At 63.7% G+C, this 57,437-nt stretch carries 50 protein-coding genes and 1 tRNA gene (1 of these 51 only partly in view); 25 read left to right on the top strand and 26 right to left on the bottom strand.

Features of this window, described 5'->3' with window-relative positions:
• Positions 1-120: 120 nt before the first annotated feature.
• From K7G82_RS02420 to K7G82_RS02395, 6 genes are all read right to left on the bottom strand, one after another.
• Positions 121-996: a hypothetical protein gene (locus K7G82_RS02420; RefSeq protein ID WP_222988215.1), complete on the bottom strand. Its 876-nt coding sequence runs from the start codon at positions 994-996 to the stop codon at positions 121-123.
• Positions 993-1,676, bottom strand: coding sequence for a hypothetical protein (locus K7G82_RS02415; protein WP_222988214.1), 684 nt, complete (start codon positions 1,674-1,676; stop codon positions 993-995). The genes K7G82_RS02420 and K7G82_RS02415 overlap by 4 nt, the downstream gene beginning before the upstream one ends.
• 44 nt (positions 1,677-1,720) lie before the next feature.
• Positions 1,721-3,205, bottom strand: coding sequence for an Asp-tRNA(Asn)/Glu-tRNA(Gln) amidotransferase subunit GatB (gene gatB, locus K7G82_RS02410; protein ID WP_222988213.1), 1,485 nt, complete (start codon positions 3,203-3,205; stop codon positions 1,721-1,723).
• Positions 3,206-3,311: 106 nt separating this feature from the next.
• On the bottom strand, positions 3,312-4,793 hold the full coding sequence (gene gatA / locus K7G82_RS02405) for an Asp-tRNA(Asn)/Glu-tRNA(Gln) amidotransferase subunit GatA (protein ID WP_222988212.1): 1,482 nt from the start codon (positions 4,791-4,793) through the stop codon (positions 3,312-3,314).
• A complete protein-coding gene (gene gatC, locus K7G82_RS02400; RefSeq protein WP_222988211.1) occupies positions 4,793-5,080 on the bottom strand; it encodes an Asp-tRNA(Asn)/Glu-tRNA(Gln) amidotransferase subunit GatC in 288 nt (95 codons plus the stop codon). The genes gatA and gatC overlap by 1 nt, the downstream gene beginning before the upstream one ends.
• Positions 5,081-5,157: 77 nt before the next feature.
• Positions 5,158-6,900: a DUF4153 domain-containing protein gene (locus K7G82_RS02395; protein WP_222988210.1), complete on the bottom strand. Its 1,743-nt coding sequence runs from the start codon at positions 6,898-6,900 to the stop codon at positions 5,158-5,160.
• 174 nt (positions 6,901-7,074) lie between these two features.
• Between K7G82_RS02395 and K7G82_RS02390 the strand changes: the two genes are divergently transcribed.
• Positions 7,075-8,184 (top strand): DUF3089 domain-containing protein, encoded by a 1,110-nt coding sequence (locus K7G82_RS02390; protein ID WP_222988209.1) that lies wholly within the window; start codon positions 7,075-7,077, stop codon positions 8,182-8,184.
• A complete protein-coding gene (gene ruvX / locus K7G82_RS02385; RefSeq protein ID WP_222988208.1) occupies positions 8,181-8,657 on the top strand; it encodes a Holliday junction resolvase RuvX in 477 nt (158 codons plus the stop codon). The genes K7G82_RS02390 and ruvX overlap by 4 nt, the downstream gene beginning before the upstream one ends.
• A gap of 6 nt (positions 8,658-8,663) precedes the next feature.
• On the opposite strand, the gene K7G82_RS02380 is transcribed toward ruvX, so the two are convergent.
• Positions 8,664-8,906, bottom strand: coding sequence for a DUF6894 family protein (locus tag K7G82_RS02380; protein WP_222988207.1), 243 nt, complete (start codon positions 8,904-8,906; stop codon positions 8,664-8,666).
• Positions 8,907-9,029: 123 nt separating this feature from the next.
• On the opposite strand from K7G82_RS02380, the gene K7G82_RS02375 reads away from it, so the two are divergent.
• Genes K7G82_RS02375 through K7G82_RS02365 form a run of 3 tightly spaced genes read left to right on the top strand, consistent with a single transcriptional unit; the run spans position 9,030 to position 11,570 of the window.
• A complete protein-coding gene (locus K7G82_RS02375; RefSeq protein ID WP_222988206.1) occupies positions 9,030-9,314 on the top strand; it encodes a DUF1294 domain-containing protein in 285 nt (94 codons plus the stop codon).
• 34 nt (positions 9,315-9,348) lie between these two features.
• On the top strand, positions 9,349-10,338 hold the full coding sequence (locus K7G82_RS02370) for an aspartate carbamoyltransferase catalytic subunit (protein ID WP_222988205.1): 990 nt from the start codon (positions 9,349-9,351) through the stop codon (positions 10,336-10,338).
• On the top strand, positions 10,335-11,570 hold the full coding sequence (locus K7G82_RS02365) for a dihydroorotase (RefSeq protein WP_222988204.1): 1,236 nt from the start codon (positions 10,335-10,337) through the stop codon (positions 11,568-11,570). The genes K7G82_RS02370 and K7G82_RS02365 overlap by 4 nt, the downstream gene beginning before the upstream one ends.
• 145 nt (positions 11,571-11,715) lie before the next feature.
• Here K7G82_RS02365 and K7G82_RS02360 read toward each other — a convergent pair whose 3' ends face one another.
• Genes K7G82_RS02360 through K7G82_RS02350 form a run of 3 tightly spaced genes read right to left on the bottom strand, consistent with a single transcriptional unit; the run spans position 11,716 to position 14,448 of the window.
• Entirely contained in the window at positions 11,716-13,032 is a 1,317-nt protein-coding gene (locus K7G82_RS02360) for an SPOR domain-containing protein (RefSeq protein WP_222988203.1), read from the bottom strand.
• 20 nt (positions 13,033-13,052) lie between these two features.
• Complete coding sequence (locus K7G82_RS02355; protein ID WP_222988202.1) at positions 13,053-13,718, bottom strand: hypothetical protein; 666 nt, start codon at positions 13,716-13,718, stop codon at positions 13,053-13,055.
• 13 nt (positions 13,719-13,731) lie between these two features.
• A complete protein-coding gene (locus K7G82_RS02350; protein WP_222988201.1) occupies positions 13,732-14,448 on the bottom strand; it encodes a ParA family protein in 717 nt (238 codons plus the stop codon).
• Between the two features lie 184 nt (positions 14,449-14,632).
• Here K7G82_RS02350 and K7G82_RS02345 point away from each other — a divergent pair, with 184 nt between their 5' ends.
• Positions 14,633-15,637 (top strand): SPOR domain-containing protein, encoded by a 1,005-nt coding sequence (locus K7G82_RS02345; RefSeq protein ID WP_222988200.1) that lies wholly within the window; start codon positions 14,633-14,635, stop codon positions 15,635-15,637.
• Between the two features lie 205 nt (positions 15,638-15,842).
• Here the strand turns inward: K7G82_RS02345 and serB are convergent, their stop codons facing one another.
• Positions 15,843-16,718 (bottom strand): phosphoserine phosphatase SerB, encoded by an 876-nt coding sequence (serB, locus tag K7G82_RS02340; RefSeq protein WP_222988199.1) that lies wholly within the window; start codon positions 16,716-16,718, stop codon positions 15,843-15,845.
• Between serB and miaA the strand changes: the two genes are divergently transcribed.
• The 9 genes from miaA (at position 16,711) to leuA (ending at position 27,098) form a co-directional block, all read left to right on the top strand.
• A complete protein-coding gene (gene miaA / locus K7G82_RS02335) occupies positions 16,711-17,661 on the top strand; it encodes a tRNA (adenosine(37)-N6)-dimethylallyltransferase MiaA (protein ID WP_222988198.1) in 951 nt (316 codons plus the stop codon). The genes serB and miaA overlap by 8 nt on opposite strands.
• Before the next feature lie 75 nt (positions 17,662-17,736).
• Positions 17,737-19,485 carry an acetolactate synthase 3 large subunit gene (locus tag K7G82_RS02330; RefSeq protein ID WP_222988197.1) on the top strand — a complete coding sequence of 583 codons (1,749 nt, stop codon included), beginning with the start codon at positions 17,737-17,739 and terminating at the stop codon, positions 19,483-19,485.
• A complete protein-coding gene (gene ilvN / locus K7G82_RS02325) occupies positions 19,485-20,000 on the top strand; it encodes an acetolactate synthase small subunit (RefSeq protein ID WP_222988196.1) in 516 nt (171 codons plus the stop codon). Before K7G82_RS02330 ends, ilvN begins: the two co-directional genes overlap by 1 nt.
• A gap of 99 nt (positions 20,001-20,099) precedes the next feature.
• Positions 20,100-21,119 (top strand): ketol-acid reductoisomerase, encoded by a 1,020-nt coding sequence (gene ilvC / locus K7G82_RS02320; RefSeq protein ID WP_222988195.1) that lies wholly within the window; start codon positions 20,100-20,102, stop codon positions 21,117-21,119.
• 188 nt (positions 21,120-21,307) lie between these two features.
• The gene (locus K7G82_RS02315; RefSeq protein ID WP_222988194.1) at positions 21,308-22,465 is read left to right on the top strand and encodes an 8-amino-7-oxononanoate synthase; all 1,158 of its coding nucleotides are present in this window, start codon (positions 21,308-21,310) and stop codon (positions 22,463-22,465) included.
• Entirely contained in the window at positions 22,462-23,220 is a 759-nt protein-coding gene (gene bioD / locus K7G82_RS02310) for an ATP-dependent dethiobiotin synthetase BioD (RefSeq protein WP_246623172.1), read from the top strand. Before K7G82_RS02315 ends, bioD begins: the two co-directional genes overlap by 4 nt.
• Positions 23,217-24,467, top strand: coding sequence for an adenosylmethionine--8-amino-7-oxononanoate transaminase (locus tag K7G82_RS02305; RefSeq protein WP_222988193.1), 1,251 nt, complete (start codon positions 23,217-23,219; stop codon positions 24,465-24,467). Before bioD ends, K7G82_RS02305 begins: the two co-directional genes overlap by 4 nt.
• A gap of 93 nt (positions 24,468-24,560) precedes the next feature.
• A complete protein-coding gene (locus K7G82_RS02300; protein ID WP_222988192.1) occupies positions 24,561-25,202 on the top strand; it encodes a YceI family protein in 642 nt (213 codons plus the stop codon).
• A 234-nt stretch (positions 25,203-25,436) separates the two neighbouring features.
• On the top strand, positions 25,437-27,098 hold the full coding sequence (gene leuA / locus K7G82_RS02295; protein WP_222988191.1) for a 2-isopropylmalate synthase: 1,662 nt from the start codon (positions 25,437-25,439) through the stop codon (positions 27,096-27,098).
• Between the two features lie 163 nt (positions 27,099-27,261).
• Here the strand turns inward: leuA and K7G82_RS02290 are convergent, their stop codons facing one another.
• The 3 genes from K7G82_RS02290 to mutL all read right to left on the bottom strand — a co-directional run bounded on the left by K7G82_RS02290 (position 27,262) and on the right by mutL (position 31,517).
• Positions 27,262-28,998 carry a serine hydrolase domain-containing protein gene (locus K7G82_RS02290; protein ID WP_222988190.1) on the bottom strand — a complete coding sequence of 579 codons (1,737 nt, stop codon included), beginning with the start codon at positions 28,996-28,998 and terminating at the stop codon, positions 27,262-27,264.
• A gap of 253 nt (positions 28,999-29,251) precedes the next feature.
• Positions 29,252-29,716 carry a homogentisate 1,2-dioxygenase gene (locus K7G82_RS02285; RefSeq protein WP_222988189.1) on the bottom strand — a complete coding sequence of 155 codons (465 nt, stop codon included), beginning with the start codon at positions 29,714-29,716 and terminating at the stop codon, positions 29,252-29,254.
• A 1-nt stretch (position 29,717) separates the two neighbouring features.
• On the bottom strand, positions 29,718-31,517 hold the full coding sequence (gene mutL / locus K7G82_RS02280; protein WP_222988188.1) for a DNA mismatch repair endonuclease MutL: 1,800 nt from the start codon (positions 31,515-31,517) through the stop codon (positions 29,718-29,720).
• 146 nt (positions 31,518-31,663) lie between these two features.
• Here mutL and K7G82_RS02275 point away from each other — a divergent pair, with 146 nt between their 5' ends.
• The 7 genes from K7G82_RS02275 (at position 31,664) to K7G82_RS02245 (ending at position 40,280) form a co-directional block, all read left to right on the top strand.
• Positions 31,664-32,707, top strand: coding sequence for a rod shape-determining protein (locus K7G82_RS02275; RefSeq protein ID WP_222988187.1), 1,044 nt, complete (start codon positions 31,664-31,666; stop codon positions 32,705-32,707).
• Between the two features lie 16 nt (positions 32,708-32,723).
• Positions 32,724-33,602, top strand: a complete 879-nt coding sequence (gene mreC, locus K7G82_RS02270) for a rod shape-determining protein MreC (RefSeq protein ID WP_222988186.1) — start codon at positions 32,724-32,726, stop codon at positions 33,600-33,602.
• A 10-nt stretch (positions 33,603-33,612) separates the two neighbouring features.
• Entirely contained in the window at positions 33,613-34,125 is a 513-nt protein-coding gene (mreD, locus tag K7G82_RS02265) for a rod shape-determining protein MreD (RefSeq protein WP_222988185.1), read from the top strand.
• Positions 34,126-34,201: 76 nt separating this feature from the next.
• Positions 34,202-36,190, top strand: coding sequence for a penicillin-binding protein 2 (mrdA, locus tag K7G82_RS02260; protein ID WP_222988380.1), 1,989 nt, complete (start codon positions 34,202-34,204; stop codon positions 36,188-36,190).
• A complete protein-coding gene (gene rodA / locus K7G82_RS02255; protein ID WP_222988184.1) occupies positions 36,187-37,302 on the top strand; it encodes a rod shape-determining protein RodA in 1,116 nt (371 codons plus the stop codon). Before mrdA ends, rodA begins: the two co-directional genes overlap by 4 nt.
• A 192-nt stretch (positions 37,303-37,494) precedes the next feature.
• Positions 37,495-37,570, top strand: a tRNA-Lys gene (locus K7G82_RS02250).
• Positions 37,571-37,991: 421 nt separating this feature from the next.
• Positions 37,992-40,280, top strand: coding sequence for an nSTAND3 domain-containing NTPase (locus K7G82_RS02245; protein WP_222988183.1), 2,289 nt, complete (start codon positions 37,992-37,994; stop codon positions 40,278-40,280).
• A gap of 49 nt (positions 40,281-40,329) precedes the next feature.
• On the opposite strand, the gene K7G82_RS02240 is transcribed toward K7G82_RS02245, so the two are convergent.
• The 4 genes from K7G82_RS02240 to K7G82_RS02225 are packed head-to-tail and all read right to left on the bottom strand — an operon-like array spanning position 40,330 to position 47,101.
• Positions 40,330-41,478: a Wadjet anti-phage system protein JetD domain-containing protein gene (locus K7G82_RS02240; protein ID WP_222988182.1), complete on the bottom strand. Its 1,149-nt coding sequence runs from the start codon at positions 41,476-41,478 to the stop codon at positions 40,330-40,332.
• A complete protein-coding gene (locus K7G82_RS02235; protein WP_222988181.1) occupies positions 41,475-44,921 on the bottom strand; it encodes an SbcC/MukB-like Walker B domain-containing protein in 3,447 nt (1,148 codons plus the stop codon). The genes K7G82_RS02240 and K7G82_RS02235 overlap by 4 nt, the downstream gene beginning before the upstream one ends.
• On the bottom strand, positions 44,914-45,681 hold the full coding sequence (locus K7G82_RS02230) for a DUF4194 domain-containing protein (RefSeq protein ID WP_222988180.1): 768 nt from the start codon (positions 45,679-45,681) through the stop codon (positions 44,914-44,916). The genes K7G82_RS02235 and K7G82_RS02230 overlap by 8 nt, the downstream gene beginning before the upstream one ends.
• Positions 45,674-47,101 (bottom strand): Wadjet anti-phage system protein JetA family protein, encoded by a 1,428-nt coding sequence (locus K7G82_RS02225; protein WP_222988179.1) that lies wholly within the window; start codon positions 47,099-47,101, stop codon positions 45,674-45,676. Before K7G82_RS02225 ends, K7G82_RS02230 begins: the two co-directional genes overlap by 8 nt.
• Positions 47,102-47,205: 104 nt before the next feature.
• Between K7G82_RS02225 and K7G82_RS02220 the strand changes: the two genes are divergently transcribed.
• Positions 47,206-47,913, top strand: coding sequence for a hypothetical protein (locus K7G82_RS02220; protein WP_222988178.1), 708 nt, complete (start codon positions 47,206-47,208; stop codon positions 47,911-47,913).
• Between the two features lie 97 nt (positions 47,914-48,010).
• Positions 48,011-50,299: an AAA family ATPase gene (locus K7G82_RS02215; protein WP_222988177.1), complete on the top strand. Its 2,289-nt coding sequence runs from the start codon at positions 48,011-48,013 to the stop codon at positions 50,297-50,299.
• 143 nt (positions 50,300-50,442) lie between these two features.
• Here K7G82_RS02215 and K7G82_RS02210 read toward each other — a convergent pair whose 3' ends face one another.
• Positions 50,443-51,072 carry an RNA polymerase sigma factor gene (locus K7G82_RS02210; protein ID WP_222988176.1) on the bottom strand — a complete coding sequence of 210 codons (630 nt, stop codon included), beginning with the start codon at positions 51,070-51,072 and terminating at the stop codon, positions 50,443-50,445.
• Positions 51,073-51,263: 191 nt separating this feature from the next.
• Between K7G82_RS02210 and K7G82_RS02205 the strand changes: the two genes are divergently transcribed.
• The gene (locus tag K7G82_RS02205) at positions 51,264-51,677 is read left to right on the top strand and encodes a helix-turn-helix domain-containing protein (protein ID WP_222988175.1); all 414 of its coding nucleotides are present in this window, start codon (positions 51,264-51,266) and stop codon (positions 51,675-51,677) included.
• Here K7G82_RS02205 and K7G82_RS02200 read toward each other — a convergent pair.
• The 7 genes from K7G82_RS02200 to trbE form a co-directional block, all read right to left on the bottom strand.
• Positions 51,652-51,867, bottom strand: a complete 216-nt coding sequence (locus K7G82_RS02200; RefSeq protein WP_222988174.1) for a DUF2274 domain-containing protein — start codon at positions 51,865-51,867, stop codon at positions 51,652-51,654. The two genes, K7G82_RS02205 and K7G82_RS02200, sit on opposite strands and share 26 nt — an antisense overlap.
• Positions 51,867-52,715, bottom strand: a complete 849-nt coding sequence (locus K7G82_RS02195) for a TraB/TrbI/VirB10 family type IV secretion system protein (protein WP_343228508.1) — start codon at positions 52,713-52,715, stop codon at positions 51,867-51,869. The genes K7G82_RS02200 and K7G82_RS02195 overlap by 1 nt, the downstream gene beginning before the upstream one ends.
• Positions 52,716-53,059: 344 nt before the next feature.
• Positions 53,060-53,896, bottom strand: coding sequence for a P-type conjugative transfer protein TrbG (trbG, locus tag K7G82_RS02190; protein ID WP_246623171.1), 837 nt, complete (start codon positions 53,894-53,896; stop codon positions 53,060-53,062).
• Positions 53,874-54,656 (bottom strand): conjugal transfer protein TrbF, encoded by a 783-nt coding sequence (trbF, locus tag K7G82_RS02185; protein WP_222988172.1) that lies wholly within the window; start codon positions 54,654-54,656, stop codon positions 53,874-53,876. The genes trbG and trbF overlap by 23 nt, the downstream gene beginning before the upstream one ends.
• Positions 54,653-55,936 (bottom strand): P-type conjugative transfer protein TrbL, encoded by a 1,284-nt coding sequence (gene trbL / locus K7G82_RS02180; RefSeq protein ID WP_222988171.1) that lies wholly within the window; start codon positions 55,934-55,936, stop codon positions 54,653-54,655. The genes trbF and trbL overlap by 4 nt, the downstream gene beginning before the upstream one ends.
• A 114-nt stretch (positions 55,937-56,050) precedes the next feature.
• The gene (trbJ, locus tag K7G82_RS02175) at positions 56,051-56,785 is read right to left on the bottom strand and encodes a P-type conjugative transfer protein TrbJ (RefSeq protein ID WP_222988170.1); all 735 of its coding nucleotides are present in this window, start codon (positions 56,783-56,785) and stop codon (positions 56,051-56,053) included.
• 42 nt (positions 56,786-56,827) lie between these two features.
• Positions 56,828-57,437, bottom strand: partial view of a conjugal transfer protein TrbE gene (trbE, locus tag K7G82_RS02170; RefSeq protein ID WP_222988169.1) — the end only. It continues 1,772 nt past the right edge of the window; only the last 610 of its 2,382 coding nucleotides appear in the window; its start codon lies beyond the right edge, outside the window; the stop codon is at positions 56,828-56,830.

Raw genomic sequence — 57,437 nt, 5'->3', positions numbered from 1 at the left:
CGAAACCTGAAGCGCGCAGCCTGATCCAATGATTTGCGATCGCATCATCTTATGCGGGGAACCGGTCCCCCTCCCCCCGCCTTCATAGGGGCGGATCTTGCCGCATAATGCTCCGGCCGCTCAGTTCCGAGCGCCGCCCGTGGCCGTCAGATCGACGATACGATCCCGATCATAACCGATAACGCCCGGCATCGCGGCGATCCTGCCCACTTCGATGCCGTAATAATTGGGAAGCTTCCCGATGGGGCGATAAGCGGCCGGCCGTATCGCCACATCCTTCAGCCGCGCATCGACCGCCATGTCGGCGGTGGCCGGCACGAGTTGAAAATTGAGCGAGCGGATGCCTTCGGCTTCCGTCGCCACGCCTTCCGGCTTGACGAGCAGCGTGCCCATATCGGCGATTTCGCCGGCGCGTGCCTCGAAAGAGACGCTTCCCATGCACAGACATGTGCCCATCACCGGACCGTTCGGAACCACCGACATCGGCCCATAGATGCGGTAGACGCCGGGTGTCACCGCCTGCAGATAAACCGAAGCGCCGCCTTCCTGCTTGGCGAAGCGGTTGATCGGACCGATCGACACGCCGCTGAGCAGACCGAAAGCCGTAAACTCGAAATTCGTTTCGGTCGGTTCGATCGGCTTTTCGGGCACCGTCACGGTCGAGCCCGACCCCTTCTTCTTCAGGCTGTCGGCCAGCTTCTTCGTCCGCTCGTAGCTGGCAAGCTTCTTGACATATTTCTCGCGCGCCTCGGCGAACGCATCCGCGCGCATCTGATCATAGGCCGCCTGATCCTCCGCGCTGGGCACCTTCATCAGTTGAAGCGTGGTCGCCATATCCGATCGCATCAGGATATAGGCCTGCGCCTTGTCCAGCGCCACGACAGGCTTGTCCTTGACCGCCGCGCTCGTCACGAACACGACATCCTTGCTCTTCGCGGACAGGGGAGCCGCGGCGAGCGAGAGCGCCACCGCGCCCAGCGTCAGGATGCGGATCACAGCCCCAGCCCCTTCGTGGTCGGCTTGTATGAAGAGGCGACAAGCGCCTGCTGTTTCAGGCAGCGCTGCCGTTCCTCGTCCTTCACGTTGGCCAGCCCCTCTTCGAAATTGAAGGGCTGCCAGCGCGCCTTGGACAAGCCATAGCGCTCATACCCCTTGAAATTCATGCACTTACGCATGTTCACCCGGCGCATTCGGCGTTTTTCCGCAGATCCGGCGATGGCGTCCGCAATGGCGTTGCCGATCAGGCCGCCAACGGCGCCAGCCATGGTGCCGGCATAGGGATAGGGCGGCTGCTGATAGGCGATGCCGCTCGACAATCCGCGCGCATAACCGTCGCATTCGCTGATATCGGCATAGGCGGTCGCGAAATCGGTGTCCGGCCGATTGAAATAATAATATTTGTCGAAATTCTGCTGATCCTCGGGCGTCGGATCGAAGGCGAGTTCAGGCATGGTGATGCCTGCGGCCTCTCCCTCGGCCAGCGCCACCGCTCCGAATGGCGAAGCGCTGTCAGCCAGAATCACCGGTGCCTGAACAGATCCGGCGGCAACCGTGGCGCCAACCGTTTCGGCGACCGGCATGGCGGGGCCCGACTCCGCAATATCCTGCGCGCGCGCATCCTGCGCGAAACCACATGCAAGCGCAGCCGACAGGCACGCGCCGATCACCGATCGCATAGACACTCCCCCCTCTCCCCGCCGCCCCCGGCCGGGGCGTCCTTTCAGCTCAGCGCCTTGCGGAGCAGTTCGTTCACCACCTGCGGATTGGCCTTGCCCGCCATCGCCTTCATCGTCTGGCCGACAAAGAAGCCGAACAGGGCTTCCTTGCCGCCCTTATACTGTTCGACCTTGTCGGCATTGTCGGCGAGAACCTTGGCGATCACTTCCTCGATCGCGCCGGTGTCGCTGGTCTGCTTCAGGCCTTTTTCCTCGACGATCTTCGCGGGATCGTCACCGGTTTCGAGCATGATCTCGAACACCTGCTTGGCAAGGCTGCCCGACAGCGTGCCGTCGGCCACCAACTTGAGCAGCTCGGCGCCCTGTCTGGGCGAGACCGGGCTGTCGTCGATATCCTTGCCCAGTCGATTGAGTGCGCCGAACAGGTCGGAGATCAGCCAGTTCGACGCTGCCTTCGCCATCCCGGCATCGCCGCACGCGTCGAGCAGCGCCTCGTACCAGCGCGCCGTTTCCGCCTCGGCCGTCAGCACGGCGGCGGCGTAAGCGGTCAGGCCCAGTTCGCCTTCGTAGCGCTTGCGCTTGGCATCGGGCAATTCGGGCAGGCTGGCGCGGCATTCCTCGAGGAACGCGTCGTCGAGTTCGAGCGGCAACAGGTCCGGATCGGGGAAGTAGCGATAATCATGCGCATCTTCCTTGGAGCGCATCGAGCGGGTCTCGTTGCGATCGGGATCGTAAAGGCGCGTTTCCTGCACAACCTTGCCGCCATCCTCGATCACGTCGACCTGGCGCCTGGCCTCGATCTCGACCACCGCCATCACGAAGCGGACCGAGTTGACGTTCTTGGTCTCGGTGCGCGTGCCGAACGGTTCGCCCGGCTTGCGCACCGAGACGTTGACGTCGGCGCGCATCGAGCCTTCTTCCATATTGCCGTCGCACGAGCCGACATAGCGCAGGATCGAGCGCAGCTTCTTGACGTACGCGCCGGCCTCGGCGGGCGAGCGCATGTCCGGCCGCGAGACGATCTCCATCAGCGCGACGCCCGAGCGATTGAGATCGACATAGGAGCGCGTCGGATGCTGATCGTGCATCAGCTTGCCGGCATCCTGCTCGACATGGATGCGCTCGATGCCGATGCGCTTGGTCGGGCTGTCCGGATCCTTCTCGTCGAGCGTGACCTCGATCGCGCCCTCGCCCACCAGTGGATGGTAGAGCTGCGAGATCTGGTAGCCCTGCGGCAGATCGGCATAGAAATAATTCTTGCGGTCGAACCGCGACCATTTGTTGATCTGCGCCTCGATCGCCATGCCGGTGCGCACCGCCTGACGGATGCACTCCTTGTTGGGCACCGGCAGCATGCCGGGCATCGCTGCGTCGATCAGCGACACCTGCGTATTGGGCTCCGCGCCGAACGCGGTCGCCGCGCCCGAGAAGAGCTTGGCCTGGCTGGTGACCTGGGCGTGGACCTCCAGGCCGATCACGACCTCCCACTCGCCGGTTGCGCCCTGGATTCGATATGTGCTCTCGGTCATTTCTTTTCCCGTCGCTCCAGCGAAAGCTGGAGCCCAAGCGATTTTTCCGTCCCCGACATTCCATGGACCCCGGCTTTCGCCGGGGCGAGATCGAGGAAGCGACTGCTTACCACCATTGCTCCGGCCGCGCGGAGAAGCCCGCGCGCTGCTCGATCGCGAGGCCGGCATCGAGCACGCCCTGCTCGTCGAGCGGCTTGCCGATGATCTGCAGGCCAAGCGGCAGGCCCTGCGCATCGAGCCCACCGGGCACCGACATGGCGGGCAATCCGGCCAGCGATGCCGGCACGGTGAACACGTCGTTGAGATACATGGCCAGCGGATCGGCCTGTTTCTCGCCCAGCGCGAACGCGGCCGAAGGCGCGGTCGGCGTCAGCAGCAGGTCGCAGCGTTCCCAGGCCGCCTCGAAATCGCGCGCGATCAGGGCGCGGACCTTCTGCGCCTGGTTATAATAGGCGTCGTAGAAACCGGCCGAAAGCACATAGGTGCCGATCATGATCCGGCGCTTTACCTCCGGGCCGAAACCGGCGGCACGGGTCGCGGCATACATGTCCTGCAGGCCCGCGCCATCGGGCAGGTCGCGCAGGCCGTAGCGCACGCCGTCATAGCGGGCGAGGTTGGACGAGGCTTCGGCCGGCGCGATGATGTAATAGGCCGGCAGCGCATATCTGGTGTGCGGCAGCGACACCTCGACCACCTCGGCCCCGGCATCCTTGAGCCACGCGATGCCCTGTTCCCACAGCATCTCGATCTCGGCGGGCATGCCGTCGACGCGATATTCCTTGGGAATACCGACGGTCTTGCCCTTCAGGCTGCCCGACAGGCTGCCCGCCCAATCGGGCACGGGCAGGTCGAGCGACGTCGAATCCTTGGGATCGAAACCGGCCATCGCGCCCAGCATGATCGCGCAATCGGTGACGTCGTGCGCCATCGCGCCCGCCTGGTCGAGCGAACTGGCAAAGGCGACGACGCCCCAGCGCGAACAACGGCCATAGGTGGGCTTGATGCCCGAGATGCCGACGAATGCGGCAGGCTGGCGGATCGATCCGCCGGTGTCGGTGCCCGTCGCCGCCGGACAGAGCCGCGCCGAGATCGCCGAGGAGCTGCCGCCCGACGAGCCGCCGGGCGCGAGCGCCGCGTTGCCGCCGTCATTGCGCCGCCAGGGCGAGATGACATTGCCGAACGCGCTGGTCTCGTTCGACGATCCCATCGCGAACTGGTCGAGATTGAGCTTGCCGAGCATGCCCGCGCCGGCCGCCCACAGATTTGCGGAAACCGTCGATTCATAAGTGGGCGTGAAGCCCGCCAGGATGCCGCTCGCCGCCGTGGTCGGCACGCCTTCGGTACAGAACAGGTCCTTCATGCCGATCGGCACGCCGGACATCGGCTTGAGATCGCCCGAAGCGCGTGCCGCGTCGGCGGCATCCGCCGCCTTCAGCGCGTGATCGGGGGTTTCGACGAGAAAGGCGTTGAGCGCTTTCGCAGCCGCAACGCGGTCGATGAACGCCTGCGCCACTTCGCGCGCGGAAAATTCGCCGTCGCGCACGCCGTCACGAATGGCCGCGATGCCAAGATCGGTCAGTTCGGCCATTATTCGATCACCTTCGGAACCGCGAAGAAGCCATGTTCGGCCTGGGGCGCATTGGCGAGCACGCGATCGCGGACATTGCCGTCGGTCACGATATCCTCGCGCAGGCGCAGATGATTGGGGATGACAGCGGTCATCGGCTCGACATTCGCGGTGTCGACCTCTCCGAGCTGTTCGATCCAGCCCAGGATGTTGTTGAGCTCGGGCGCGAGCGCCTCCGCTTCCTGATCGGTCATCGCGATGCGCGCGAGGCTCGCGATCTTCTTCACGGTTGGGATATCGACTGACATGGCGTTCCTGATGTTCGGATCGGCTGACGATCCGAAGCGCGGCTAGCATCCGCGCCGCACCGCATCAAGCGAAGAGGCTATTCGAAGACTTCGCCAACCGGATTCCCGTTCACGAAGACCTGATGGCGTTCGACGTTGCGGATCTCGATCGTGCCATGTGCAATCGCTTCCCCCGCCAGTCGATTTCGCGCCTTCAGTTCGTCTCCCGACATGTCACCCTGACCATAGGGCACAGAGAATTGTTCCCAATTGCCGCTCGCAGACAGACGCCGGACATCCACATCGGGAACGCATCCATCGCAAGTATAGGATATGAGAATCGCCACGGTGTCGCCGGGCTTGTAGAACAAGGCGTAGGCCCGCTTGTCAGCCTGATCGACATAACGATCAAAACGGCCGAAGGATTCGAGAAGTCCGCCGGGTAGCGGCACTTTCGCCGGAATGATGCGCAATTCGCGGGCCACCCGCTCGGCCCTGACCTTGTTTTCCTGGTCTCGAGAAAGCGCCCAACGATCCTCCGCCTTCAGGGCCTGAACCGCACCGGCCCGAATTGCCGTGTTGCCGTTGCTCGTCAAACGGGTGATCGCCGCCTTGCCCGGCTCTCCGAAATCGAAGCGCAACGCCGCCCAGTCGAACCTGTCAGGCGCGATGCGCCCGCTCTCCAGCCGCGCGACCTGATCGCGCGTCGAGATCGCATTGAAGCTCAGGATCGGCAGCGCCAGGAACAGCGCCAGCCCGCACAGGCCGAAGGCAAGCCTGAGATTGGCAGGCCGGACATGCTTCGCCCAATCCGTCCGCCCGCGAACCAGCGCGACCAGATAGGCGAGTCCGAAGGCGCAGGCGACGATCACGAAGGTCAGCGCCCAGAGCCGATCGGGCGTGAAGCCATATTGCCGGATGCGCGCGCCCGTCGAGATCGCCGCGATCACCGCAAGCGGCAGCATCGTCAGCGCCAGCGCCATTGCGCCCCAGCGCAGCGGCGGAAAGCGGTTCTCATCCTCATCGCTGTCGCCGATCACCACATTGGCGAGAACCAGCGCGCCGACCACGCAGGAAAGCAGGATCGGCGTCGTCGCCTTGGTCGCGTCCCACAAGGCCGCAAGGCCGGTGAAGGGCAGGCTCGCCAGGAACAGCAGCAGCCCCGCCCCCATCACCGGCGCAAGCACGCCGAGCAGCGCGACCACCACCTTGAGCAACATGCGGGTGATCCCGTCGCGCTTGCGGAACACGCCGACCGCGGCGCCCAGCGATACGCCGATCAGCAACAGCACGAACCATTGCGCGTCGAGCGCATCGCGGATCAGGCGGATGCCGATCAACGAGAAGAGCTCCGACAACAACAATGTCAGCAGGAACACGACGCCCACGAACGCCGCGGAGGCGAACCAGATCACCACATTGGTCCAGGCATGGCCATGAACCTCCGCATAGGGGAAGCGCCAGGCGCCCCGATCCCGCGCGGTCTGGAACAAGGGCGCCGCGATCGCGACCGACAGGAATGCGCAGACCATCCGCCAGCTTTCCGCCGCGCTCCAATCATTGGGTGTTCCGTTCCACCGGCAGATCGCCGCGAGAATCAACGCGGAGATCACGGCGAAAACCAGCGACCATTGCCAGCGCACACGTTCGAGCGTGTAGCCCAGCAGCACCGCAAACCCGATGACGAACATCGCGACCGAGAGCTGCCAGCTCGCCACCGCGTCGAAGCCGTGATCTTCACCCATGATCAGATGAACGAGCAGGCCGGCAATACCACCCAGCCCGGCCAGCAGCCAGGGCCGCCATGCCCAATCGTCACGCCTTTCGATCGCCTCGGTCATCGCGGACTCTCCCAATCTGCGCGAAGCCTAACCCGGCAGGCGCGGAATGCGTCATGGATTTTCGGTGAGCGATCGGTGCAGCCCGGCGTGATTGCATCCTTCGCATCCAGCATTATGGGAAATCGCATTGCCCGGCGGCGCAATCTATGTTGCACTGCACAATGGAGATCCCGTTTGGCCCGGAAATTCCTTTATGTGTTTGCGACCCTGATCGTGCTCGCGATCGCCGCCACCTTCGCCTATCGCCTGTTCGGCGTGCAGATGATGCGCACCGCGATGGTGCCGAGCGCGCAGTTCAAGGCGCTGCCCGCAACCGATGCCGGCGCCTATGCCGATCGCAAGCTATGGCTGGCCCGGCCGGACATCACGCAGGGCAACCCCGCCCTGTGGGCACCCCAGGGCCTTGCGCCCGCCCCCGCGCCCCGCGCCGCAGTCTTCTTCATCCATCCGACATCCTATCTGAACCGCGCCGCATGGAACGCGCCGCTCGACGATGCCGAGGCCAATGACCGCGCCGCCCTGTTCCTGCGCGGACAGGCCAGCGCCTTCAACGAAGCGGGCGCGATCTGGGCGCCTCGCTATCGCCAGGCCACGTTCGGCGCGTTCCTGACCGGCCAGGCGGAAGCGGACAAGGCACTGGCGCTCGCTTATGGCGATGTTCTGGCCGCCTTCGATCATTTCATCGGGTCCATTCCCGCCGACCAGCCGATCATCCTGGCCGGACATAGCCAGGGTGCGCTGCATCTGACCCGCCTGCTGCGCGAACGCGTTGCCGGCAAGCCGCTCGCGGCGCGGATCGTCGCCGCCTATGTCGTTGGCTGGCCGGTGTCCCGCACCACCGACCTGCCGGCATTGGCCATGCCCGAATGCACGGCGGCCGATCAGACGGGCTGCCTGCTGAGTTGGCAAAGCTTCGCCGAGCCTGCCGAGCCCGAAGCCGTGCTCGAAACCTATGACGGCTCGACCGGCTTCGACGGCAAGCCACGCAAGGATACGCCGATGGTCTGCACCAACCCGCTGACCGGCATGGCCGGCGGCACGGCGCCGATGACCGCCAATCTCGGCACGCTGGTGCCCTCGGCCGACCTCAAGACCGCGACGCTCACCCCCGGCGCAGTGCCCGCGCGCTGTGACGCGCGCGGTTTCCTGCTGATCGGCGATCCGCCCGCGATGGGCCCCTATGTGCTGCCGGGCAATAATTACCATGTCTATGACTACAGCCTGTTCTGGGCGAATGTCCGCGCCGATGCGGTGCGGCGGCTGGCGGCGTACAAGGCGCCATGATCACCGCCGATTCGCGCACGTTCCATGACGCCCTGCCCGATGGCGGCCGGCTGATCGGGCTCGACCTGGGCACGAAGACGATCGGCACCGCGCTGTGCGACGCGGGATGGAGCTTCGCCAGCCCGTCGGGCACGATCCGGCGCACCAAATTCTCGGCCGACAAGGCCGCGCTCGCCAGGCTGATCGCGGATCAGCACGTGGCCGGTATCGTGCTCGGCCTGCCGCTCAACCTCGACGGCAGCGAAAGCCCGCGCAGCCAGTCGACGCGTGCCTTCGCGCGCAATATCGACGATCTCGGCCTGCCGATCCTGCTGTGGGACGAGCGCTGGTCCACCCAGGCGGTGGAGCGCGCCATGATCGAAGCGGATCTCAGCCGCGCGAAACGCGCCGAACGCGTCGACACGCTGGCGGCCGCCCATATCCTGCAAGGCGCGATCGACGGACTGGCGAGCGGCGGCGGATCGTTGATCTGAGATCGGTCAGAGGCCGGTGACCACCACCGTATCCCTGAACGGCACCTCCATCACCACCGCGCCTTGTTCGTCGACCACCTCGATCCGGCAAAGCAGGCACAGTCGCCCGGCCGTGATCTCCCCCGCCATGATGCCGCGCGCCAGCCGCACCGCGGTGTCGCGAACGGCGTCGAGGTCGTCGAATTCCTCGCCTTCCTCGTCAGGCGTCAGCGCGCCGCATTCGTAGAGATTGAAGAAATATCGAGCCATGCGAACCCCGAACGATGATGAACCGATTCACGCTCGCCCGCGGGACCTGAACAGGCCGCCTGCCGGGCGTGGCTGCGCTCTTAGACGTGGACCGGCGCGCCCGCAAAGCCCGATCGATCCGATATGGCGCTGATTGCTCTTGTTGCCGCCCTGGCGCTGATCAACCTGTTCGCATACGCCCAGTTCGGCGTGGACAAGGCCCGCGCTCAGACCGGCCAACGGCGTATTCCCGAATCGACGCTGCTCCTCACCGCGATGATCGGGGGAACGATCGGCGCCTATGCCGGTCGCGCCCGGTTTCGTCACAAGACGAAAAAGACCAGCTTTTCCATGAAGCTGCACCTGATCGCGCTGGTCCAGGCCGGCATTGCCGCGGTACTTCTCGATACATATGCGGGAGCGCCTTGAACTCCCCCCGCAATCCGCCTAATCGCGGCCTTTAATGTCGATCTCCACATCCTTTCCGCCCACCGGCCTGACCGGTGCGGCGCAATTTCCGCACAGGCATCTCACCGGTATTTCAGGCCTTCAGCCGCATGAGATCGCTTTCCTCCTCGACGAGGCCGAGCAATGGGTCGATCTCAACCGGCGCGCATCGAAGCATGACGACCGGTTGGCGGGCCTGACGCTGATCAACGCCTTTTTCGAAAACTCCACGCGGACGCTGCTGAGCTTCGAGATCGCCGGCAAAAGGCTCGGCGCCGACGTGGTGAACATGCATGCCGCCCAGTCGAGCGTGAAGAAGGGCGAAACGCTGATCGATACGGCGATGACGCTGAACGCGATGCGCGCCGATATCATCGTCATCCGCCATTCCAGTTCGGGCGCGGTCCAGTTGATCGCCGACAAGGTCGATTGCCCGGTGCTCAATGCCGGTGACGGCTGGCACGAGCATCCGACCCAGGCACTGCTCGACGCGCTCACCATCCGCCGCCGCAAGGGGCGGATCGCCAATCTGCGCGTCGCGATCTGCGGAGACCTGCTCCACAGCCGCGTTGCCCGTTCGAACATCCTGGCGTTGACCGCGCTCGCCGCCGAAGTGCGCGTGATCGCACCGCCCACGCTGATGCCGCCGGCGATCGAGCGGATGGGCGTCACGCCCTTCACCGATTTCGATGCGGGCATCGAAGGCGCGGATGTCGTGATGATGCTGCGCCTGCAGAATGAGCGCATGGCGGGCGGCTTCATCCCCTCGCCACGCGAATATCACGCGCTGTACGGGCTCACGGCCGAGCGGCTGGAACGCGCGGCCCCCGATGCGCTGGTGATGCATCCCGGACCGATGAACCGCGGCATCGAAATCGACAGCAACGTCGCCGACGATCCCGTCCGTTCCGCGATCACCGAACAGGTCGAAATGGGCGTGGCGGTGCGCATGGCCTGCCTCGACGTGCTGACCCGCCGCCGGCGCGGCGTGGAGGGTTGGGCATGAACAACGCTTCGACCAGGGAAGGCAAGATGGCCAACAGCCTGCGCGCAGTCGTCAACGGCGCGGACGGCCAGGCCGTGCTGATGCGCGGCGACACGATCGAGGCCGTTGGCGCGATCGATATTCCCGCCGATACGGCGGTGATCGATGCGAAGGGCGCGCTGATCGCCCCCGGCATCGTCGATCTGGGCGTGTTCGCGATCGACAAGCCGGCGTTCCGCGCTGGCGGAATCGTGCGCGCCGCGCTGATGCCCGATCAATCGCGTCCGCTCGACGATCCCGGCCTGATCCAGCGCGCGGCCGACAGCGGCAAGCCCGACCTCTGGGTCCACCCCATCGCTGCAGCCACGCGCGGGCTGGCCGGGCTCGACCTCGCCGAATTCGCGACCATGCGCGACAGCGGTGCGCTTGCCGTCGCCACCGGCCGGGACTGGATCGCCGATTCGGGCGTGATGCACCGCGTCCTCGCCTATGCGGCGCCGCTCGGCCTGACCGTGATCGTCCATGCAGAGGATCGCGGCCTGACCGGCAACGCCGTCGCAACGGCCGGGGAAACCGCGACCCGGCTGGGTCTCGCCAGCGCACCGGCGGTCGCCGAAGCGATGGCGATCGCGCGCGATCTCGCACTGGTCGAACAGACCGGCGCGGCGATCCATTTCCGCCAGGTGACAACGGCGGCCGGTTTCGCGCTGGTCCGCGCAGCCAAGGCCAGGGGCTTGCCGGTCACCTGCGGTATCACGCCGGCGCATCTTTACCTGTCCGACAATGCGGTTTCCGATTTTCGGACCTTCGCCCGGCTTTCTCCCCCGCTCCGCGCGGAAAGCGACCGCCAGGCGGCGCTCGCGGCGCTTGCCGACGGCACGATCGACATATTGTGCTCAGGCCACGATCCGCGCGGGCCGGAGGACAAGCGCCTGCCCTTCGCGGATGCCGCGCCGGGCATGGCGGGGGCGGAAACGCTGCTCGCACTGGGTCTCGGTCTGGTCCGCGACGACCATATCTCCCTGCCCCGCCTGTTCGAGATGCTGGCGGCCAACCCCGCACGCATCCTGGGTCTGGAGACCGGCATCATCGCCGCCGGCGCGCCCGCCGATCTCATCCTGGTCGAGCCGGATACACCCTGGCGGATCGATACCGCCCGCATGGCCGCGCGCGCCGGCAACACGCCGTTCGACGGCATGCCCGTCCAGGGTCGGGTCGCCCTGATGATCAAGGGTGGCCAGCCTATCGGCTGACCGCCCCGTCACGTCCGGGAACGGACAAGAGCGGTTTGCGATCTGATTGAAGCAGATCAGCCGCTCCAAGTCTTTGTCGAACCGCGATTTCCAGTCAGATGATTCCGTCCGACTGGAAATCGCTCCAGAGTGTTGATGGAACCGATCAGCGGGCCGCGATGCGCATCCCGCCGGCGGCACGCATCGCCCATTGCGCCTGGGGTTGATTGCCATCCTCGCGCACGAAGCAGGCGCCACCACTCATCCGCAACTGCGCGCAGACGGCATTGGCCGCGCCACGGGACGCGAACCCGCCGGCTGCCACGCGATGAAGCGTCGCCGATCCCGAACGGACGGTTTCGCCGTCGGGCGCATAGCCTCCCAGCGCGGTGTAGCGCCCAACCGCCCTTTTCCAGGCGGCCTCGGCCTTGGCGGGCGTCGAGAAAGCACCGAGTTGAACGACGAAACGCCCACCCGGAACCCCGCGCGCCGCCATCACCTGACGGAGCGGTCCATTGTTCGCGCGAATAAGGCCGGCCGGTATCGCCTGGACGACTTCCTGACGCGGCGCGAACACGACCTGACGCAGTGTAGCGGCCGCCTGCGGGGCTTCCGCGATCTCCACCGGCGCCGCATCCTGGACGGCCGCCGCATCGCCGCTCTCCGCCGCGGTCGGCGCGAACATCTGTTCGGGCGTAGCGGCAGCGAGCGCCTGGCGTTCCGGCGCCGCATCGGGCGCAAGCGCCAGCCGTTCGGGCTGGCCGCGATCGAGCACGGCCTTCACACCCAGCAGCGTCGCGACCTGATCCCAGCTGTTGCGGGGTTGCGTGAAGCTTGCCCAAGTCGAAAGCCGGCGATCCAGTTCGTCCGCGGGAATATCCTGCGCGGCGATGACGCGCGCACGCGACCAGTCTCCGCCGAGCGCATAGGCGAGCGCAAGATTCTGGCGGGTCTTGCCGGAAGCGCCCTCGGCGCGCGCAGCCGGTTCCAGCAGTTCGACCGCACCGTGGATGTCGCCGGCAAGCGCCAGCGCCAGCCCACGATCCGCGACGGGCACGTTCGCGGCCGTCTTGTCCAGCGTGTCCCGCGCGATATCGGGCCGGCCGAGCGCGATCTGCGCCAGCGCAAGGCTCAGTCCGGCACGGTCGTTGCCGGGATCGAGCCGCAGCGTATCCAGGAACGCCGTCTCCGCCGAGACGAAACGCCCGCCGGCCAGATAGGCCTGGCCGAGCAGCATGCGATAGGATGCCTGACGCGGCTGCGCGGCGACAGCAGCTTCGGCCGAAGCGATCGCGGCTACGGAATCATTCGCCTTCAGCGCCTTTTCCGCCTTCGCCGCAGCCGACGACGCCGATCTTGCCGAACCGCCGGCATCCGAAGCCGATGCGATCGCGGACTGTTTCGCCGCCGGATTGCAGCCGACCAGCGTGGCGCCCAGCACCACCGCCGAACCGGCCAGTTTGAGGACGAGAATCTTGTTCATCCCAATAACCCCCATTTGCCTCAGCGGGTCGATCCCGGCACCTTGCGGGCCAGTTCGTCGATGTCCGGCAGGCTGGCGAGATAACGATCGAGCGCCTCGGTCACGATCGACTGCGCGGATTCGCGGCCGATCGCGCATGCCAGGCGCAGTTTCAGGTGCCGCTCCGGATCCAGTCGCAGCGTGAAGGCAGCCTTGCCCTTGCGGCTCTTGGCCGCCTTGTGCGCGCGCTTGATCGCGACGATCGGCACCTTGCGGGCAACCGGTGCGACGACCGGGAGTTCAGGCGCTGCCGGCGCGGGCTCCACCGCAGCTTCCTCATAGGCCGGTTCATCATAAGCCTGTTCGGCTTCCTCGAAACTGAAATCGGGCTGCGCGGTTGCCTTGCCGATCGGCGCGAGGATTTCGGGCGCATGGAAATTCTGCGGAACCAGGTTCAGTTCCTCGGCGAGTTCCTCGCGCTGGAGCACCACCGGCGGAAGCTCGTGAACCGGTTCGGGATGCACGTCCTGATGGATCGGAACGGGATGGCGCACATCATGCCCCATATCGTTCCAGCCGAGATCGTCATGCCCGTTGAAGGGATTGCCGAAGCTGCCGAACCCCTGGGGGCGCATGGCGGGCTTGGCCTGTCCCTTGCGCGCCAGAAGGCTGGAGGACAGCGATGCGAGCGGTTTCGGTTCGCCCATGATGCCTTCCCCCTTACTGGCCGACGACGCGGCGGCCGAAACCACCTGCGGGACGAGGAGAATTATAAGGCTGGCCGAGCGACGGCGCACTGAACACGGTGCGGCGGAAATTCTTCTCGAGCCGGTCGGACACATAGGTCCAGAGTTCGGCCACCTCATTGGCGGAACGGCTCTTGGGATCGACTTCCATCACGGTGCGACCATCGATCATCGATGCCGCGAAATCGGTGCGGTGATGCAGCGTCACCGGCGCAACCGTGCCGTGCTGCGACAGCGCGACGGCGGCCTCGTAAGTGATCTTGGCCTTGGGCGTCGCGCCATTGACCACGAAGATCAGCGGCTTGCCCGCGCGTTCGCACAGGTCGACGGTGGCGCCCACGGCGCGCAGGTCGTGCGGGCTCGGGCGCGTCGGCACCACGATCAGTTCGGCGACGGCGATCACGCTCTGGATCGCCATGGTGATGGCGGGCGGCGTATCGATCACCGCCAGGCGGAACCCCTGCTGGCGCAGAACTTCGAGGTCCGACGCGAGCCGTGCGACGGTGGTCTGCGCGAAAGCGGGATATTCCTCTTCGCGCTCGTTCCACCAGTCGGCGAGCGACCCCTGCGGATCGATATCGATGAGCACGACCGGGCCGGCGCCGGCGCGTTGCGCCTGCACGGCGAGGTGACCGGACAAGGTGGTCTTGCCGGATCCTCCCTTCTGCGATGCAAGTGCCAGAACGCGCATAGATTCCCCTCGGCTCGAATTCCCGGATGGGGCAATCGCACGGCGCGGGCTAAAATCTGGTTAATGGGCTGAAAGCCCTACGCACCGCGCGTTCAGGGTCAGGACATGCTGAATTTTCTGCTAATAACCGCTTAGGAAATTGTGCTTACAATGATCCACCGTCACGATTTTCAGGGATTCGAACATGCGGTTGGTGGGGATGATGGGATTGGGCTTGGCGCTGGCGAGCCTGACGGCGCCGGCACTGGCCGACGTCAAGGCCGGCGTCGACGCCTGGCAACGCGGAGATTATGCCGCAGCGATCAAGGAATGGCGGCCGGCCGCGATCGCCGGCGATCCCGATGCCCAGTTCAACCTGGCGCAGGCCTATAAACTCGGCCGCGGCCTTCCCGTCGATCTGAAACAGGCGGAAAGCTGGTACCAGAAGGCTGCGGCGCAGGGCCATATCCAGGCCGCCGACAATTACGGGCTGATCCTGTTCCAGAACGGCAACCGCAAGGAGGCGCTGCCCTGGATCCAGAAATCGGCGGATCGCGGCGAGCCCAGGGCGCAATATGTGCTGGGCACCGCACTGTTCAACGGCGACCTGACCGAGAAGGACTGGATCCGCGCCTATGCGCTGATGACGCGGGCATCGTCCGCCGGACTGCCCCAGGCATCGACCACGCTCGCACAGATGGACCAGTATATTCCGCTCGATCAGCGGCAGAAGGGCACCGCCCTCGCCCGCGATCTCGAATTGAAGGCCGCCCGGCCGCAAAGCGCTGCGATCGCGGCGGCCGAACTGCCGCCGTCACAGCCGGCGATGAAGGGGCCGGGCACCAGCTATCCGCCGCCGGGCCAGCCCGCGCCGGCCCCGGTGACACGCCCGGCAGCGCCGCCGCCCGCCCGCACGCAGGCCGCGGCCACACCCGCGGCGCCGAAGCCGATGGCCACCGTGGCGACACCCGCCCGCAGCGGCCCCTGGCGCATCCAGCTTGGCGCGTTCAGCGAACCCGGCCGGGCCAAGGCGCTGTGGAGTTCGCTCGAACGCAATGTCTCGGGCCTTGGCGGCCTCCAGCCCTTCATGGTGAAAGCCGGCGCGATCACCAAGCTGCAGGCGGGGCCGTTCCAGACCAAGGCGCAGGCGGAAAGCCAGTGCGCTGCCGTCAAACGCAGTGGTCAGGCCTGCCTGGCGGTCAAGGCTTAGGAACGACCGACATTCAGCCCATATCGGCCTGCAAATGGCGGCTTCCCGCGCTTCCGGTGCTCACGTACCGCAAGTACGCTGCGCTCCGGGTCACGAGAAACCACCATTTTCGACTCGATCTGAACTGAATGTCGGTTGGTCCTAAGGCTCGGCACATCCTGTCGTTCTGGCTTGCGCCGAAGCGACAGAAGTCTTCAAAGCCCGATCAATTCACCCAGTCCCGGCGCGCGATGCCTTGCGCATAAAGCAGCGCGGTCAGGTCGCCGTGCATCACCCGCGCATCGGCGGCGGCGGCGGCCTTTTCCTTGGCGTGATAGGCGATGCCCAGCCCGGCCGCCTCGATCATCGGGATATCGTTCGCGCCGTCGCCGACCGCGAGCGTCCGTTCGAGCGGAACGCCATGTTCGGCCATCGCGGCCAGCAGCGCTTCTCGCTTCGCTTCCGCGCCGACGATCGGACGGCCGACCGTACCGTCGAGCTTGCCGTCCGCCATGCCCAGCCGGTTCGAGATCGCGCGGTCGAAGCCGATCGCCGCCGCCACCGGATCCGCGAAATGGGTGAAGCCGCCCGAGACCAGCACCGCCGCCCCGCCCCGCGCGCGCATCGTGCGCACCAGCGCCTCGGCACCCGGCATGAGCCGAACGCGCTCACGATAACAGGTCTCGAGTATCGAGACGTCCATGCCCTTGAGCAGCGCGACACGCGCATCGAGCGCCGCCTCGAAATCGAGCTCGCCCTGCATCGCCCGCTCGGTCACCGCCGAAATCTCGGCGCGCAACCCCGCATAATCGGCGAGTTCGTCGATGCATTCGACGGTGATCATCGTCGAATCCATATCGGAGACGATCAGCGCCTTTTCGCGCGCGGCTTCGCGCTGGACGATCGCATCGGCGCGGGCGACCTGCCCTTCCGCCGCACGCCGCGCCGCCGCCGGATCGCCGGTGAAGCGCAGATCGAACGCCATGCCTTCGTCGATCCAGCGCCCCTCACCGGGCGCGCAGCCCACGGCGCGGAGCCGATCGGCGGCATCGCTGGTGTCGCCTGCGGAAAGACCGTCGGCTATCAATGTAAGGATGAACAAGACTCGGCTCCCGCGCCCAAAACCGGTCGCGCTCATTGCAGGCCCGACCGCTAGCGGCAAGTCGGCATTGGCGGTCCGCCTCGGCCATTTGCACCCTTCGGTGGTGATCAACGCCGATTCGATGCAGGTATATCGCGACCTGCGCATCCTGAGCGCGCGCCCGGACGCGCACGAGATGGAGGACGTTCCCCATCGGCTGTTCGGCCATATCGATGGAGCGGAAGCCTGTTCGGCGGCGCGATGGGCGGAAGATGCGCGCATCGAGATCGATCGTGCGCACGCGGCAGGCCTGTTGCCGATCGTCACCGGCGGAACCGGGCTTTATCTGCGGACCCTGCTCGACGGCATCGCCCCGGTGCCGGACATCGATCCCGATATCCGCGCCCGGGTGCGCGCGCTTCCCGTTGCCGAGGCTCACGCGGCGCTGGCGATCGAGGACCCGGATGCCGCTGCTCGCCTCTCTCCGGCCGACAGCAGCCGCATCGCCCGCGCATTGGAAACCGTCCGCTCGACCGGCCGGCCGCTCGCACACTGGCAGGCATCGCTGAGCGGCGGGATCGGCGACCGGATCCGATTGCTGCCGGTGGTGCTGCTTCCCCCGCGCGACTGGCTGTTCGACCGGATCGATCGCCGGTTCGACGCGATGATCGAACACGGCGCCATCGGGGAAGTCGAAACGCTGCTGGCGCGCGGCCTCGATCCCGCCTTGCCGGTGATGCGCGCGATCGGCGTGCCCGAGATCGCCGCCTGGCTGCGCGGCTCCGGCGATCGGGCCATGATGGCGGAACGCGGCCGCATCGCCACGCGACAATATGGAAAACGCCAGTATACTTGGTTTTCGCGCCAGCCGCCGGCCGATTGGGAGCGATTCGACGCGCAACCAGACAACAAAATGATCGATCAAATAGCAATTAAGTTACGCAACTATGCGTTGACAGATTAATTTCTTGCCTCTAGCCAGCCCGCCTTGCCTTCGCTGCGCTGCGGCGCAACGAGGTGCGTCAAACGGAGACGAAGGATGACTGCGGAAAAGTCCGGTGCGGATATATTGGTCGAGGCACTCAGCGATCTGGGTGTCGAGGTCGTATTCGGCTATCCGGGTGGCGCCGTCCTTCCGATCTACGACGCGATTTTCAAGCAGAAGCGCATCAAGCACATCCTGGTCCGGCACGAGCAGGCGGCGACGCACGCAGCGGAGGGCTATGCACGCTCGACCGGCAAGCCCGGCGTCGTGCTGGTGACCTCCGGCCCCGGCGCGACCAATGCCGTCACCGGCATCACCGACGCGCTGATGGATTCGATCCCGATGGTCGTCATCACCGGCCAGGTGGCGACGCATCTGATCGGCAGCGACGCGTTCCAGGAAGCCGATACGATCGGCATCACCCGCCACTGCACCAAGCATAATTATCTGGTGAAGTCGCCCGAGCGACTGGGCGAGGTGATCCACGAGGCCTTCCATATCGCGACTTCGGGCCGTCCCGGCCCGGTGGTGATCGACATCCCCAAGGACGTGCAGGTCGCCACCGCGAAATATCGCAAGCCGGCCGCGATCCAGCACAAGACCTATCGTCCCGCGCTGAAGGCCGAACAGTCGCTGATCGAGGCGGCGGTAGAGATGCTGGCGGCGGCGGAGCGGCCGATCTTCTACACCGGCGGCGGCGTCATCAATTCCGGCCCGGCGGCGGCACAACTGCTGCGCGAACTGGCGAAGATCACGGGCGCGCCCGTCACCTCGACCCTGATGGGCCTGGGCGCCTTCCCCGCCTCGTCCGATCAGTGGCTGGGCATGCTGGGCATGCACGGCACTTATGAAGCCAATTTCGCGATGAACCAGGCGGACCTGATCATCGCGCTCGGCAGCCGTTTCGACGATCGCGTGACCGGCCGGCTCGACGCCTTCGCGCCGCATGCCAAGAAGATCCACATCGATATCGACCGGTCCTCGGTCAACAAGACCGTGGCCGTCGACCTGCCGATCATCGCCGATGTCGGCCGCGCGATGGAGGACATGATCCGCGTGTGGAAAGCGCGCCAGCACCGCAAGAACGACCTGTCGGCCTGGTGGTCGCGGATCGAGGGCTGGCGCGCGAAGAAGTGCCTGGACTTCCCGGCCTCGGCCAAGGAAATCATGCCGCAACAGGCGATCCGCAGCCTTTGGGAAGCGACGAAACACGTCAATCCGATCATCACCACCGAAGTCGGCCAGCATCAGATGTGGGCGGCGCAGCATTTCCATTTCGAGCAGCCCAACAAGTGGCTGACCTCGGGCGGGCTGGGCACGATGGGCTATGGCCTGCCCGCCGCGATCGGCGCGCAGCTCGGCAATCCCAATGCGCTGGTGATCGATATCGCGGGCGAAGCCTCGATCCAGATGAACATCCAGGAACTGGGCACGGCGACGCAATATCGCCTGCCGGTGAAGCTGTTCATCCTGAACAACGAATATATGGGCATGGTGCGCCAGTGGCAGCAGCTCACCTATTCCAGCCGCTATTCGGAAAGCTATTCGGATGCGCTGCCCGATTTCGTGAAGCTCGCCGAAGCCTATGGCTGGACGGGCATCCGTATCGAAGGACAGCAGGAACTTGAGCCGGGCATTCGCCAGATGCTCGACACGCCCGGCCCCGTGCTGGTCGATTGCCGTGTCGCGAAACTGGCCAATTGTTTCCCGATGATCCCTTCGGGCGCATCGCATACCGAAATGATCCTCCAGTCCGACGATGTTTCGGGCGAAATGGACGACGAGGCGAAGGCGCTGGTCTGATGCATATCAAGGAAGAAAAGAAAGAGCGGCACACGCTGGCCGTGATCGTGGACAACGAGGCAGGCGTGCTGGCACGCATCGCCGGCCTGTTCACCGCGCGCGGCTATAATATCGAGAGCCTGACGGTGACCGATATCAGCGACGACGACCTGATCAGCCGCATCACCATCGTCACGTCCGCCTCGGCGCCCGTGATGGACCAGATCATCGCGCAGCTCGAACGGCTGGTGCCCGTGCACAAGGTGGTCGACCTCACCATACTCGGCCCGCATGTCGAGCGCGAACTGGCGCTGGTGAAGGTGGCCGGCACCGGCGATCACCGGATCGAGGCGCTGCGCCTGGCCGAAGTCTATCGCGCCCGCGTCGTCGATGCGACGATCAGCAGCTTCGTCTTCGAGGTGACCGGCACGAGCGACAAGATCGACAAGTTCGTCGAGCTGATGGGCGAAGTCGGCCTGGTCGAGGTCGCCCGCACCGGCATCGTCGCCATTTCCAGAGGGAAAGAGGCGGCCTGAGTTTCCGAATGTCCGGTCTCAACCGATGGGAGAGGCCCTTTAATCTCAACACCGTTCGTCCTTGGCGCAGTCCGGGGACGCCTGACTAGGGGAAGAAGAATGCGCGTTTATTACGATCGCGACGCCGATCCGAAGCTGATCGCCACCAAGAAGATCGCCATTGTCGGCTATGGCAGCCAGGGCCACGCCCATGCGCAGAACCTGCGCGATTCGGGCGTGCAGGAAGTCGCGATCGCGCTCCGCCCGGGTTCGGCCACCGCCAAGAAGGCCGAAGGCGCCGGCTTCAAGGTGATGTCGAACGCCGAGGCCGCCGCCTGGGCCGATATCGTCATGGTCCTCGCGCCCGACGAGCATCAGGCCGCGATCTATGCCGACGATCTCCACGCCAATATGCGCCAGGGCGCGGCGCTCGCCTTCGCGCACGGCCTGAACGTCCATTTCAACCTGATCGAACCCCGCGAGGATCTGGACGTGATCATGATCGCGCCCAAGGGCCCCGGCCACACCGTGCGGTCCGAATATGTCCGCGGCGGCGGCGTGCCCTGCCTGATCGCGGTCGCGCAGGACAAGAGCGGCAACGCCCATGACATCGCGCTCGCCTATGCCTCCGGCGTCGGCGGCGGCCGTTCGGGCATCATCGAGACCAATTTCCGCGAGGAATGCGAAACCGACCTGTTCGGCGAGCAGGCCGTGCTCTGCGGCGGCCTGACCCACCTGATCCAGGCGGGTTTCGAAACGCTGGTCGAAGCGGGCTACGCGCCCGAAATGGCCTATTTCGAGTGCCTCCACGAAGTGAAGCTGATCGTCGACCTGATGTATGAAGGCGGCATCGCCAACATGCGCTACTCGATCTCGAACACCGCCGAATATGGCGACATCACCACCGGCCCGCGCATCATCACCGACGAGACCAAGGCCGAGATGAAGCGCGTCCTGGCGGACATCCAGGGCGGCCGTTTCGTCAAGAATTTCGTGCTCGACAACCGCGCCGGCCAGCCCGAACTGAAGGCGGCGCGCAAGCAGGCCGCGGCGCATCCGATCGAGCAGGTCGGCGCGGAACTGCGCGCGATGATGCCTTGGATCGGCGCCAACAAGCTGGTCGACAAGGAAAAGAACTGAGGAATCCGCGCGTCCCGGCAAAGCCGGAGGCGCGCACCTCATGACATGAAAACGGCGGCGGGTGCCTGCATCCGCCGCCGTTTTCATGTCCACTGGTCGGCTTCATCGCTGGTGAAACGCAGCGATTGCAGTCACTTCGCACTTCTGGATTGCTTCGCCGCCTCACCCCTCGCAATGACGGCCGCGTGATGACGGATGGGAGCGCGATCATTTCGGTATTTGCCACACATCAGGCGCAACTCGACGCACTGAAAGCGGCGGATCGCCTGCGCGCGCTTCGCCCCCGCGACGGGCTCGACTTCTCGTCCAACGACTATCTGGGCCTCGCGGATTCGGACGCGCTGCGCACCGCGCTGGCGGACGGCATCGCGCTGGGCCTGCCCATGGGTTCGGGCGGATCGCGTCTGCTGCGCGGCAATCACGAAGCGCATGAAGCGCTCGAAGCCGAGGCCGCCCGCCATTATCGCAGCGAAGCGGCATTGTTCCTCTCGACGGGTTTCGCAGCCAATGCCGGGCTGTTCGCGACCTTGCCGCAGCGCGGCGACCTGGTGGTCCACGACGCATTGATCCATGCCAGCGCGCATGACGGCATGCGCATCGGCCGCGCCGAGCGCGTCACCGCCGCGCACAATGACGCCTCCGCATTCGAGGATGCGATCTCGGCCTGGCGCGCCGCTGGCGGCATCGGACGCGTCTGGATCGCGGTGGAAAGCCTTTACAGCATGGACGGCGATCGCGCGCCGCTCGCCGAGCTCGCGGCCATCGCCAGGGCGCATGACGCCATCCTCGTCGTCGACGAGGCGCATGCGACCGGCGTTTTCGGCGCCGATGGACGCGGCCTCGCCGACGATCTCGGTCTTGGCGAGCAGCTGATAACCCTGCACACCTGCGGCAAGGCGCTGGGCTGCGAAGGCGCGCTCATCTGCGCGCCGCGCACCGTGATCGATTTCCTGATCAATCGCGGACGGCCCTTCATCTTCTCGACCGCGCCCTCGCCGCTCGTCGCGCATTGCGTCCGCCATGCGATCGGCATCGCCGCCGCCGATCCGGACCGGCGGACGAGGCTCGCCCGGCTGGTCGATCATGCCGCAAAGCGCCTCGCCCCGCTCGGCATTCCGGCCACCGGATCGCAGATCGTGCCCGTCCTGATCGGCGAGGACGATCGAACGATGGCGATGGCGGCGATGCTTCAGCAACGTGGCTTCGACATTCGCGGCATCCGCCCGCCCACCGTGCCCGAAGGCACCGCGCGCCTTCGCCTTTCGCTGACGCTCAACGTGACCGAGGCGGATGTCGATGCGATGGCGGACGCCCTTGCCGAAGCGATGGCGCCGGTTCCGGCATGATCGCGCGGTTCGTCATCACCGGTACCGACACCGGCATCGGCAAGACCGTCTTCGCGGCGGCGCTCGTCCAGGCGCTTGGCGCAACCTATTGGAAACCGGTTCAGGCGGGACTGGACGAGGAAACCGATAGCGAGACGGTCGAGCGCCTCACAAATCCTCCCCGCTTCGGGGAGGGGGACCAGCCGCAGGCTGGTGGAGGGGACGCCGCGCCAGCGGCGCATTCACCCCCGGATCACCATCCGGCATCGCAATCCCCTCCACCGCCCTTCGGGCGGTCCCCCTCCCCGTTCCGGGGAGGATCTGTTCTTCCCGAAGCCTATCGGCTGAACACGCCAGCCTCGCCCCATCTCGCCGCAGAATTGGACGGCGTAGCCATCGATATCGGCACACTCATGCCGCCTGAAACAAACGGCCCGCTCGTCATCGAAGGCGCTGGCGGCGCGCTCGTCCCCGTGACGCGCGACACCGTGTTCGCCGACATCTTTGCGCGCTGGGCATTGCCCGTCATCGTCTGTGCCCGCACCGGCCTGGGCACGATCAATCACAGCCTGCTGACGATCGAGGCGCTGCGCGGGCGCGGGGTGCCGATCCATGGTATCGCGTTCATCGGCGATCCCATGCCCGACAGCGAAGCCATCATTCCCGCGCTTTCGGGAATTCGCCGGCTGGGCCGGCTCCCCCGGATAGATCCGTTGACCCCCGAAACACTTGCCGCCGCCTTTGCCGCAAATTTCGACAGGCAAGATTTCCGATGACCGGTTCGCCCGTCTGGCACCCCTTCACCCAGCATGGCCTGAGCGAACCCATCCCGCTGATCACGCGCGCGGACGGCGCCGCGATCTTCGATGCGGACGGCACGCGCTGGATCGACGCCATCTCGTCCTGGTGGGTCGTCACCCACGGCCATTGCCATCCGCGCATCATCGCCGCGATCCGCGCGCAGGCCGAACGGCTCGATCAGCTCATCTTCGCGGGCTGGACGCACGAGCCCGCCGAAACGCTGGCGCGAGAACTCGTCGCGATCACGCCCGAACCGCTGACCCGCGTCTTCTTCTCGGACAGCGGATCGACCAGCGTCGAGGTCGCGCTCAAGATGGCGCTCGGCTATTGGGCCAATATCGGCGCGCCGCGTCACCGCATCCTGGTGATGGAACACAGCTATCACGGCGATACGATCGGCGCGATGTCGGTCGGCGCGCGCGGCGTGTTCAACCGCGCCTATGCGCCGCTGCTGTTCGATGTCGGCACCATCCCCTTCCCCGCGCCCGGCAAGGAACAGGCGACGCTCGACGCGCTCGAAGCCGCGTGCAGGGAACACCCCGCCGCCTTCATCGTCGAACCGCTGATCCTGGGCGCCGGCGGGATGCTGATCTATCCGCCGCATATACTCGCCGAGATGCGCGCGATCTGCGCGGCGCATGACGTGCTGTTCATCGCCGACGAGGTGATGACGGGCTGGGGCCGGACCGGCACGATGTTCGCCTGCGATCAGGCCGCCGTCGCGCCCGATATCATGTGCCTGTCCAAGGGCTTGACCGGCGGATCGATCCCGCTGGCCGTCACGCTTTGCGCGGAACCGATCTTCGCCGCGCATTTCTCCGAGGATCGCGGCAAGACTTTCTATCATAGCAGTTCCTATACCGCGAACCCGATCGCCTGCGCCGCCGCCAACGCCAATCTCGCCATCTGGCGCGAGGAACCCGTGCAGGCACGCATCGATGCGCTCTCCGCGATGCAGGCGGATCATCTCGCACGCCTCTCCGGTCATGCACGCCTGACCAACATGCGCCGGCTCGGCACCATCGCGGCGATGGACGTCCGGGTTTCCGATCATGGCTATCTGTCGGATCTGGCGCCACGGCTCGCCGCCGGTTTCCGCGAACGCGGCGTGCTGCTCCGTCCGCTCGGCAACACCATCTATGTGATGCCCCCCTATTGCGTCGCACCCGCCGATCTCGACCAGATCCATGGCGCGATCGGCGAGGTTCTGGAGACGATCTGACGAAAACGGATCGTTTCGCGCTTTCGGGTGGAACTTCGCGCGGCTTTGCCCGATTGTCCGTTTCGAACAGTCAATGAACGGAGCCCCATTCCGATGCGCAAACTCCTGATCGCGACCGGCCTCGCAGTCATCGCCGCCGTCGCCGTACCCGTCATCGCCCAGATGCCGACCAGCCCGCCGGGCAGCAAGGACCGGAGCAAGGTCGTCGCCGGCACCTATACGGCAGACCCCGGCCACAGCCTGATCGCCTGGGAAGTCAATCATTTCGGCTTCAGCCCCTATCACGGCCTGATCACCGGGGTCAGCGGCACACTGAGTATCGATCCCGCCAATCTCGCGGCCTCGGCGGTCGACGTGACCATCCCGATCAAGGGTACGGCGCCCTATTCGGGTGTCGCCAGCGGCAACGCGCAGCTCGACGCACATCTGCTCAAGGCCGATTTCTTCGACGCCGAGAAATTCCCGACCGCCAGCTTCAAATCGACGCGCGTGATTCTGGACGATGATGGCGACGAAGCCAAGATCGAGGGCAATCTCACCATTCGCGGCGTGACCAGGCCCGTCGTGCTCGATGCCGAATTCGTCGGCGCGGGCATCAACCCCTTCGTCAAGAAACAGACCGTGGGATTCAAGGCCGAAACCACGATCAAGCGCAGCGATTTCGGCATCAGCTACGGCATCCCGCTCGTCACCGACGCGGTGAAGATCGACATCGCGGCGGCCTTCGAAAAATGATCCCGGAAAACCCGCCCGGAGCGATCCGGGCGGGTTTTCGCTGGACACGCGGCCGGTTCCGCGTCATTGAGCCGGACATGTCAGCGCATCGCGCCCTGCTTCTTCTTCGACTTACGCGCCCTTAGGCGCGACGTTTTCGTGCGGCCTGCGGGCTGCCGCGACCGCCTAAGGGCAAATTACCGGAAAACGACAGTCCACCCGCTCCCATGAGCGGATGAAGAAGAAAGCACAGCCATGTTACGCGATCCCTCGACCAAATATCGCCCCTTCCCCCAGATCGACCTGCCCAACCGCCAATGGCCGTCGCGAACGATCACCCAAGCGCCGCGCTGGCTGTCGACCGACATGCGCGACGGCAACCAGGCTCTGATCGACCCGATGGACGGCGAGAAGAAGACGCGCTTCTTCGATCTGCTCGTGAAAGTGGGTTTGAAGGAGATCGAGGTCGGCTTCCCCTCGGCCGGCGCAACCGAGTTCGATTTCATCTCCGGCCTTGTCCGGAACGGACGGATTCCCGACGACGTCGTCGTCCAGGTGCTCACCCAGTCGCGCCGCGACCTCATCGAAACCAGCTTCCAGAGCCTGAAGGGCGCGCGCCAGGCGATCGTCCATCTCTACAACGCCGTCTCGCCCGCATGGCGCAAGATCGTCTTCGGCATGACGCGCGACGAAGTGCGCGAGATCGCGATCACCGGCGCGAAGATCCTGCGCGACGAGGCCGCCAAGCAGCCCGATACCGACTGGATCTTCGAATATAGCCCCGAAACCTTCTCGACCGCTGAAATCGATTTCAGCGTCGAGGTGTGCGCGGCGGTGATGGATATCCTGAAGCCCACGCCCGAAAAACCGATCATCTTCAACCTGCCCGCCACCGTCGAGTGCGCGACGCCCAACATCTATGCCGATCAGATCGAATATTTCTGCCGCGCCATCCCCAATCGCGACAGCGTGGTGGTGAGCCTGCACACGCATAACGATCGCGGCACCGGCGTCGCGGCGACCGAACTCGGGCTGATGGCCGGCGCCGACCGTGTCGAAGGCTGCCTGTTCGGAAACGGCGAGCGCACCGGCAATGTCGATCTCGTCACCGTCGCGCTCAACATGTACACGCAGGGCGTCGATCCCGGCCTCGATTTCTCGGATATCGACGAGGTCATCAAGACCGTCGAATATTGCAACGCGATCCCCGTGCATCCACGCCATCCCTATGCCGGCGATCTCGTCTTCACCGCCTTTTCGGGAAGCCACCAGGACGCGATCAAGAAGGGCTTCGCGGCACAGGACGCGCGCAACGACGACTATTGGGAAGTCCCCTATCTGCCGATCGATCCCGCCGATCTCGGCCGCAGCTATGAAGCGGTGATCCGCGTCAATTCGCAATCGGGCAAGGGCGGCGTCGCCTGGGTGCTCGAACAGGACAAGGGGCTGAAGCTGCCCAAGCGCCTCCAGGCCGATTTCAGCCGCCACGTCCAGGCGATGGCGGACGAGACCAGTCGCGAGCTCAACGCCGCCGATATCTGGGAGTCGTTCCGCAGCGCCTATCGCCTCGAAGGGCCTCACCGCTTCACGCTGGAAGCCTATGACGAAACCCGCGCGCCCAATGGCGACCGTATCTTCGCCGGCCATATCGGCATCGACGGCGAAAGCCGATCGGTCAGCGGGCGCGGCAACGGCCTGATCTCCAGCGTCGTCGCGGCGCTGCGCGACCAGTGCGGCGTCGAGTTCGACATCGCGGACTATAGCGAGCACGCGATCGGCACGGGCGCCACCGTTCAGGCGGCCGCCTATGTCGAATGCCGCACGCCCGACGGCCGCACCGTCTGGGGCGTGGGCATCGACGAGGATGTGGCGACCGCCAGCGTGCGCGCCGTTCTCGGGGCCGCCAACGGGCTCTGATACCGGGTCTCGATGAGCATGCCTCGTCGAGTTCCGGTATCAACCCCGCACAGCGTTTGAGCGAACCGATCGAGGATGCGTCAGCATCTTCGAGATCGGATATGACACGAACGGACATGCCGGGCGCCGCACTGACGGCGTCCCGGCATGGTCGGTGCAGCGATCAGTCCCGCCGCTCGAATGCGATCGCCTTCATCCGCGACGCGCTGAGCCCGAAGCCGCTGATACGGCCGGATGCGTCCCGCTTGAACGTGAGAAATCCGAGCGGTCCCTCGAACGTGTCGTTCATTGCCGGACTGAGCGGCCCGGCGAGATCCGCATAGGCATAACGGATGCTGCGGAAGGCGAGCTTGCCCTCCTCCAGCGTCAGGGTCAGCGTCGCATCCAGTTCCGGGCTGTAATAATTGCCGGCATAGGCACGAAGCGCATCGGGCGCGAGCGTGATCGGCTCGAAGCGGTTCGCCTTTTGCGGCGGTTCGCCACCGATGCTGAAACCGAATCCGGTCGCGCGCTTTCCTGCCGGTTCGAACGACAGCGTCGCGGGAAAGCCCTTGACGGAAAACCGCCCGGGGCCGTCGGAAACGAGCGGCAGCATCCGCCCCGACATGTCGAGCACCACGCCGCCATCCTTCTCCGCGATCCGATAGACGGTGTCGGTCGTGGCGTCGAAATAGCTGCCGACATAAGGGGCGGCATCGACGGGCTTTGCCGCGGCATCCTTGCCCACGCTCTTGCTCGTCCCCGCCTTGCCGGGCTTGTTCTCGGTCGTCAGCACATCGGCCAGCACGACATCGGCGACCCCGTGCGACAGTGCGTTGGGTGACGCGGAATCGGAATTGCAGAAGACCGCGATCGCGACGCGCTGCTTGGGAAAACGCTCGAACATCGCGCGATAGCCCTGCCATGCGCCGCCATGGCCGATATAGGCCTGGCCGCGATAGGTGCCGCCGCTCAGGCCGCGTGCATAGCCGATGGGTTTGCCGTCATCCAGCGCGCCCGGCGTCTGCAGCGCATCGACCATCGCCGCGCCGCCCACCTTGGGATCGAGGAAATTGCCCTCCCAGTGCAGCATGTCATCGACAGACACCTGCACCGCGCCATCACCGAGCTGTTCCCAGTTGGAGAGATGGTTGACGAAACCGCCCTTGCCGTCGGGCGCATAGCCCAGCGCGCGATTGGGGATCAGCATCGCGTGATTGTCGCGGATCAGCGTGTGGCTCATGCCCAGCGGCGCGAAGATGCGTTCGCGCGCGAACGCCGCGAGATTCTTGCCGCTGACACGCTGCACGATCACCGAGAGCAGGAAATAGCCGGTGTTGGAATATTCGTAGCGCGACCCCGTGGGGAAATTGAGCGCGCGCTGGCGCGACAGCAGCGACAGAACCTGTGCGTCGCCCGTCACATCCTCGAGCGAGAAACCGGCAAGCACCAGCAGTCCGATATAGTCGCGCAGGCCGCTGGTATGATGGATCAGATGATCGATCGTGATCGTCTTCCCGAAATCGGGCAATTCAGGCACATATTTGCGGGCATCGTCGGTCAGCTTCAGCTTGCCGTCGGCCTGGAGCAGCAGGATCGACGCGGCCGCGAACTGCTTGGAGGTCGATCCGATGTCGAAAACGCTCGCCGGCGTGATCGGCACGCCGCGCTCGATATCGGCCATGCCATAGCCCTTGGCATAGAGCATGCGCCCGTCGCGCATCACGCCCGCCGCGCAACCGGCCGAATTCGGCTTCGCATATTCGGCGAACACCGCATCGATCTTCGCGGTCTGGTCGGCGCTGAGTTCGGTGCTCTGCGCCATGGCCGGCAACGCCAGCGCACAACTCAACATCACGGCCACCGTACCTGAGGCTGCATGCTGGATGGCCGGCCGCGCGGCACGAGATCTGATCAACATTCCACTCTCCCTGGTACCGCCTTCGGCACGATCGGCCGTTTCGGCTGACACGGATGCTACTCCGTACAGACGGCACATGGAAGATCATTTTATAACATTCATGCGACAGTGAACAATTTCTACCTTTTCACGCGCCCATCCTCATCGGAGCGGCGACCTCGACAGGTCGCACGAAAATCTCCCTGGACGGCCGCCCAGGGAGACATATGTTCCTGATCCGAAAATCCCGGCGCGCCGCAGCGCAGCCCGTCCGCTACGGCAGAAGCGCCATGACGCCGATCCTGTCCTTCGGCGCATTGACGATCTGGATGCCGTAGCGGCCTGGCGCCAGCTCGAAATCCACGATCTTGCGAATGCCCGAACATTTGGGTCCATGGCCATGGCCGGTCGACGACACAGCCGCACCGTCCTTCACAAGATCGATCCACGCCCCCTGATCGAGCGCGATCCGAACCTTGCCGGCTGTCTCGACATTGAACCAGGCGACGCCGACATACATGCCCGTCACCGCCTCCTTGCCCGGCGCGGCGGCCAGTTTCAGGCTGCCGGCCGGCGCCAGCACCATCTCGCTGCGCGTGCCGGGCTCGAGATCGCCCGTCATCGCCGTGCTCGCCGACCAGCCTGCCCATTCGACCGGCACCGGTTCGCATCCCTCCTGCGCCGCGACGGGTGCCGACAGAGCGATCAGCGCGAGCGCGAACAGGCGAAAAACCTTCATCTCACTTCCTTCCGAACAGCTTTTCGATATCGCCATGCGCCAGCTTCACCCAGGTCGGGCGGCCATGATTGCACTGGCCCGAATGCGGCGTCACTTCCATCTCGCGCAGCAGCGCATTCATTTCGGCGACCGAAAGCACACGCCCCGCACGGACCGAGCCGTGGCATGCCATCGTCGCCGCGACATGGTCGAGCCGCTCCTTGAGCGACAGCGCTTCATCATAGGCCGCGAGTTCGTCGGCCAGATCGGTGACGAGCCCGGTGACGTCACCCGCGCCGAGCATCGCGGGCGTGGCGCGAACCAACATCGCGGCGGGGCCGAAGCGCTCGAGCTCCAGCCCGAACTCGGCGAGTTCGGCCGCACGCGCCTCCAGCCGATCGCAGGCATTCTCGTCGAGTTCGACGACTTCGGGCAGTAGCAGCGCCTGCCGCGCCACGCCGCCGTCCGCCACCGCACGCCGCATCCGTTCGAGCACCAGCCGCTCATGCGCGGCATGCTGGTCGACGATAACGAGGCCGTCCTCGGCTTCGGCGACGATATAGGTCTTCGCCACCTGCCCGCGCGCGACGCCGAGCGGGTGGCTGACCGTTTCGGGCGGCGGCGCATAGGCGGGTTCGGCCCGCGCCATCGGCGGGGCGATGAAGGATGCGCGACGATCCCAGAGCCGCGACTCCGTGCGGGGCGCCGGCGCGAAATCGAATGCCGGCGTGGCGGCGGTCGAAGCCGGTGCTCCCCACCCCGCGCCCTCCGGCGCCGCGGGGACGTTTTCGGTCTGCCACATTTCGAGCGCGGCCTCCGCCGGACGCTGGGCGCTGCGATGGCCGGCTTCGTCGAGCGCGCGGCGCAAACCGCTGACGATCATGCCACGGACCAATGCGGGGTCGCGGAAGCGGACCTCGGTCTTGGCCGGATGCACATTCACGTCGACGGCATCGACCGGCACCTCCAGGAACAGCGCGACGACCGGATGGCGGTCGCGCGCAAGTACATCGGCATAGGCGCCACGCACCGCGCCCGCGAGCAGCCGGTCCTTCACCGGGCGGCCGTTGACGAACAGATATTGATGATCGGCGACACCGCGATTGAAGGTAGGCAACCCGGCGACGCCGCCGAGCCGCACGCCCTCGCGAACGAAATCGATGGCGACGCTGTTATCGACCAGCGCGCGATCGGTCAGCGCCGCGACGCGCGCCGGCCCGTCCTCCCCGCCCTGCACCGCGATCGCACGCCGCCCTTCATGTTCCAGCGTGAAGGCGATATCGGGCCGCGCCATGGCGAGGCGACGGACGACGTCGACGCAGGCGGCATATTCGGCGCGGGTGGAGCGCATGAACTTGCGCCGCGCCGGCACTTTCTCGAACAGCCGCTCGACACGGATGCGCGTGCCGGGCGGAAGCGCAGCCGGCCCCTCCCCTTCAAGCCGCCCATTGTCGACGATGCGCGACCAGCCATCGGCGCCGCGCACGCGGCTTTCGATGGTGAATCGCGAGACGCTGGCGATCGACGGCAACGCCTCTCCGCGAAAACCCAGTGTCGAAACCGCCTCTATGACGTCATCGGGCAGCTTGGACGTGGCGTGACGCTCCAATGCGAGCGCCATTTCGTCGCGTTCCATGCCGCATCCGTCGTCGGTGACCTCGATCAGATCGATGCCGCCACCCTCGATCCGGACGCTGATTCGCGTCGCTCCCGCGTCGATCGCGTTCTCGACCAGCTCTTTCAGCGCGCTGGCGGGGCGTTCCACCACCTCGCCGGCCGCGATTCGATTGACCAGATGCTCCGGAAGACGGCGTATTGACATGGAGGCGGGTCTAGCCCAATCGACCGCTTTCCGCGACCCGGCGTTCAAAGAAATTCGGTGCCGAAAGAGCTTCTCGGGCGCCTGCGTGGAAGCCATATCAGCGGAGCCGGAAACGGCCGGCTCCAAGCAATGTCTGGACGGTGAGAATGTTTCTGTCGCGCTTCTTCAAGATGATGTCGCATGACATGGCGATCGACCTGGGGACCGCCAACACCGTCGTTTATCTGCGCGGTCGCGGCATCGTGCTCAACGAACCTTCGGTGGTCGCGATCGAGACGATCAATGGCGTCAAGAAGGTGAAGGCGGTCGGCGACGACGCCAAGATGATGATGGGCAAGACACCCGGCAGCATCGAGGCGATCCGCCCCTTACGCGACGGCGTCATCGCCGACATCGACGTCGCCGAACAGATGATCAAGCACTTCATCCACAAGGTGCATGGAGGCAAGGCGCGCGCCTGGCGCTTTCCGGAGATCGTGATCTGCGTGCCCAGCGGCTCCACCTCGGTCGAGCGCCGCGCGATCCGCGACGCCGCTTCGAACGCGGGCGCCAGCCAGGTTTTCCTGATCGAGGAACCGATGGCCGCCGCGATCGGCGCCGACATGCCGGTGACCGAGCCGATCGGATCGATGGTCGTCGATATCGGCGGCGGCACCACCGAAGTCGCGGTGCTTTCGCTGCGCGGCCTCGCCTATACGACGTCCGTCCGCGTCGGCGGCGACAAGATGGACGAAGCGATCGTCTCCTATGTCCGCCGCAACCATAACCTGCTGATCGGCGAAGCCACCGCCGAACGGATCAAGCAGGAAGTGGGCGTCGCCAAGACCCCGCTCGACGGCGTCGGCAAGACGCTGCACATCAAGGGTCGCGACCTTGTGAACGGCGTGCCCAAGGAAATCACGATCAACCAGGGCCAGATCGCCGAGGCGCTTTCCGAACCCGTCGGCACGATCGTCGAAGGCGTGCGCATCGCGCTCGAAAACACCGCGCCCGAACTGGCGGCCGACATCGTCGACCAGGGCATCGTGCTCACCGGCGGCGGCGCATTGCTCCAGGGGCTGGACGAAGTGCTGCGCGACGAAACCGGCCTGCCCGTCACCGTGGCGGACGATCCGCTGACCTGCGTGGCGCTCGGCACCGGCCGCGCGCTGGAGGATCCGATGTTCCGCGGCGTGCTGCAAACCGCCTGACCGGCGAAGCGCGGCCATGCCCCCGCAAAACAAGCGGCGCCCCGGATTCTCCCGGAAGGCGCAATACGGCCTGTTCGCCAGTTACGTGGTCGCCGTCACCGGCGCGCTTGTCGGGCTGCTGCTGGTCATCACCGCCTGGGTCGATCCGCGCGGCAGCAATGCCGTGCGCGCGGCGATCACCGATCTGACCAGCCCGATCTCCGGCGCGATCCGCGCGGTGGTGCGCGGCGCCGGATCGGCGGGCACCGCCGTCTCCGACTATTTCGACGCCGCCAACAAGAATGCGGCGATGCGCCGCGAGCTCGAAGGGGCGCGTGCGAAGCTGATCGCCGCCCGTTCCGCCGAATATGAAAACCGCCGGCTGAAACGGCTGCTCGCCATATCCGAGACCAGCCCGACGGTAACCGCCGCGCGGCTCGTCAGTTCGTCGGCATCGAGCACACGACGTTTCGCGATCCTGAGCGCCGGCAGCACCAGCGGCGTGCGCCATGGCCAGCCGGTACGCGGCGCCACCGGCCTGGTCGGCACGATCGTCGAAGTGGGTCTGGCCAGCGCGCGCGTGCTGTTGATCACCGACGCCGGCACCGTCGTTCCCGTCATCCGCATTTCGGACGGCCTGCCCGCGATCGCCAGCGGCACCGGCGACGGGCGGCTCGAGATCCGCAGCCTCAATGCCGGCGCCAATGTCTTCAAGGCCGGGGATATCTTCGTCACGTCCGGCACCGGCGGCGTCTATCCACCGCAAATTCCCGTCGGCATCGCTATCCGCGCGGCGGGCGACACCGCCACGGCGCGGCCGCTCGCGGACCCCGCCAAGCTCGATTTCGCGCTGGTCCAGCCGATCTATCAGCCACTGGCGGCTGCTCCGCCCGCACCGGAAGAACCGGCCGAATGAGCGCGGTGCGATGAGGCAGGCGATCCGCTCCGACCGCGAGGAGCGCGTCGCGCGGCTGCGCGGCCAGATTCTGCCCGCGATCTCCACCGTGCTGGGATCGGCGGTGACATTGCTGCCGATCGTCGCGGCCGCCCCCATCCTGCCGCCTTTCGGCCTGCTCATGCTGCTGTCGTGGCGGTTGATCCGTCCTGAACTCTGGCCCATCTGGGTCGGTATCCCATTGGGCCTCGCCGACGATCTTCTGAGCGGACAGCCGATCGGCAGCGCGGTGCTGCTGTGGACGCTGGTGCTGCTCGGCATCGATCAGCTCGATCGTCGCACCATGTTCCGCGATTACTGGCAGGACTGGCTGATCGCCGCCGCGGCGATTATAGTCTGCCTGGCCGGGGGGCTCCTTACCGCCAATATCACGGGCGGACATACCGAGTTCGCAGTCATCGTGCCGCAGATCCTGTTTTCCGTTCTGGCCTATCCGATCGTTGCCCGCTTCTGCGCGCTGCTGGATCGCTGGCGCCTGTCCTGACCGCCACGTGCCAAACCGGAAACCGCCCCGCATCCTGTCCGAAGCGCAGCAATCGCTGACCTTCACCCGCCGCGCCATGTTCCTGGGCGCGGCGCAGGCCGGCGTCGGCCTGGTGCTGGCCGGGCGCATGGCCTGGCTCTCGGTCGCGGAAAATGAGCGTTATTCGCTGCTGTCCGAAAGCAATCGCGTCAACCTGACACTGATCCCGCCCCGTCGCGGCTGGATCGTCGATCGTTACGGCAAGCCGATCGCGATCAACCGCACCGATTTCCGCGTCGACCTCATCCCCGATCGCGTCACCGATGAATCGCGCGTCGTCGGCACGCTCGCCGATCTGCTGAACCTGGACGAGGACGAGCGCGAACGCATCCTGACGGAGTTGAAGGATGCGGCCGGCTATCAGCCCGTCCAGGTTTCGGGCGGGCTCACTTACGAACAATATGCCGCGATCAGCGTGCGCATGCCCGAACTGGCGGGCGCGGCGCCCGCGCGCGGCTTTTCGCGCTTCTACCCCGATGGCGCGGCGGTCGGGCATCTGGTCGGTTATGTCGGCGCGGCATCGGCGGCGGACTATGAGAAAACGCGCGACACGCTGCTGATCACCCCCGGCTTCAAGGTGGGCAAGGCCGGTATCGAGAAAGTGCTCGATGCCGAGATGCGGGGCAAGCCGGGCGCGCGACGCACGGAAGTCACAGCGCGCGGCAAGCTGGTGCGCGAACTCGCGACCCGATCCGACGTCGCCGGGCAGACCATCAAGCTGACGATCGACGCCGGGCTGCAGGCCTTCGCCGCGCGGCGCATCGGCGTGCAATCGGGTTGCGCGGTGGTGATAGACTGCACCAATGGCGACATCCTCGCGCTCACATCGATGCCCAGCTACGATCCCAACAGCTTCTCCGACGGGATCAGCCAGGGCGAATGGGCGATGCTGTCGGACAATGATCACCTGCCGCTGCTCAACAAGGCGATGCAGGGGCTCTATCCGCCCGGCTCCACCTTCAAGCCGATCACCGCGCTTGCGCTGCAGGGCGCCGGGGTCGATCCGGAAGAAGTCGTCTATTGCAATGGCGGCTACCAGCTCGGCAATCGCCGCTTCGCCTGTCTCGGCCGCCATGGGCCGATGAACCTGCACCGCGCCATCGCCAAGAGCTGCAATACCTATTTCTACACGATGGGCCGCCGCATCGGCATCGAGAAGATCGCCGAGGTCGCGGGCATCATGGGCCTTGGCAAGGAATTCCCGCTGCCGATGCCGTCGCAGAAATACGGCACCGTGCCCGATGCGGAATGGAAGCAGCGCCGCCACAAGCAGCAATGGAGCCAGTCGGACACGCTCAACACCTCGATCGGCCAGGGTTATCTGCAGGTGACGCCCCTGCAGCTGGCCGTCATGGTCTCGCGCGTCGCATCCGGCCGGGCGCTGGAGCCCCGGCTGATCGCCAGGCGCGGCGATGCCGCACCGCAACCCCTGCCCTTCCCGCCCGAACATGTCGCGGCGGTGCGTTCGGGCATGGACGAAGTGGTCAACGGCAACGGCACCGCCGGGCGCAGCCGGCTCCAGCTCGACGGCATCCGCCTGGGCGGCAAGACCGGCACCGCCCAGGTGCGCAATTTCAAGGGCGGCGCTCGCAGCGGTTACGGCATCCCCTGGAAATTCCGGGATCACGGATTGTTCATCGGCTTCGCGCCGGTCGACAACCCCCGCTATGCCGTCGCGGTGGTGATCGAGCATGGCATGTCAGGATCGGGCGCCGCCGCACCGATCGCCAGCGATTGCATGCTCTATCTGTTCGATCCGGCCAAGGCGATGGAGAAGCTGACCGGGCTGGAAGCGGGCTGGGGTGGCGACATCGGCACGCGCATGACCGCGGAAGCCCAGGCCTATCGCGCCGCGCGCGCCGCAGCGGCCGACCCGGCGACCGCCGCCGCGCAGGCCGAAGCCGCGCAAGCCGAGGCAGCGGCGGCGAACGCGGCCAATATGGCAGCGCCGCCACCGCCGCCCTCTCCGGCAGCGACGCACCCGGCGGACAACGCCGCGCACAATGTGATCGAGGAAGCAGAATGAGCGGCCCGTCCTTCGTTCCGGCACCGCTTGCGCAACTGCCCTGGCGGCTGCTCATGCTGGTCGGCTTCATCGCAATATTCGGGCTGGTTGTGCTCTATTCGGCCGCAGGCGGCCATCTGAAGCCCTGGGCGTTCTCCCAGGGCCTGCGCTTCATGGTCTTTGTCGGCATGGCGCTCGTGCTGTCGCGCATTCCGGAGCAGTTCTGGAAAGCGGCGGCCTTCCCGCTCTATATCGGCATATTGGTGCTGCTGATCCTGGTCGAGTTGCTCGGCTTTGTCGGCGGCGGCAGCCAGCGATGGCTCGATCTCGGCATCATCCGCATCCAGCCGTCGGAGATGATGAAGCTGGCGATCGTACTGGCGCTGGCGCGCTTCTACGATCTGCTGCCGGTCGGCGACATTCGTCGCTGGCGCGCGATCTGGCCGCCGGCGGTCGCGATCGGCGTGCCTGCCTTCCTGGTGATGCTTCAGCCCGATCTCGGCACGGCGCTGATGATCATCGCCGGCGGATTGACCGTCATGTTCCTGGCCGGACTGCCGCTGCGGCTGTTCGTCGGCGGCGGCGCGGCGCTGGCGGTGATCGCGCCGATCGCCTTCTTCTTCCTGCTTCACGACTATCAGCGCAATCGCGTGCTGATCTTCCTGGATCCCGAAAGCGATCCGCTGGGGGCCGGCTACCATATCAGCCAGTCCAAGATCGCGATCGGTTCCGGTGGGATCTTCGGCAAGGGCTTCCTCAACGGCAGCCAGAGCCATCTGGACTATCTGCCCGAAGGCCATACCGATTTCGTCTTCGCCACCATGGCGGAGGAATGGGGCCTGATCGGCGGCCTGCTGCTGATCGCCGCATTCATCCTGGTCGTGCGCTGGGGCGTGACGCTGTCGCAGCGCGTCGACGGCAAGTTCGCCCGGCTGGTCTCGGCGGGTCTCGCGACGACGATCTTCTTCTATGTCGCGATCAACCTGATGATGGTGATGGGCCTTGCCCCCGTCGTCGGCATTCCGCTGCCGCTGTTCAGCTTCGGCGGATCGGCGATGATGACGGTGATGATCTGCGTCGGCATCCTGATGGGGATCGAACGCAGCAACCGGCCACGCGGCCGATTCGGCTGAAAGCCGCCGGATTCGAAAGTTTCCGGCCCCTCCACCTGACATAAGGCCCGGCCGAAAGGACCGAAATCGCAGCGCCTGCGCGCACTCTTAAAAAAAGTCGCACTTCCCATTTGCATCCTCGGAAAACCGATGCTAACGGGCTGCCTCCCAACCGGCGGTGCTCCTGGAGCATCCCGCCACCAAGGCCGGTACGGACGCATAGCTCAGTTGGTAGAGCAGCTGACTCTTAATCAGCGGGTCCTAGGTTCGAGCCCTAGTGCGTCCACCATCTTTTCAATGACTTAGACAAAGAAATGCGGAGCTTCCGACCTCCGACGTCGGCTCCGGGCAACATTCTGGGCAACATTTCTGCGCGGGTTCTTGCTGGGTTTCACGTGCGACAAGCGGTACATATTTCTCCGCGAAAAATGCACGAGGTGCCGATTGAGATCATCACGCGATGATTCCGTGCATGCGGCATGGCGCGCCGCTGCGCCCTACTTCGCCGGTCACCTCAACTGCATAAACTGTGTCCGAACTGAAATTGCGCCACGGGAAGCGAACATCGCTGCCTCGTGCTCCGCAGGTGCTATTGTAGTGGCCTGCAAGTGGAAGCGAATTTCGAACGCGGAGCGTGTGAATACTAGCGCGCAAAGCGATCGGCAGTAGAAGGTATGCGCCCCGCCAAAAGGGCGGGCGGAGTAGCCAGATTGACGTTCAGTTTCGACGCCCTCTCTCCCGCAGATTTCGAAGACCTTTCCCGCGACCTGCTCGGCCGTCAACTCGGCGTCCACTTTGAAGCCTTTGGGCCCGGCCGCGATGGGGGTGTCGATGGGCGGCATGCCGCGGCGGGCGGCACGACGATCTTACAGGCCAAGCATTACCGGTTATCGGATTTCGATGCGCTAGCGCGCACGATGCGAAAGGAACGAGTAGCGATCGATGCCCTGACGCCGGATCGATATCTGCTGACGACATCGCGACCGCTCACACCGCCGGCGAAAGACCGACTAGCTGCAATCATCGGACCCAGCCTCCACGGCACCGCCGATATCTTCGGCAACGAGGATATCAACGGACTGCTACGAAAATATCCCGATGTTCAGAAAAGCCATGTCAAACTCTGGCTATCGGGATCGGGAGTATTGGAACGTGTGCTCCATGCCGCCACGTATAATTTCACGACACTGACACGAGATGACATTCAGGCCAAGCTCAGTGTCTATGCCGAAAATCCCAGCTTCAAGGCTGGTCGCGACATCCTGGAGGCGATCCACGTCCTAATCGTGTCAGGGCCACCCGGCGTCGGCAAGACCACGCTCGCAGAGATGCTGAGCTATGCCTATCTTGCCGAAGATTGGGAACTGATCGCGATCCGCAGCCTCGATGATGCGTTCACCCATATCGACGACACCAAGCGGCAAATCTTCTTTTTCGACGATTTTCTTGGCCGGATCGCGCTCGATGCCCGCGCCCTTTCCAACCAAGATTCCGATCTCGCCCGATTTATAGGCCGTGTTCGCCGTACGCCAAACGCGCGGTTCATCTTGACTACTCGCGCCTATATCTACGAAGCGGCGCGACTTCAGTCTGAAGCGCTGTCCACGCGTGCTTTCGACGTCGCCGGCTATGTACTGGACGTCGGCGTCTATACCCGCCGCATCCGGGCGCGCATCCTCTACAATCATCTGATCGTCGCCGGCGTGCCGGAAGCGCACATCCAAGCACTGGTCGAGCACAACGCAATCAAGAAAATTGTCGATCACGACCACTATAATCCGCGCATCGTACAGACCTTGACCAATGCCGACCGCGTCGAGGAAATCGCGCCGGCCGATTATCCCAAAGCATTCATCGACGCGCTCGACGATCCGCTAAGCGTCTGGGATAAAGCGTTCCGCACCCATATTCCCAGCCGCTGCCGGCATCTGCTGTTTGCGATGTTTGTTAGCGCCGAACACGGCGCCGAGATCGAGGATCTCGAAGAAGTCTTCCTACCTTTGCACCACACCCTGTGCCGCCATTTCTCGTTGTCATCGGGCCCCAAAGATTTCGAAGAGAGCTTGCGAACGCTTGAGGGCAGCTTCGTCACGATCTCGAACGGCCGAGTATCGTTGATCAATCCGTCGGTTCGCGACTATCTCGCGCAATATCTGACTGACGGGGCGCTGCTCCGCGCTATGGCTGAGGGAATGGCGACGCTCCGCGCCGCGCGGGCGCTCTACGATCATTTCAAAAAGATGCCTGAGGTGAGCCGCGAGGACAAAGCAGCTTTCCTAACCCCCTTGATCCCCGTTGCTGCAAATGCGGTAAATGAGAACCCTTGGAAGGCGATCCGGGACGAACCCAACCGGCGGCGATGGCTTGGCATGTCTTATTCCAGTCAGGTCGAGTTGTTGCGGGGATGGTGGAAGACCAGCAAACGTCAGGAGTTCCTCGACGCGGCCCTGGTTGTGGCATCCAGCCGTGACATCTGGTTCAGCTCCTGGGCCGATGGCCGTTTAATGCCGCGGCTGATCGCCAGCTTGCGCGGCGCCCCCAAGGTGGAACGCGAACAGACCACCGCCTTGGTCGAAGCGCTGGAGGAGCGGTTGATCCAGATCTTGAATGTTGATCTCGACCTCGACGATGTCCAGCGCATCCGCGCCGAAGTGCTCCCACGCAGGGGGCATTTAGCGCCACGTATCGGCTGGACTGCGGATTCCGCAGCGCACCGCGTGATTGCCGAGCTTCCGAACAATCTCGAACATGTCGATTCCGAATCCGCGCTCGAAGACTATACAAAGCTAGTCGATGAGCTTGGCCCCACTGTTGGCGCTACAGCCGCTGAGATCGCTCGGGCCAAGGACGCCATATCCAAGCGCGCCGACCGTCTGCGTGCAAACACGCCAGAGGAAGACCCGCTATCTGTACAGGGCGACAGCACGATCGAGATCGATTGGTTTACTGATGAAGATCTGCGCAACCTTTTTGCACCGCTGCTCAGGTCCGAAGATTAAACGCGGGCAATTCTTCCGTCGAGGCCTCAACGTCCTTGATATCTCCATTTCATACCCGCACCGGATCGAGCACCTCTTGTTCGAGCCAGTAAGCAGCGTCCGACGCGAGGAATTTTGCGAGCGGCTGGAATGCCGAATTATCCGCAAAGCTCTCAAGCGCTTTGATTGCCCCCACTGCCCGTCCATTCGCCGTAGCCAGCTCGGCTGACATCAAATGTGGGATGACGGGAACTGGTACCGATTGTTCAATAAATCGCCCTATCCGTATTCCGCCGGGATCGATATCTCCCCAATGGTGGATCACAGGCACGCTGGCGCTTGCTGCAATATGCCTGAGCGCACGTACCACGCCCTGCGCCGGGAAGCCGCCGCAATAAATTACGACGTCCTCCTCGCCACGCACCTCGCGAACGTGCCGATGGAAACTTTCCAGGTTCTCGATGGTCAGCACTGACCGCACCGGGCCCAACAGAGTGGCGTCACAGAGCGCCTCCGGGGGAACGCCGACATAGGTGAGGTCGCCTTGGCTTCCATGCACACTGACGGGGCCCGCGATCAGTACGGGCTGCGGAAATTTGGCCAGCCCCAGACTATCTAGAGCTTCGTCCCGAGACATGTCTGGGGACAGACGTCCGTTCGCCTTCAGGAAGCTCAGGAGCTTGGAGAGATGGCGTTCTATGGCCTTGCTGTCGCCCAGCAAACGCGCCGAGCGGGTTCGAAGCGGCATGGGACCACTATCGAAGATCGTAAATGCACCCTCCGCTGCCCGGAGCAACGCGAGCGCTTCGTCTGTCGCCCCGGGCGCGATGGCAAGGCAAGGTTTGCCAGCCCCCCACTTGGCAAGGATCTCGGCGAGCAGTTCGCGCGACACGTCCGTTGTGGTCTCAAAATCGCGGAGCGCGGCGGCACCGGCCTTTTGCTGAACAGAAAGCGGTGTACGACCGATATGCCGATAGAGCGCATTGGCATCGGCTAAAACAACCCGCGCAATGAGATGTGGCGCGTCGCGATCCCAGTCCAAGGTGACGCCACCAGTGTCACGGGCTGCGGTGAGCGCTTGCACAAGGCGCTCGCGATCCGCGGTCTCGGCGAAAGCTTGCGTCGGGTGCGCAGTGATCCTTCGCACCGTTCCCGCGTCCCGTTCGTATCGATCGAGAAGTGAATGGAGCAATGCGCGTGGATCGCCGTGGCGCTTCATTGCTCCACGGGCTCTGTAAGCGGTCGATAAGCTTCAACGCCGCGGTGTGCGGGATTGGCGTCAATGAGCGCCTGCCTCGCTTCGGCCTTAGGATAGGTGACGGTAATAACCGGCTCCTGCGTATCAGGCCTTCGATTAACCGACACGATGGTGTCGACCGTTTCGAGGAACATCGCACGAACCTTCTCGGGGGCGGCGATCACGGGTTGTAGATGAAGATCACCGAAAAATGCGAGCAGCGCCTGGGTGTTGGGCGCGTCGAGATTGTTGAATGCCTCATCGAAGACCACAAGACCGAGCCCCTCGGGGTCGCCATGCGCTGTCTTGGGATAATAGGCAGCCGCCATCGCCGCACCGACCGCAACATAATAGGGCGCCTGCTTCTGACCGCCCGACCCCGTGACGGAACGCTGACTCAGCGTCGTCTCCTGCCCGCGATCGTTCGTCATATGGAGATCGAAGTCAAAGAAGCGGCGATAGTCCTGGAGGTCCTTGACGAGGTTGTCATCTGACAAGCGCCGCTCAAGTTCGCGAAAGCCTTCGCGAACCTTGGGATCGAGCCGGTCATCGTCGAGCATTGCAAGGCCAATGTCGTGTTGACCGGCAATAGCTTCGGCAAGCGTGTGGATGGGCTTCATCGCAGCGTTGACATGATATCGGAAGGCATAGGTTTGGCCGGTGAAATGCCGTCCTGAAAGATTGCGATTGAGGCGCTCAATCTGCGCGCGTGCCTTCTGGAATTTATCCGAGAGACGATTGATGAGTCCCTCGGTCAAGTCCTTCTCCATCTGGACCAATGCTTCTTCGAACGAGGCGCGATACTGGCGAAGCTCGTCCTGTTCGAGCTGACGTTCCTTGGTCTGGCACCAGCGGAGGATGGCAAGGTCGCTGTCATCGGCCAGAGGTGACGAGCCGAGATAGGCGTTTACGAAATTGCCGAACAAGGCACGTCCACGCTTGACGCTTTCGTCCGCCAGACGCGGCAGGTTTTCCGTATCGCGCTTCGCCTGGGCAGCAATATCGGCAAGGATCGCTACCGGATCGGCCTCCTTGACGGCCATATCCACGGCAACGCGCGTTCGTGTACGGATAAGTTCGATCGTCTCGGTGACTTCGGCCACTTCAATCAAGCTTGCCAGCGGCTCGCCGACTTCCCGCACTGAGCAGGCTTCTTCCTCAGCTTCGCGCGCGGCCCGTTCTCTCAGGGCGACGCCGATATCGATCTGGACCTTCGTGTCTGCATCGCGCAGTTCCTTGAGGCGCGGTTCGATCTCCTCATCGATTTCCTGCTTATATCCTTTGATGTCTTTTTCGATGTCGGCGATTTCCTGCCGCGTCTTGCGGGTCTCCGGAGTCTCGACCTGCTCGCGCGCGGCCGCATTCCCGCGCAAAGACGCCTCGGCATCGACCATCTCGGCTAGTGCGACCGCCAAAGCATCATCTGCGTCTTCGGCGAGGACTGCCATTGCGGCAAGCACTGCGGTGATTATGTCGCGCTTTCCAGCTAGATCCTTATAGCTTCGCGATAGCTCGGCAAATTCGTCGCGCGCCCTCTCTATGTTGGCGCGCTGCGCATTTTTACCGAATATCGGCGAAATGTCGCGGTAGACCCGAAGCCCCATACCAGCCGTGGTCTTGCCGCGCTTAGTAATCGCCTGTTCTTTGTCGCGCAAATCCTCATCGCTGTCCGCTCGCTCGAAACGCCCGACCTGCCGTTCGATGAAAACCTGCGCATCGCGGCTTTCCGTGACAAGGATGGCTGCGATTGATGTCGAGGATACCGATCCACGCCACTCCCTTGTTTTTCGCGTGTCGATAAGTCGGCACCCGGCGAGTTCACGTCGTTCGCGATAAAGGATCGAGAAAGCGTCGGACAGGCGTTCGGTCGGAACAAGCAACGCCTCACGGTTGGCGCCGAGAAGCATCTCAAGCGCCATGGCCCAACTCGGATCGGACACATCGACGAGGTCAGGCAACGCAGTGGCCTCGATCCCATCTGCCGCAAGCAACCGGATGAAATCGCGAACATGGCGCGAGAGGAGCGCTCCTTCGCTTGTATCTGCAAGCGCTTGTTCCAACTCGTCCATGCGGACCTTCTGACGGGTAAGATCGTCCCGCATCGCCTCGTCTTGTTGCTGAAGGCTCTGCCGCGCGCCAGCGAGCGCCAGCACTTGGCGTTCGAGAGCAACAAGTTCGGTATCAATAGCCGTGAGCGTGTCCGCACTGCGGCCGCGAGCAAGCGTGATGAGTTCGCCGGCGGCTCGCAGGCCGTCCTTCAAATGTGTAGGCACCCGCTCCGGTATGCGTGACAGTTCGGCCAAGCGAATGAGCTGAGTCAAACGGCGCTGCGCCGCGTGGCGGCCTTGGCGCTGCTTTTCGAGAGCGGCGGTCTTTTCAATATCGAGCGAACGAAGCTGCGTAGAAGCGGACGCCTCGACGAGAACAGACTTGAGGCGGAGAACATCCTCCTCGCACTGCCGGATCGATTGCTCCTGGCGCCGCTTGGCAGCGCCTTCCCGCTCCACCTCTTCGGCGATCTCGTCGCGGCGCTTGTTGTGGCGTTCGAGCACCAAATCATACCGCAGTCGCTCGGCATGCGCGATCTGGAAGCTGAGGACATTATGACGGACGCGATGGCGCGCCCAAGTTTGCATGCGTTGACGCGCCTCTGAAATCTCTTCGAGCTGCTTTTCGCGTTTCTTCACTTCGCTTTCGAGGAACCGATAGCGCTCGATCGACCCCTTGAGGGCCTCGACGTCGATATCATCCTCTTCCAGGATGTGTTTGCGTACAAAGCTGGTGGGATCATCAATCGGCTGGAAGGCGATCGACTCTCGGAAGTTCCGCAACACCTGTCTAGAATCCGGAGCGGTGCTACGGGGACGCATCGCAAGAAGATAGTCGTCGACATAGCCGATCGCGCTGCCCGCATGATTTCGGAACTTTGGTGATAGCTCTTTGAGGCGCTCGATCAGCCTGGGCGCGTTCGGTATGACCCGCTTGCCGCCTTCCCGCTCTTCGATCAGATCTCGAATATAAAGTCCAAGGTCCGGGGCCACGAAGCGCGCGCGCAAATCATGTTGCGATTCACCGATATGCGCGCTGAAGATGAGCCCGACTGTGATCGGCACTCCTGTCGTTCGATCGCGGAAAACCAATGCAACCAGCGAATCCGCGGCGTCGCGGGCCGGCCCCTCGGTCGAGATATGGCTGTCGAGCCCGAGGCAGTAATCTCGGATCGTGCGTTCATTCCGGCCGCCGGTGGACTTGTTGAGATCATAGAAGCGGCTACTCGCCCCGGTCACAATGACCTGAAGCGCATCGATGATCGTGCTTTTGCCGGTACCCGTCGGTCCGAGAATCGCGACACTGCCACGAACGTCGATATCCTGGCTAACAAGCCGCCCCCAATTGTGGAGAACGATGCGCTCTAGCTCATGCATCGTCGTTCTCCTCCCCGACAGGCTGGTCGCGATCGCCATTTTCAGAGTCGAGGCCCCTCGCCTCGCCTTGTTCAGTAAGCGGCTCCGAACCGATATTCGCACGATAATCGGCCACATGGGCCAGCATGGATTCAGGCGTGGCGGGACCGCTCGCCTCGGCATCATTCTCGTCAAAGGCTTTGCGCTCAAGCCATTGGATGACGCCTTCCACATAAACATCGGAAACCAGGACCGTGATTCCGGGCATGATCATCAACTGGGTTAGCTGCTCTTCGGGATCATTCTCCCCGATGCGCACGAGACCTTTACGCTGAAACTGCCGCAATATTTCGATCAGGCGCTTGATCGTGGGCGGCTCCTCGCCTGCCGCACGAAGCCTGTCGTAAATATCATCGGTGTTGATATCGACGCGACCGCGGTCGTCGAGGGAGCTGATTCCTTCGGCGTAGAGCAGCCGAAGGACAAGTAATACGACAGTCTCGTCCTTCTTGAGCCGTGCCATATGGACGCCATAGACGATATTGTCGGTTTCCAGCACGAGCATATGCGCTACGGCATGGTGCACGAGACGATAGCCGAACGCTGCAAAGATCGGGCGAACATGCGCCAAATGCCGAGCGATAAGGCGATAGGCCGGCGGATAGGGCCAGTCCTCATACAGGCACTGATGGAAGAGCAAGGCCTGGAGCGCAGACTGAAGATCGCTCTCCTCGATCTTGCCGGCATCGAGAATGGCCGCGACTTCCCGAAGCTCAGCCATTGGCAGCCTCAACTGCTTTGCGCCGCACAACAAAATTGCGCCGTTCGATCCAATCGTTGGTCACGGTTCCTGCGCGCTCCTCATATTCAAATCGGTCGTTCAAAGGAAAAAGCCCCGACTCATGAAGACGCTCGAAGGCAAGAAAATCGTCGAGATTCCTCACAGGAAAATCATTTGCTGCGAGTTCGTCAGCTTCACCCATCGCTTCCTCAACGTAGATCGCCAACCGCTCCGGCGTGACACCGACCCGACGCTGGAAAAGATCGATTGCCCGCAGATAGAAAGCAAGCGCGGGGTCTGGCGGCCGCACCTCAACCTCGCGTTCGATCGGTTCGCGCCGGCGTTTGGGCGGGAGATAAAGCTGCTGCGGCGCCATTGGCAGCGTTTCATGTTGCAGGCGCGTACGCGCCTCAACCTTGTCCTCATCATTCAGCGTCGACTTGCCGAGGAATTCGAGCGCTGTGAGAATGCGCTCTGTACTGATCGTTGCCATCCGATCGCTGAAGCGCACGACGTTGGTCATTCGCCTCTCGATCCGGAAGGTTGTCGTCTCGATATCCCGGACGTGGTCGTCGATTGCAGAAAACACGCGGATCACATCGCGCAGATCGTTGATGATATCCTCGCGCGCGGGTCCCGCCTTGCGTGCGATACCGCCCTTAACCCAGCCTTCGGCAACGAGGGTGAGTACATCTTCATCGGCGAGCAGCGTCTCGCCAAGCTCTATGATCTCACCGCGAAAACGATAGGGACTCTCGCGCGTGTGAAGGTTGCGATAATCTTGAACCACGCTCGCTTCGATAAAGTCGCGTACGAACCGGCGTACGAGAGCGGCTGCTGTCGGCTGAGCCATGATCAGCCCTTCGACCCGGCGCATCGTTCCGGCCACCGTCCTGAGGTGATTCATGAAGCCACGCGCAGCCAAGGCGGCCTCGCGAACATTGAGCGCTTTAGCCTTCGGCTCTGCCGCGACTGACTGGAGGAGCGTGAGAACATTGAGGACCGCGCCGCCGTACGAACGCACCCGGCCACTCTGGATATCGAGTAACGTATGAAGCAGGAGCCTCGCGGCAGGATCAAAATCAACGACCTTGCGATAGCGGTCGCGATATTCGATCAACCAGCCGGTTTCGACAAGCCGGTTATACGCATTAATATAGCTCTGGCTGGATCCACTCGCCTCGCCTGTCAGCGCCTCGACCGCGCTCGCTCGCCCTATGCGATCGATAAACTCCGAAATGGACACATAAAGTCGCTTTCGGGTGACGATTTCCCCTGCAACGCCAAAGGCGTCGTCGGCTAAATGCGTAAGTAGGTCAGCGAAGAAATAGCGAGAGGAGCCCGCGAACAAACGGAAAAGCCCGCCCGGAACCGTTCCAAAGAGCGGTTTCTCAGTTGGTACGGCCACAAAATCCCCCATCCCCGCGAATCCGTGATCCGCACGGGAGGATGTTGGTCACCCCGCCTTCAAAAGCAAGATATGCGAGTTCCGCCCCTAATTCGAAACCAAGTAAGAGACACAGTGTGAGCAGTCCCTCCGATCCGAATGAGCCGCGGCGCCATCCTCTCGCCGCCCACTTCAAACGTCGCTCAGAAATGCGACATGAAATCGGCCTTCTAAGAAATCTTCCCGATGACGAAATTCTGGCTGCTTGTCGCAGCACGCCGGGATTCGATGATCTCGAAAGCATTTATAATTTTTACATCGATCGTACACATCCACATACGCTGCAACTAAGTTTCGGGAACCGTTCGATGTTTCGAATGACGCCTGACCTTAAGAAAACAGCGGCTGAATCCGGCCCGACGCTCGTCTACAGCTTCTCCGGCGAGCAATTCGTGACCATCCTCTACCCAGCGAAATCTGACATCGCCCGGACTCACGAAGATCATCTATTCCTTCAAATTGGCGAAACGAGCGCAATAAAATTGATCGAAGGAATGCCCGGCGACCTTCGTGATTTGGTGGCGTATGCTCATGTTTCCAGCGTCGATATGGAATCATCATTTTACGAGGATGTTAGAATCTGGGCGCTCCGGTGGTCATGCCCACGCGGGGAAGACGGCAAGTTCGAGAAACCGCGCATTTGGCTAACGCTGCTGACTCTCGCCAAATTCGGCACGCGTACAGCGACGACATCGCTGATCGTTTCAATCCTGAAACCGATGGGTGTTTTGATTGCAGGGGTCCTGCTGGCTTGGCTTGGGTTTGAAGCAGGCCTCATCCAATGATGGAGCTTTCTTGTCAGATGGTGTGAGGGCCATGTGGGGCAGCGCGACGGCATCACCTTGCCAGACACACCTTTAGAGGAAGCCAGGGGGCGGCATCATGAAAATTTCACGGATCAATCAGCTTCGGGACCTCGCCGTCTTCCATCGATATGCGCCGGCGGCCACCGAAGCCGATTTCTGCAAACTCAATCTCATCTATGGTTTCAATGGTAGCGGCAAGACGACGCTCTCCCGCCTCTTCGCGAGTATGGAACGGGGCGCCCTCTCCAAGGATCTGCCAGTCGGTGGCCGCTTCGAATTTGCCCTAGAGGGGGGCACCGTTGTTGCACATGACGCCAACCTCGATAGACTCAAGGGCCAGATCGCCGTGTTCAACGAAGATTTCGTCGAAACCAATTTCCGGTGGCGAGAAGGCAGCGCGAACCCGGTCTTCTTCCTCGGAGAGGAGCAGGCAGGATTGGCCGACGAGCTTCGTCAGACGCAGGAAAAACAGGAACCGGCGCGTGTCGACCATGACCAGCGCAAACGTGATCGCGCCAAAGCCGAAACAGTTTTTGCCAATTTCAAACGCGATACCGCACGCAACATTGCGGAACAGTTTGGGTTCGGCCGCTCCTACATCGCGACCCAGCTAGATCGTGATTATAGTCGCGAAGCGCCGAGGCTGAAACTAGAAGACACCGAGCAAAGCAGTCAGCGGGCAATCTTGGCTCAGACCGCGCCCAAGCCAAAAATCGAGCGCATCACCCCGCCTGAATTTAACAGCGAAGAATTCCGAAATCGTCTGATCGATTGCCTGTCTGCAAGCGTCGGAGCCATAACACTCGCTGAATTTCAACGGCATGAGGAAATGCTACGTTGGGCCCAAGAGGGGCTGGAATTTCATCGGAGCCACGACCTCGCGACATGCCTATTTTGCGGAAACGGCCTTTCTCGCGATCGATTGGCTCAGTTGGATGCCGCGATCGATGATCGCCTCGGGCGTATCAGCGCCGAGGCGCAGGCTCTGCTAGATGAGGGACGCACCCAGCGTGATGTTCTCTTGGGACTCTCCGGGCGCATGCCGTCGGAAAACGATGTCGTTGAAGGTCAGAATATCTTACTTCAGCATCGTAACTCCGCCGAAAAAGCGATTGGGCTTGCACGCGAAGTTCTGGCGAAGGCCTTGGGTCAGCTCGAACAGAAGGTTCGCCAGCCGAACGGGCGCCTCGAAATGCCCGTATCTGCGACCGACATGGCAAGCTTCGGGGATGACCGTGGTTTTCAGGCTGCCATCGCGGGCATAAATCAGATTATCGATAAGCATAATATGGCGACCGACCAGTTCGAGGCGCGGCGACAAGCAGCACTCGACCGGTTGAAGGATCACTATCTCAGTCTTTCGGAGACGCGCTACCGCGAACTGGAGCGCAGCCTTTCGCAGGCGATCACCGCCGAGACGAAAGCTGAGGCAACCGTGCGAGCGCTCAACGAGCAGGTGATCGACCTTAGAGGTAAATTGCTCCAGCATGGACCGGCAGCGACCGCCATCAATGCCCTGGTCAAAGCCTATCTGCGTCACGGAAATATTGAGATCGTCGCAGCGCCTGCGGACGCGGAAGGAGCAGAGGGCTTCCAAATCCGACGCAACGGTAGCGAAATTGTTGGCGTTCTCAGCGAGGGCGAAAAAACCGCCATCGCATTATGCTACTTCATCTCGACCTTGTCTGCGGAAGGCCGCAAGATCAGGGATCTGATCGTTGTTGTAGATGACCCGATTTCCAGCCTCGACACCAAGGCTCTGAACTATGCGTTCACCTTGCTTAAGAGCCATTTGTCGGGAGCGAAACAGGTCTTTCTGCTGACCCACAACATCTACTTCATGCAGGAATGCCGTAAGTGGCTCTTGAACATGAGCAAAAAGGAGCCGCCTACGGCCGCGCTGCTGTTTATCGAAATCACACAGGATGAGAGCGGCAAGAGGACCTCTCGGATCGACAAGCTCCCCAAACTCCTCCGCGATTATGAATCAGAGTATCATTATCTCTTCCAGCATCTCAAAAATTTCGCAGCGAGCGAGGGACTCGCTTATGATCATTTCTATCTGATGCCCAACGCGATGCGGAAAGTGCTCGACATTTTCCTTGCGTTCAAATTGCCTGGCCCAGATGGGCTAAGGTCGAAGGTCGAGAGATTGGCGGAAACACTCACGAGCTTTGACGGAAATCGTCTGATGGCACTGGATCGGCTGGTTCAGTGGGAATCTCACGCGGACAATCTCGATGACCTAGTGTCGTTTTCTTCCATGACGATTGAAGAGGCGCGCGATAGCGCGAACGCGATTCTGGCCCTGATGGTCGAAATGGATAGGCCACATCATGATCGCCTTATGCATCTCTGCGCCTAACAAAAGATGGGCCTAGGCTGAGCGGGGCGCCGCGCCAATGCAGCGATCGATGCCGATCAGGCGCGGCTGCCCGGACTGCGCATGATAATGGAGAAGCCGCAAAGCAGCTACCGGCAATATATCGAAATGGTGCGCCTATTCCCCTAATCGGCGAAGGCGATTGAACGCTCGGCGGGTTCATCGCGAGCCTGCCGCAGGACGGCAACTGCCGCTCGAAGATTCTTCTCGATTGCGGACACCGATAGCCCCACCTCCGCAGCCAGCACCTTGTGGGGCATGTCGTTGAACCGGCTCAGTTGGAATATCCGGCGCCGGGTCGCGGGCATTGCGTTCAGCGCTTCCACCACGCGTTCCAATGAACATCGGGCATCGAAAGCCTGCTCCAGATTTACTGCATCATCAGCGGCGTCAAACTCGGCATCCATGGCAATGAATTCCACTCGTGCCTTCCGCCGATGCCGGTCAATCGCCAGATTGCGAGCAGCCCGATAGATCAGGCCGCAAGGATTATCGACATGATGCCCCGCCTCCGAGGAGACTAGAAGCTTCACGAAGCAATCCTGAACGATATCGTCGATATCGCAGGGGCGCGCCCAAGCCAGCAGTTGCCGCCGCAACCATGGCTCGTGAGGAGCGATATAGCGTTCAAACCATATCGACTGCGACAGCTCGTCCGAACGATTGCAAACATGAGGCGAAGGCGACGGAAAGCTGTTTGATTCAAACGCATCGCCATCTTCAGCTGCGCCCCAGCTATTCCCAGAAAACTCCATCGATCATCCCTCCCACAACGAATGACGTTCGGGTCGAGCCACCTCCGGGTTTGCATTTGAATTTTTGTCGGAATTTTCGCGCGGGCGCGAAGAACGATCAGGGAAGCATGGATGCGAATATAGGTGATGCTTATATCGCTATAAGCTGCGCCATTGCAGACTGCAGTGCCGCTCGAGACTAAGCTCGCACCATGAAACAATCAGACGCATCAAAGCGCCGCGCGGAAGCGCTCGCGATGCACCGCTCGGGCATGACCTACAAAGAGATCGGTGACCGATGGGGCGTAACCAAGAGCCGGATTGGTCAGCTTGTCCAAGCCGGACGCCGAGCAGAAACTTACGTCCCGCCCGAGCCAGAGCGCGAGCCGAGAATTACGCTCTCCACCAAAATCAACGATCTGTGGCTTAGCCGTCGCGTCACCAATCTCCTTGCCAACTGCGATATCAACACCGTCGGCGATCTGGTGAAAGAGCAGCGCGAGGTTTTCCGGCGCGAAATGCTGCGCGTGCCGAACTGCAACGAAAAGGCATGGAGGGAAATCGAGCGGGTATTGGACGGCATAGAGCTTGAAAACCCGGCTAACGTGGCGAGCGCGCTTTCTTGAACGATCGATCGCCTTCCAGAAACGCTTCGAGCATCGCGGGCACCAGCTCATTGACGGACACCGTTTCGCCATAGGTCTCGGCATAGTGCGCGGCATAGGCATCAAGCGCGGTTGCCAGCTCTGGCAGGATCGCGATCGTGAGTTTGACCGGCGTGCGATTGGGAAGGCGCGCTAATCGTATGCCTGCCATTATCGCCTCCAGGGTTTCAGGATGATGTCGCGGTGGACGATGACCCGAAGCGATGCTCCGGGCCGCACTTTGAGCGTCGGCTGCACGTTCAGATTTTTCGATGTGATCTGCTGACCGGCATTCGCTGCATTCTGCTGCGCGGATTCGCGAAGCGCCCGGACCAGATCGCTCTCGCCCGATATGGAGAGTTCGGTCCCGACGCCGAGCAGCGTCGAGAGTGCAATCCCCTTTAGAAGCTGCCACTCATGAAAATCGACTTTGTCTTCGAGCCCCGCATAGCCCGATGGATCGGCCGCCGGGAGATTGTCGAGCCGAATCGAGCTGCCATCGGGAAACAGGATGCGCTGCCATTTGAGCAATGCGCGCTTCTGCCCGAACGCGACGACGCTATCATATTCGCCAATCACCCGCGCGCCTTGCGGAATGAGGACGGTCCGCCCCGTCACGCTGTCGCGCGCATCCTCGGTCACCTGCGCGATCACAAGTCCCGGCAAATCGGAGTTGAGCCCAGTCACCAGGCTCGCGGCGATGATGCTGCCGGCACTGATCGTCCAAGGCGACGGCGCTACCTCGACCCTATGTGCGCTGACATTCGGCCCATTATCAGCCTGCGATGCGAACCGACGCTTGCTGTCCTGCGACTGCATCTCGCTCCCCTCGCCTGCCGTGGGTGGAGCAAACGGGGCGGGCGCCAAGCCATCAGCCGCGAGCGCCGGACGATTTCCTATCCCGACCAGAACGGGTGCGCCGCGCATCTGCCTTTGCTCGGCAAGCTTCCGCTCGCGTTCGGCCGCCTCCGGATCCTCGGTTGCCATCGGCGGCGGCTCGCTTCCGGGCAGAGCAGCCATCGCATCGTCATGCGCCACTATCGCACGCCCCAAGTCACCCGGCAGCTTCGGTCCAAGCGCGGGCGGGTCGGGATAAGCGCCCGGCGCATTGCGCAATTCTTCGGGTGCAAGGCCGATATCATTGTCGTCACGAACCGTGGGCATGGTCGGGCGCGAACCGAGCGCATAGAGGCTGAGGCCGGCGAGCCCCAGTGAGGCGCCGCCGACAAGCGCGATGATCGCGCCTTTGCGAAAGCGCGCGATGGGCCGGCGCCGACCGCGCAAGACCAAGGTCTCGGGATCGACCTTGGCTGGACGGACCGGTTCGACCTCGTCAGGCGCAGCCGCCTGTTCGATAGCGCCGGTCATGCGCCGCGCCCCTTCCGGCCACCGCGCGTGATGCGGACGACCTTCTGTTTCTTGGTGCCGAGCCGAAGTTCGGCGACGTCGAACAGCCGATCCACCACATAATAGCGTCCTGCGACGCGATAATTGACCAATTCAGCTTCGCCGGTGCTGCCGATCAGAAATAGAGGCGGCGCTTCGCCCTGCGGGAGGTTCGCGCCGAACTCGACATAGACTTGCCGCCCATCGTCGAAGACCCGAAGCGGCTTCCACGGAACCACGTCGCCGCCGATCCGATAATCGAAGCGCAATTGCTCGGGAACAATCCCTGCTGCAACGGCGGGCACAGGCTGTGCCTCGGCCGCAGCGGCTTCGGCACGCAGGGCGATCAGGCTTGGCGGATAGGTCCACCGCATGCCCGTCATCGCCCCGCGCGCGGCGCTGGTGAGCTGAACATGGTAGCTTCGCCGGTCCGTCGCGATGATGATGTTCGTGGAAAGGCCCGGAAGCGTTGGCTTCACGAGAATATGCACGCGTTTCTCGGCGCCGGAACCGCTGGTCGTATCGCCGATAACCCAGCGTAGCGTATCGCCGGCGGCGACCGAGACAAGTGCCTCGCCCGGTTCGAGCGCGATATCGCTCACACGCTCCGGCGCGGCGTGGAGGCTGTAGATCGCCCCCTCGCTCCAGCCATAGACTTGTATGGCGTTCACATAGCGCTGGCGATCGGGCTCGCTGGTCGCGGCGCGCACAGCCGACTGAATGGATTCAGGATCATTGCCTTTGGCAGAGACCATGGAGGGCACAGCGCAAAGCGCGGCAAAGATTAGGATTTTAGCGGACATCGGCGGCTCCATTGTCGGGGGAAGATTGCGGGGTGGGCGCGTCGGCAGGCACTGGCTGCAGCGGCCGAGCTGGAGCTGGCGGAGGTGCGGCATCGATCTCGCGCGACCAGTCGATGGCGTCGATATAGAGACCAAGCGGATTCTTGCGGACGCGCTCGGCCGTACGGGGCGTGTCGATCTTGATCGTCAATATGCCGGTCCAATGGCCGGTATCGACGAGATTGCCCCGCTCGAAACGGCGCTCGATCCACTTCACCTGAAAGGACCGATCGGATGCGCGAACGACGCTCGTCACCTGTATCGAGACGCTCGCTTCGCGGCCTCCGGCGAAGGGATCGGCGGCCCGGGCATAGCCCCCGAGCGTGACCGCTCCACGCTTCGTCACATAGTCATAGGCTTCGAGCCAATTCTCGCGAACGATCGCGGGATCGGTCGATACCGAACGAACCTTGCGAACGAAGGCAGCGAGATGCCATGCGATCTGCGGATCGGTCGGCCGATAATCCTCGCCAACGGGCGCGACGGCCCGCGCACTCCCCAACCGATCGACTTCGACCACATAGGGAATGACGCGGCTCTGGCTCGCCTGCCAGACCGTGCTGGCGGCAAGGCCTCCCGCCAATACGAGGCTTCCGATCGCCATCAGCCGCCAGTTGCGCGCCTGAACGCGAGCGGCGCCGATACGTTCGTCCCAAAGCTGACTGGCCTTCTGGTATGGCGTCTCCGGCGCGGGCGTGGCGCCATAACGCTGGTTCGTTCGTCTGAACTTCATTTCTCGTCCTTCTCTTTGATGTCGGGAACGGCGCCGCTACCGCCGCGATCGCCATCGCGAACGGCGTGAATGACGGCCTGCGCATGATGCCGACTCCGCGCATCGCCGCTCATCGAGCGGGCCCAGGCCGGCGCGCCCTCAGCACTGGAGCCACCAGACGGCGCGCGATCATTGAGGCCAGCAAAGGCGGCACTGCGGCCGCGCTCGGCGGCGGCGCCTAGACCCAGCGCCTCGCCAGCCTTCGCGCGCATGGCACCCGACGCGGCACGGCCAACACCGGCGAGCCCACCAGCGACACCTCCACCTGCTGAGGTCTCGCGGCCAAGTTGATAAGCGGCGGATGCACCGGCGCCGAGCGATGTCCCGGCACGCAGCGCGCTAAGCCCACCGCCTGCGGCCCGAGACGCAGCGCCCTTCGCGACCATTGCCATGCCGGCGGCGGCGAGCGCGGTGCCCGCGACAGATCCGGCGCCAAGTTGCGGCGCACCGGCAACCAGACCCGACGCGATACCGGGCCCGAAGATGGACAGGCCAAGCATCGCAAGGCTCGCCAGCATCAGCGAGACGGCCTGCGCAATCGACACCTCATCGCCCGTAAGCGCGCTCGTAAAGTCAGCGAAATAGTTAGAGCCGATGCCGACGATGACCGCGAGCACCATGACCTTGATGCCGGAGGTCACCACCGATCCAAGCACGCGCTCAGCGAGAAAGCTGGTGCGATTCCAAAGCGCGAAGGGCACGAGAATGAAACCCGCGAGGCTGGTGAGCTTAAACTCCAGGATAGTAATGAAAAGCTGAACCGCGAGCACGAAGAAGGCGACGATCACGATGACCCAGGCGATCATCAGCACCGCGATCTGGACGAAATTGTCGAAGAAATCGATCGGGCCGACCAAGTCGGACGCCTGTTCGAGCAGCGGCCATGCGGCTTCGAACCCCGTGCCCGCGAGGCGCCCGGGCTTCAAAAGATCATCGACGCCGATCGCACCACCGCCGGCCTTCAGCCCGATCGCGGCGAAGCTTTCGAAGATGATGTTCGCGAGCATCGCGAAATTGCCGATGATGAAGGCAAAAGCGCCGACATAGATAATCTTCTTCACCAGCCGGGCGAGAACGTCGTCGGCACCGTCGAGCGTCCAGAAGAGCGCGGCGAGCGTGACGTCGATCCCGATGAGAGTCGCGGTGAGAAAGCCGACGTCGCTGTCGAGGAGCCCGAACCCGCTGTCGATGTAGCGGACGAAGGTGTCCATGAAGCTGTCGATGACGCCTAAATCGTCCATGTGCGCGTTCACCTGAATGGGAAAGATGGAAATTTGCCGCGGGGCGCCTCGAGAGGGGGGAGCGACGCCCCGCGGCGGGACGGCGGGCCAGGGAGGAAGCCCGCCGCCCCAAGCCTATTGCGCGGGCGTGTAGGCCCGGCCGTTGCCGAGGAACTTCTTGGTGCGGGCCCGGCCTTCGGCCTCGCTCTGAAGCCGGCGGGCGCGATCAAGCCCGGCGGCCTGATATTCGGCGGCCATCATCATCTGGATCTGGATCTGCTGCTTGGCCGTCAGCGCGAGAAGCTGGTTGGTGGCTTGCCCAACCTGAAGCGCGCCTTCGGCCGACTGGCTTGCGCCGACGATCTCGCCGAGCGCGGTCATGTCCTCGCGCACGTCCGTGACAATCCGTGCCTGCGTCTTGAGGCTCTGTTCCAGCGCCTTCTTCGATGCGTCGAGTCGTGCCCGGGCATTGCGAACGCTGTCGACGCGAGTCAGCGCCGCCTCGAAACTATCGGGGTAAAGCTGGCGGAGCCGCTGCTCGACGGTATCGAGCTTGAACCCGACGCCCTGCGCCTGCCCCATCAACTGGTCGATCCGGGTCAGCGCCCCGGTGATCTCGCGTATCTTGTCGATCCCCAGGCTCTTCAGATTCTTATCCATGCTGAGGATCATCGTCGCTTCGTTCTGGAGTGACTGGATCTGCTGGTTGATCTGCTGGAGCGTGCGCGCGGCGGTCAGGACATTCTGCGCATAGTTGGAGGCGTCGAACACGGGAATGGCTGCCGCCGGAGCAGCGGGCAGCAAGACGGCGCTCGACACCAGAGACGTGCAGGCGAGCGCAGCCGCGATCGAACGCATTATATTCTTCATAGGACTTCTCCTTCGCTTGGGGGATGGGTTGCGTGAGAAAAATCAGTCGCGCGCGAGGAAGCGCGCCGCGAAGTCAGCCGCGCCGCCTTCGGCCAGCAGCCGGTCGATGCGCTTCTGATCATCGGGGCTGGAAGAACCGCAGAGCGCGAGCGCCTCCGGGCCAAGGTCGAGATCGAACAGGCGATTGCCGCGCCGCGACTGGAGATAATAATGCCGCTTCGGCGTTGCGCGGGCGACAAGTTCGACCTGCCGCTCGTTCAGCCCGAAGCGCGCATAGACCGCTTGCGCCTGCGGCTCGACGGCACGCTCATTGGGAAGGAATATACGCTGCGGGCAGCTCTCGATGATCGCAGGCGCAATGCTGGAGTCGGCGATGTCGGCGAGGCTTTGCGTCGCGAACACCACCGAGACATTGCGCTTGCGCAGCACCTTCAGCCATTCGCGGATGCGCGCGGCGAAGAGCGGATCGTCAAGATAGACCCAGGCCTCGTCAAGCAGCAGCAGTGTCGGCGCGCCGGTAAAGCGCGCTTCCAGCGCGTGAAAAAGATAGGTCAGTACGGGCGCCACCGCATTGGGGGCCGCCAGAAGCGCTTCGGTTTCGAAGCAGGCGACATCGCCGAGCGTCAGTTGATCGGCGTCGGCATCGAGCAAG

The organism is Sphingomonas colocasiae, assembly GCF_019880585.1.
Taxonomy (GTDB): Bacteria; Pseudomonadota; Alphaproteobacteria; order Sphingomonadales; family Sphingomonadaceae; genus Sphingobium_A; species Sphingobium_A colocasiae.
The sequence above is the reverse complement of the archived record's forward strand: the minus strand, read 5'-3'. Positions and strand labels throughout refer to the sequence as shown.

Excerpts from the sequence above, each read along its gene's own strand:
- K7G82_RS02415 (WP_222988214.1), bottom strand. The coding sequence starts at position 1,676 with ATGCGATCGGTGATCGGCGCGTGCCTGTCGGCTGCGCTTGCATGTGGT.
- gatB (WP_222988213.1), bottom strand. The coding sequence starts at position 3,205 with ATGACCGAGAGCACATATCGAATCCAGGGCGCAACCGGCGAGTGGGAG.
- gatA (WP_222988212.1), bottom strand. The coding sequence starts at position 4,793 with ATGGCCGAACTGACCGATCTTGGCATCGCGGCCATTCGTGACGGCGTG.
- gatC (WP_222988211.1), bottom strand. The coding sequence starts at position 5,080 with ATGTCAGTCGATATCCCAACCGTGAAGAAGATCGCGAGCCTCGCGCGC.
- K7G82_RS02395 (WP_222988210.1), bottom strand. The coding sequence starts at position 6,900 with ATGACCGAGGCGATCGAAAGGCGTGACGATTGGGCATGGCGGCCCTGG.
- ruvX (WP_222988208.1), top strand. The coding sequence starts at position 8,181 with ATGATCACCGCCGATTCGCGCACGTTCCATGACGCCCTGCCCGATGGC.
- K7G82_RS02380 (WP_222988207.1), bottom strand. The coding sequence starts at position 8,906 with ATGGCTCGATATTTCTTCAATCTCTACGAATGCGGCGCGCTGACGCCT.
- K7G82_RS02375 (WP_222988206.1), top strand. The coding sequence starts at position 9,030 with ATGGCGCTGATTGCTCTTGTTGCCGCCCTGGCGCTGATCAACCTGTTC.
- K7G82_RS02370 (WP_222988205.1), top strand. The coding sequence starts at position 9,349 with ATGTCGATCTCCACATCCTTTCCGCCCACCGGCCTGACCGGTGCGGCG.
- K7G82_RS02365 (WP_222988204.1), top strand. The coding sequence starts at position 10,335 with ATGAACAACGCTTCGACCAGGGAAGGCAAGATGGCCAACAGCCTGCGC.
- K7G82_RS02360 (WP_222988203.1), bottom strand. The coding sequence starts at position 13,032 with ATGAACAAGATTCTCGTCCTCAAACTGGCCGGTTCGGCGGTGGTGCTG.
- K7G82_RS02355 (WP_222988202.1), bottom strand. The coding sequence starts at position 13,718 with ATGGGCGAACCGAAACCGCTCGCATCGCTGTCCTCCAGCCTTCTGGCG.
- K7G82_RS02350 (WP_222988201.1), bottom strand. The coding sequence starts at position 14,448 with ATGCGCGTTCTGGCACTTGCATCGCAGAAGGGAGGATCCGGCAAGACC.
- K7G82_RS02345 (WP_222988200.1), top strand. The coding sequence starts at position 14,633 with ATGCGGTTGGTGGGGATGATGGGATTGGGCTTGGCGCTGGCGAGCCTG.
- miaA (WP_222988198.1), top strand. The coding sequence starts at position 16,711 with ATGAACAAGACTCGGCTCCCGCGCCCAAAACCGGTCGCGCTCATTGCA.
- K7G82_RS02330 (WP_222988197.1), top strand. The coding sequence starts at position 17,737 with ATGACTGCGGAAAAGTCCGGTGCGGATATATTGGTCGAGGCACTCAGC.
- ilvN (WP_222988196.1), top strand. The coding sequence starts at position 19,485 with ATGCATATCAAGGAAGAAAAGAAAGAGCGGCACACGCTGGCCGTGATC.
- ilvC (WP_222988195.1), top strand. The coding sequence starts at position 20,100 with ATGCGCGTTTATTACGATCGCGACGCCGATCCGAAGCTGATCGCCACC.
- K7G82_RS02315 (WP_222988194.1), top strand. The coding sequence starts at position 21,308 with ATGACGGATGGGAGCGCGATCATTTCGGTATTTGCCACACATCAGGCG.
- bioD (WP_246623172.1), top strand. The coding sequence starts at position 22,462 with ATGATCGCGCGGTTCGTCATCACCGGTACCGACACCGGCATCGGCAAG.
- K7G82_RS02305 (WP_222988193.1), top strand. The coding sequence starts at position 23,217 with ATGACCGGTTCGCCCGTCTGGCACCCCTTCACCCAGCATGGCCTGAGC.
- K7G82_RS02300 (WP_222988192.1), top strand. The coding sequence starts at position 24,561 with ATGCGCAAACTCCTGATCGCGACCGGCCTCGCAGTCATCGCCGCCGTC.
- leuA (WP_222988191.1), top strand. The coding sequence starts at position 25,437 with ATGTTACGCGATCCCTCGACCAAATATCGCCCCTTCCCCCAGATCGAC.
- K7G82_RS02290 (WP_222988190.1), bottom strand. The coding sequence starts at position 28,998 with ATGTTGATCAGATCTCGTGCCGCGCGGCCGGCCATCCAGCATGCAGCC.
- K7G82_RS02285 (WP_222988189.1), bottom strand. The coding sequence starts at position 29,716 with ATGAAGGTTTTTCGCCTGTTCGCGCTCGCGCTGATCGCTCTGTCGGCA.
- mutL (WP_222988188.1), bottom strand. The coding sequence starts at position 31,517 with ATGTCAATACGCCGTCTTCCGGAGCATCTGGTCAATCGAATCGCGGCC.
- K7G82_RS02275 (WP_222988187.1), top strand. The coding sequence starts at position 31,664 with ATGTTTCTGTCGCGCTTCTTCAAGATGATGTCGCATGACATGGCGATC.
- mreC (WP_222988186.1), top strand. The coding sequence starts at position 32,724 with ATGCCCCCGCAAAACAAGCGGCGCCCCGGATTCTCCCGGAAGGCGCAA.
- mreD (WP_222988185.1), top strand. The coding sequence starts at position 33,613 with ATGAGGCAGGCGATCCGCTCCGACCGCGAGGAGCGCGTCGCGCGGCTG.
- mrdA (WP_222988380.1), top strand. The coding sequence starts at position 34,202 with ATGTTCCTGGGCGCGGCGCAGGCCGGCGTCGGCCTGGTGCTGGCCGGG.
- rodA (WP_222988184.1), top strand. The coding sequence starts at position 36,187 with ATGAGCGGCCCGTCCTTCGTTCCGGCACCGCTTGCGCAACTGCCCTGG.
- K7G82_RS02240 (WP_222988182.1), bottom strand. The coding sequence starts at position 41,478 with ATGAAGCGCCACGGCGATCCACGCGCATTGCTCCATTCACTTCTCGAT.
- K7G82_RS02235 (WP_222988181.1), bottom strand. The coding sequence starts at position 44,921 with ATGCATGAGCTAGAGCGCATCGTTCTCCACAATTGGGGGCGGCTTGTT.
- K7G82_RS02230 (WP_222988180.1), bottom strand. The coding sequence starts at position 45,681 with ATGGCTGAGCTTCGGGAAGTCGCGGCCATTCTCGATGCCGGCAAGATC.
- K7G82_RS02225 (WP_222988179.1), bottom strand. The coding sequence starts at position 47,101 with ATGGGGGATTTTGTGGCCGTACCAACTGAGAAACCGCTCTTTGGAACG.
- K7G82_RS02215 (WP_222988177.1), top strand. The coding sequence starts at position 48,011 with ATGAAAATTTCACGGATCAATCAGCTTCGGGACCTCGCCGTCTTCCAT.
- K7G82_RS02210 (WP_222988176.1), bottom strand. The coding sequence starts at position 51,072 with ATGGAGTTTTCTGGGAATAGCTGGGGCGCAGCTGAAGATGGCGATGCG.
- K7G82_RS02205 (WP_222988175.1), top strand. The coding sequence starts at position 51,264 with ATGAAACAATCAGACGCATCAAAGCGCCGCGCGGAAGCGCTCGCGATG.
- K7G82_RS02200 (WP_222988174.1), bottom strand. The coding sequence starts at position 51,867 with ATGGCAGGCATACGATTAGCGCGCCTTCCCAATCGCACGCCGGTCAAA.
- K7G82_RS02195 (WP_343228508.1), bottom strand. The coding sequence starts at position 52,715 with ATGGCTGCTCTGCCCGGAAGCGAGCCGCCGCCGATGGCAACCGAGGAT.
- trbG (WP_246623171.1), bottom strand. The coding sequence starts at position 53,896 with ATGGAGCCGCCGATGTCCGCTAAAATCCTAATCTTTGCCGCGCTTTGC.
- trbF (WP_222988172.1), bottom strand. The coding sequence starts at position 54,656 with ATGAAGTTCAGACGAACGAACCAGCGTTATGGCGCCACGCCCGCGCCG.
- trbL (WP_222988171.1), bottom strand. The coding sequence starts at position 55,936 with ATGGACGATTTAGGCGTCATCGACAGCTTCATGGACACCTTCGTCCGC.
- trbJ (WP_222988170.1), bottom strand. The coding sequence starts at position 56,785 with ATGAAGAATATAATGCGTTCGATCGCGGCTGCGCTCGCCTGCACGTCT.